At 71.0% G+C, this 56,427-nt stretch carries 53 protein-coding genes, 1 tRNA gene and 1 other RNA gene (2 of these 55 cut by a window edge); 20 read left to right on the top strand and 35 right to left on the bottom strand.

The window, feature by feature from the left end; translation table 11 throughout:
* Nucleotides 1–2,969, top strand: partial view of a DEAD/DEAH box helicase gene (locus tag EV382_RS30635; RefSeq protein WP_130407620.1) — the 3' portion only. Its footprint begins 115 nt before the window's first position; 2,969 of the gene's 3,084 nt are visible here — the last part of the coding sequence; its start codon lies beyond the left edge, outside the window; it ends in the stop codon at nt 2,967–2,969.
* Here EV382_RS30635 and EV382_RS30630 read toward each other — a convergent pair.
* The 3 genes from EV382_RS30630 to EV382_RS30620 are packed head-to-tail and all read right to left on the bottom strand — an operon-like array spanning nt 2,966 to nt 4,414.
* Nucleotides 2,966–3,730 carry an alpha/beta fold hydrolase gene (locus EV382_RS30630; RefSeq protein ID WP_130407618.1) on the bottom strand — a complete coding sequence of 255 codons (765 nt, stop codon included), beginning with the start codon at nt 3,728–3,730 and terminating at the stop codon, nt 2,966–2,968. The genes EV382_RS30635 and EV382_RS30630 overlap by 4 nt on opposite strands.
* Nucleotides 3,731–3,779: 49 nt before the next feature.
* Entirely contained in the window at nt 3,780–4,079 is a 300-nt protein-coding gene (locus tag EV382_RS30625; RefSeq protein WP_130407616.1) for a helix-turn-helix domain-containing protein, read from the bottom strand.
* A complete protein-coding gene (locus EV382_RS30620; protein WP_208758519.1) occupies nt 4,076–4,414 on the bottom strand; it encodes a type II toxin-antitoxin system RelE/ParE family toxin in 339 nt (112 codons plus the stop codon). Before EV382_RS30620 ends, EV382_RS30625 begins: the two co-directional genes overlap by 4 nt.
* 167 nt (nt 4,415–4,581) lie before the next feature.
* Here EV382_RS30620 and EV382_RS30615 point away from each other — a divergent pair, with 167 nt between their 5' ends.
* The gene (locus EV382_RS30615) at nt 4,582–5,010 is read left to right on the top strand and encodes a VOC family protein (protein WP_130407612.1); all 429 of its coding nucleotides are present in this window, start codon (nt 4,582–4,584) and stop codon (nt 5,008–5,010) included.
* Nucleotides 5,011–5,033: 23 nt separating this feature from the next.
* Here the strand turns inward: EV382_RS30615 and EV382_RS30610 are convergent, their stop codons facing one another.
* The 4 genes from EV382_RS30610 to EV382_RS30595 all read right to left on the bottom strand — a co-directional run bounded on the left by EV382_RS30610 (nt 5,034) and on the right by EV382_RS30595 (nt 9,435).
* Nucleotides 5,034–6,254 (bottom strand): hypothetical protein, encoded by a 1,221-nt coding sequence (locus EV382_RS30610; RefSeq protein WP_130407610.1) that lies wholly within the window; start codon nt 6,252–6,254, stop codon nt 5,034–5,036.
* A gap of 150 nt (nt 6,255–6,404) precedes the next feature.
* A complete protein-coding gene (locus tag EV382_RS30605; protein ID WP_130407608.1) occupies nt 6,405–7,541 on the bottom strand; it encodes an epoxide hydrolase family protein in 1,137 nt (378 codons plus the stop codon).
* Between the two features lie 163 nt (nt 7,542–7,704).
* Complete coding sequence (locus tag EV382_RS30600; protein WP_130407606.1) at nt 7,705–8,238, bottom strand: WapI family immunity protein; 534 nt, start codon at nt 8,236–8,238, stop codon at nt 7,705–7,707.
* Between the two features lie 45 nt (nt 8,239–8,283).
* Complete coding sequence (locus EV382_RS30595) at nt 8,284–9,435, bottom strand: hypothetical protein (RefSeq protein ID WP_130407604.1); 1,152 nt, start codon at nt 9,433–9,435, stop codon at nt 8,284–8,286.
* Between the two features lie 167 nt (nt 9,436–9,602).
* On the opposite strand from EV382_RS30595, the gene EV382_RS30590 reads away from it, so the two are divergent.
* Both EV382_RS30590 and EV382_RS30585 read left to right on the top strand, forming a co-directional pair.
* Nucleotides 9,603–11,144: a gluconokinase gene (locus EV382_RS30590; protein ID WP_130407602.1), complete on the top strand. Its 1,542-nt coding sequence runs from the start codon at nt 9,603–9,605 to the stop codon at nt 11,142–11,144.
* Between the two features lie 391 nt (nt 11,145–11,535).
* Nucleotides 11,536–12,759 carry a serine hydrolase gene (locus tag EV382_RS30585; protein WP_130407600.1) on the top strand — a complete coding sequence of 408 codons (1,224 nt, stop codon included), beginning with the start codon at nt 11,536–11,538 and terminating at the stop codon, nt 12,757–12,759.
* 8 nt (nt 12,760–12,767) lie between these two features.
* On the opposite strand, the gene EV382_RS30580 is transcribed toward EV382_RS30585, so the two are convergent.
* The 8 genes from EV382_RS30580 to EV382_RS30545 all read right to left on the bottom strand — a co-directional run bounded on the left by EV382_RS30580 (nt 12,768) and on the right by EV382_RS30545 (nt 21,639).
* Nucleotides 12,768–13,538, bottom strand: coding sequence for a hypothetical protein (locus EV382_RS30580; protein ID WP_130407598.1), 771 nt, complete (start codon nt 13,536–13,538; stop codon nt 12,768–12,770).
* A gap of 53 nt (nt 13,539–13,591) precedes the next feature.
* A complete protein-coding gene (locus EV382_RS30575) occupies nt 13,592–14,350 on the bottom strand; it encodes a MerR family transcriptional regulator (RefSeq protein WP_130407596.1) in 759 nt (252 codons plus the stop codon).
* 50 nt (nt 14,351–14,400) lie between these two features.
* Complete coding sequence (locus EV382_RS30570; RefSeq protein ID WP_244236863.1) at nt 14,401–16,656, bottom strand: putative bifunctional diguanylate cyclase/phosphodiesterase; 2,256 nt, start codon at nt 16,654–16,656, stop codon at nt 14,401–14,403.
* Between the two features lie 314 nt (nt 16,657–16,970).
* A complete protein-coding gene (locus EV382_RS30565) occupies nt 16,971–17,204 on the bottom strand; it encodes a zinc-ribbon domain-containing protein (protein WP_030490878.1) in 234 nt (77 codons plus the stop codon).
* Between the two features lie 177 nt (nt 17,205–17,381).
* On the bottom strand, nt 17,382–18,251 hold the full coding sequence (locus tag EV382_RS30560) for an SRPBCC family protein (protein ID WP_130407594.1): 870 nt from the start codon (nt 18,249–18,251) through the stop codon (nt 17,382–17,384).
* Nucleotides 18,244–18,801, bottom strand: a complete 558-nt coding sequence (locus tag EV382_RS30555) for a winged helix-turn-helix domain-containing protein (RefSeq protein WP_130407592.1) — start codon at nt 18,799–18,801, stop codon at nt 18,244–18,246. The genes EV382_RS30560 and EV382_RS30555 overlap by 8 nt, the downstream gene beginning before the upstream one ends.
* A 100-nt stretch (nt 18,802–18,901) precedes the next feature.
* Nucleotides 18,902–20,245 carry a class I SAM-dependent methyltransferase gene (locus EV382_RS30550; protein WP_130407590.1) on the bottom strand — a complete coding sequence of 448 codons (1,344 nt, stop codon included), beginning with the start codon at nt 20,243–20,245 and terminating at the stop codon, nt 18,902–18,904.
* Nucleotides 20,242–21,639 carry an FAD-binding oxidoreductase gene (locus EV382_RS30545; protein WP_130407588.1) on the bottom strand — a complete coding sequence of 466 codons (1,398 nt, stop codon included), beginning with the start codon at nt 21,637–21,639 and terminating at the stop codon, nt 20,242–20,244. The genes EV382_RS30550 and EV382_RS30545 overlap by 4 nt, the downstream gene beginning before the upstream one ends.
* A gap of 93 nt (nt 21,640–21,732) precedes the next feature.
* Between EV382_RS30545 and EV382_RS30540 the strand changes: the two genes are divergently transcribed.
* The 3 genes from EV382_RS30540 to EV382_RS30530 are packed head-to-tail and all read left to right on the top strand — an operon-like array spanning nt 21,733 to nt 23,277.
* On the top strand, nt 21,733–22,203 hold the full coding sequence (locus tag EV382_RS30540; RefSeq protein ID WP_208758518.1) for an aminoacyl-tRNA deacylase: 471 nt from the start codon (nt 21,733–21,735) through the stop codon (nt 22,201–22,203).
* A 37-nt stretch (nt 22,204–22,240) separates the two neighbouring features.
* Complete coding sequence (locus EV382_RS30535) at nt 22,241–22,525, top strand: DUF427 domain-containing protein (RefSeq protein ID WP_130407584.1); 285 nt, start codon at nt 22,241–22,243, stop codon at nt 22,523–22,525.
* Between the two features lie 47 nt (nt 22,526–22,572).
* Nucleotides 22,573–23,277 carry an RICIN domain-containing protein gene (locus tag EV382_RS30530; protein WP_130407582.1) on the top strand — a complete coding sequence of 235 codons (705 nt, stop codon included), beginning with the start codon at nt 22,573–22,575 and terminating at the stop codon, nt 23,275–23,277.
* Nucleotides 23,278–23,290: 13 nt separating this feature from the next.
* On the opposite strand, the gene EV382_RS30525 is transcribed toward EV382_RS30530, so the two are convergent.
* Nucleotides 23,291–24,646, bottom strand: a complete 1,356-nt coding sequence (locus EV382_RS30525; RefSeq protein WP_425271960.1) for an MFS transporter — start codon at nt 24,644–24,646, stop codon at nt 23,291–23,293.
* A gap of 19 nt (nt 24,647–24,665) precedes the next feature.
* On the opposite strand from EV382_RS30525, the gene EV382_RS30520 reads away from it, so the two are divergent.
* A complete protein-coding gene (locus tag EV382_RS30520) occupies nt 24,666–25,655 on the top strand; it encodes a GlxA family transcriptional regulator (protein ID WP_425271959.1) in 990 nt (329 codons plus the stop codon).
* Between the two features lie 185 nt (nt 25,656–25,840).
* Here the strand turns inward: EV382_RS30520 and EV382_RS30515 are convergent, their stop codons facing one another.
* The 7 genes from EV382_RS30515 to EV382_RS30485 form a co-directional block, all read right to left on the bottom strand.
* On the bottom strand, nt 25,841–26,341 hold the full coding sequence (locus EV382_RS30515; RefSeq protein WP_425271958.1) for a hypothetical protein: 501 nt from the start codon (nt 26,339–26,341) through the stop codon (nt 25,841–25,843).
* Between the two features lie 102 nt (nt 26,342–26,443).
* Nucleotides 26,444–28,396 carry a VWA domain-containing protein gene (locus EV382_RS30510; protein ID WP_130407580.1) on the bottom strand — a complete coding sequence of 651 codons (1,953 nt, stop codon included), beginning with the start codon at nt 28,394–28,396 and terminating at the stop codon, nt 26,444–26,446.
* Between the two features lie 2 nt (nt 28,397–28,398).
* Nucleotides 28,399–29,856 (bottom strand): MoxR family ATPase, encoded by a 1,458-nt coding sequence (locus EV382_RS30505; RefSeq protein WP_130407578.1) that lies wholly within the window; start codon nt 29,854–29,856, stop codon nt 28,399–28,401.
* Nucleotides 29,857–29,887: 31 nt separating this feature from the next.
* Entirely contained in the window at nt 29,888–30,544 is a 657-nt protein-coding gene (locus tag EV382_RS30500) for a response regulator transcription factor (RefSeq protein WP_130407576.1), read from the bottom strand.
* Nucleotides 30,541–31,785: a sensor histidine kinase gene (locus tag EV382_RS30495; RefSeq protein ID WP_130407574.1), complete on the bottom strand. Its 1,245-nt coding sequence runs from the start codon at nt 31,783–31,785 to the stop codon at nt 30,541–30,543. Before EV382_RS30495 ends, EV382_RS30500 begins: the two co-directional genes overlap by 4 nt.
* Nucleotides 31,786–31,840: 55 nt before the next feature.
* A complete protein-coding gene (locus EV382_RS30490) occupies nt 31,841–32,338 on the bottom strand; it encodes a hemerythrin domain-containing protein (protein WP_165435887.1) in 498 nt (165 codons plus the stop codon).
* Between the two features lie 5 nt (nt 32,339–32,343).
* Nucleotides 32,344–33,324, bottom strand: coding sequence for an aldo/keto reductase (locus EV382_RS30485; RefSeq protein WP_130407570.1), 981 nt, complete (start codon nt 33,322–33,324; stop codon nt 32,344–32,346).
* A 70-nt stretch (nt 33,325–33,394) separates the two neighbouring features.
* Here EV382_RS30485 and mgrA point away from each other — a divergent pair, with 70 nt between their 5' ends.
* From mgrA to EV382_RS30440, 8 genes are all read left to right on the top strand, one after another.
* Complete coding sequence (mgrA, locus tag EV382_RS30480; RefSeq protein WP_130407568.1) at nt 33,395–34,390, top strand: L-glyceraldehyde 3-phosphate reductase; 996 nt, start codon at nt 33,395–33,397, stop codon at nt 34,388–34,390.
* Between the two features lie 186 nt (nt 34,391–34,576).
* Nucleotides 34,577–34,699, top strand: a complete 123-nt coding sequence (locus tag EV382_RS30470; RefSeq protein ID WP_030490864.1) for a 50S ribosomal protein L36 — start codon at nt 34,577–34,579, stop codon at nt 34,697–34,699.
* Between the two features lie 804 nt (nt 34,700–35,503).
* The gene (locus EV382_RS30465) at nt 35,504–37,252 is read left to right on the top strand and encodes a carbamoyltransferase N-terminal domain-containing protein (protein ID WP_130407564.1); all 1,749 of its coding nucleotides are present in this window, start codon (nt 35,504–35,506) and stop codon (nt 37,250–37,252) included.
* Complete coding sequence (locus tag EV382_RS30460; protein ID WP_130407562.1) at nt 37,242–38,567, top strand: MFS transporter; 1,326 nt, start codon at nt 37,242–37,244, stop codon at nt 38,565–38,567. The genes EV382_RS30465 and EV382_RS30460 overlap by 11 nt, the downstream gene beginning before the upstream one ends.
* On the top strand, nt 38,557–39,777 hold the full coding sequence (locus EV382_RS30455) for a peptidogalycan biosysnthesis protein (protein ID WP_130407560.1): 1,221 nt from the start codon (nt 38,557–38,559) through the stop codon (nt 39,775–39,777). Before EV382_RS30460 ends, EV382_RS30455 begins: the two co-directional genes overlap by 11 nt.
* A gap of 49 nt (nt 39,778–39,826) precedes the next feature.
* The gene (locus tag EV382_RS30450; RefSeq protein ID WP_130407558.1) at nt 39,827–40,792 is read left to right on the top strand and encodes a sulfotransferase family protein; all 966 of its coding nucleotides are present in this window, start codon (nt 39,827–39,829) and stop codon (nt 40,790–40,792) included.
* Nucleotides 40,785–42,089 (top strand): ATP-grasp domain-containing protein, encoded by a 1,305-nt coding sequence (locus EV382_RS30445; RefSeq protein ID WP_130407556.1) that lies wholly within the window; start codon nt 40,785–40,787, stop codon nt 42,087–42,089. The genes EV382_RS30450 and EV382_RS30445 overlap by 8 nt, the downstream gene beginning before the upstream one ends.
* A 90-nt stretch (nt 42,090–42,179) precedes the next feature.
* Nucleotides 42,180–42,440 carry a YciI family protein gene (locus EV382_RS30440; protein WP_130407554.1) on the top strand — a complete coding sequence of 87 codons (261 nt, stop codon included), beginning with the start codon at nt 42,180–42,182 and terminating at the stop codon, nt 42,438–42,440.
* Between the two features lie 63 nt (nt 42,441–42,503).
* On the opposite strand, the gene EV382_RS30435 is transcribed toward EV382_RS30440, so the two are convergent.
* Together EV382_RS30435 and EV382_RS30430 are read right to left on the bottom strand one after the other, a co-directional pair.
* A tRNA-Ala gene (locus EV382_RS30435) sits at nt 42,504–42,576 on the bottom strand.
* A 90-nt stretch (nt 42,577–42,666) separates the two neighbouring features.
* Nucleotides 42,667–43,257, bottom strand: coding sequence for a YqgE/AlgH family protein (locus EV382_RS30430; protein WP_030490862.1), 591 nt, complete (start codon nt 43,255–43,257; stop codon nt 42,667–42,669).
* 324 nt (nt 43,258–43,581) lie between these two features.
* Between EV382_RS30430 and mdlC the strand changes: the two genes are divergently transcribed.
* The gene (gene mdlC / locus EV382_RS30425; protein ID WP_130407552.1) at nt 43,582–45,177 is read left to right on the top strand and encodes a benzoylformate decarboxylase; all 1,596 of its coding nucleotides are present in this window, start codon (nt 43,582–43,584) and stop codon (nt 45,175–45,177) included.
* 5 nt (nt 45,178–45,182) lie between these two features.
* On the opposite strand, the gene EV382_RS30420 is transcribed toward mdlC, so the two are convergent.
* From EV382_RS30420 to pruA, 9 genes are all read right to left on the bottom strand, one after another.
* Nucleotides 45,183–46,136, bottom strand: a complete 954-nt coding sequence (locus tag EV382_RS30420) for a hypothetical protein (protein WP_130407550.1) — start codon at nt 46,134–46,136, stop codon at nt 45,183–45,185.
* 45 nt (nt 46,137–46,181) lie between these two features.
* Nucleotides 46,182–46,691 (bottom strand): hypothetical protein, encoded by a 510-nt coding sequence (locus EV382_RS30415; protein ID WP_130407548.1) that lies wholly within the window; start codon nt 46,689–46,691, stop codon nt 46,182–46,184.
* 182 nt (nt 46,692–46,873) lie between these two features.
* Nucleotides 46,874–47,249: a transfer-messenger RNA gene (ssrA, locus tag EV382_RS30410) on the bottom strand.
* A gap of 104 nt (nt 47,250–47,353) precedes the next feature.
* Nucleotides 47,354–47,833, bottom strand: coding sequence for an SsrA-binding protein SmpB (smpB, locus tag EV382_RS30405; protein WP_030331487.1), 480 nt, complete (start codon nt 47,831–47,833; stop codon nt 47,354–47,356).
* A gap of 148 nt (nt 47,834–47,981) precedes the next feature.
* A complete protein-coding gene (ftsX, locus tag EV382_RS30400; protein ID WP_130407546.1) occupies nt 47,982–48,857 on the bottom strand; it encodes a permease-like cell division protein FtsX in 876 nt (291 codons plus the stop codon).
* Nucleotides 48,858–48,924: 67 nt separating this feature from the next.
* Complete coding sequence (ftsE, locus tag EV382_RS30395) at nt 48,925–49,605, bottom strand: cell division ATP-binding protein FtsE (RefSeq protein ID WP_030331491.1); 681 nt, start codon at nt 49,603–49,605, stop codon at nt 48,925–48,927.
* 118 nt (nt 49,606–49,723) lie between these two features.
* Nucleotides 49,724–50,845 carry a peptide chain release factor 2 gene (prfB, locus tag EV382_RS30390; protein ID WP_130407544.1) on the bottom strand — a complete coding sequence of 374 codons (1,122 nt, stop codon included), beginning with the start codon at nt 50,843–50,845 and terminating at the stop codon, nt 49,724–49,726.
* Nucleotides 50,846–50,909: 64 nt separating this feature from the next.
* On the bottom strand, nt 50,910–51,425 hold the full coding sequence (locus tag EV382_RS30385) for a PadR family transcriptional regulator (RefSeq protein ID WP_130407542.1): 516 nt from the start codon (nt 51,423–51,425) through the stop codon (nt 50,910–50,912).
* Between the two features lie 174 nt (nt 51,426–51,599).
* Complete coding sequence (gene pruA / locus EV382_RS30380) at nt 51,600–53,228, bottom strand: L-glutamate gamma-semialdehyde dehydrogenase (protein ID WP_130407540.1); 1,629 nt, start codon at nt 53,226–53,228, stop codon at nt 51,600–51,602.
* A 394-nt stretch (nt 53,229–53,622) separates the two neighbouring features.
* Between pruA and EV382_RS30375 the strand changes: the two genes are divergently transcribed.
* Complete coding sequence (locus EV382_RS30375; protein WP_244236862.1) at nt 53,623–54,756, top strand: hypothetical protein; 1,134 nt, start codon at nt 53,623–53,625, stop codon at nt 54,754–54,756.
* 115 nt (nt 54,757–54,871) lie between these two features.
* On the opposite strand, the gene EV382_RS30370 is transcribed toward EV382_RS30375, so the two are convergent.
* Nucleotides 54,872–55,381: a DUF6912 family protein gene (locus EV382_RS30370; protein WP_130407538.1), complete on the bottom strand. Its 510-nt coding sequence runs from the start codon at nt 55,379–55,381 to the stop codon at nt 54,872–54,874.
* 216 nt (nt 55,382–55,597) lie between these two features.
* On the opposite strand from EV382_RS30370, the gene EV382_RS30365 reads away from it, so the two are divergent.
* Together EV382_RS30365 and EV382_RS30360 are read left to right on the top strand one after the other, a co-directional pair.
* Nucleotides 55,598–55,825, top strand: a complete 228-nt coding sequence (locus EV382_RS30365) for a helix-turn-helix domain-containing protein (RefSeq protein WP_130407536.1) — start codon at nt 55,598–55,600, stop codon at nt 55,823–55,825.
* A 288-nt stretch (nt 55,826–56,113) separates the two neighbouring features.
* On the top strand, nt 56,114–56,427 hold the 5' portion of the coding sequence (locus tag EV382_RS30360) for an Rv3235 family protein (RefSeq protein ID WP_130407534.1). Its footprint extends 298 nt past the window's final position; the window shows 314 of its 612 coding nt (coding positions 1–314); the start codon lies at nt 56,114–56,116; the stop codon falls past the right edge of the window.

Genomic DNA, 56,427 nt, shown 5'->3' with positions numbered 1-56,427 from the left:
CGCACACCGCCCTCGCCCGGCACATCGCCACCCTGGCCGCCCGCGCTCTCCAATCCGTGCCGAGCGGTGACGACAAGCTCCACCACCAGGTCGAGATGGCGAACCGGATCGCCGACGCCATCACCGCCCTCAGCCCAAAGGCCGCGACTGAACAGGACCAGGTGACTGACGCCAAGCACCTGCTCCACGCCATCGCCGCCCCACCAACCCCACCGGCTCTGCCGGCTTTCCCGCAGCGCCCCACCACGCCCCTCTCCACCGGGGCGTTGCTGGTCAACGGCCGTCACCAGCCCCGCATCGGCCATGAGGTGAACCACGAGATGGCCTCGGCGGAGAGCGTCGACCTGCTCTGCGCGTTCATCAAGTGGTACGGCCTGCGCGTCGTCGAGCACGCCATCCGCGACCTGATCGCCCGGGGTGGCAAGGTCCGGGTCATCACCACCACCTACCTCGGGGCGACCGATCAGCGGGCGCTCGACCGACTCGCCGAGCTGGGCGCCGAGGTCAAGGTGTCGTACGAGACGCGGACCACTCGGCTGCACGCCAAGGCGTGGCTGTTCCGCCGCAGCAACGGCACCACCACTGCATACGTCGGATCGTCCAACCTGTCGAAGACCGCGCTGGTGGATGGCGTGGAGTGGAACGTGCGCATCTCGAACATCGAGCAGCCGCACGTCATCGACACGTTCACCGCGACGTTCGAGGACTACTGGAACGATCCGGCTTTCGAGGCGTACGACGCGGCCAGGGACGCCGAGCGGCTACGGCAGGCACTCACCGGAGAACGCCGCGATGAGTCACCGACCGAGATCTCGAACATCGACGTGCGCCCGTACCCGTACCAGGCGGAGATCCTGGCCGACCTGGACGCCGAGCGGCTGGTCCACGGACGCTGGCGCAACCTGGTGGTGATGGCGACCGGCACGGGCAAGACCGTGGTCGCTGCACTGGACTACCGGCGGCTGCACCGCAGCAACAGGGTGGACTCACTGCTCTTCGTCGCTCATCAGGAGCAGATCCTGCGGCAGAGCCTGTCGACGTTCCGGCAGGTCATGGGCGATGGCAGCTTCGGTGAGACGCTGGTCGCGGGCGAGAAGCCGAACGGCTGGAAGCACGTCTTCGCCTCCATCCAGTCGCTGCACCGCCGCGAGGTCGACCCCGAGGCGTACGACATGGTGATCGTGGACGAGTTCCACCACGCCGAGGCGCCCACATACACGCGGCTGTTGGAGCGGCTGCGTCCCCGCGTACTCCTCGGCCTGACGGCGACCCCCGACCGCGCGGACGGCGGCGACGTGCGCCGGTGGTTCGACGGGCGCGCGGCCGTTGAGCTGCACCTGTGGGACGCGTTGGAGCGGCAGTTGTTGTCACCGTTCCAATATTTCGGGCTCCACGACGACGTGGACCTGTCGCACCTCGCCTGGAAACGCGGCCAGGGCTACGACCCGGCGGAGCTGGACACCGTTTACACCGGCAACCACGCACGGGCGCGGTCGGTGCTGCGCGCGGTCCGCGACAAGGTGGACGTCGGGCGGATGCGGGCGCTCGGGTTCTGCGTGAGCATCGGGCACGCCGAGTTCATGGCCAGGTGGTTCAACGACCACGGCGTGCCGTCCGCAGCGGTGACCTCGCGGGCCGGCACCGATCGGGCCGGGCTGTTGCGCGACTTCAAGGCCGGCAAGCTGCGGGTGCTCTTCACCGTGGACCTGTTCAACGAGGGCGTCGACCTGCCGATGGTCGACACGATCCTGATGTTGCGGCCCACCGAGAGCGCCACGATCTTCCTGCAACAGCTCGGTCGTGGCCTGCGTCTCGACGACGACAAGCCGTGCCTCACGGTGCTCGACTTCATCGGCGGGCAACACGCCAACTTCCGCTTCGACCTGCGCTGGCGTGCGTTGACCGGGGTCAGCCGGCGGGCGGTCACCGAGGCGGTCCGCGACGACTTCCCGGGCTTGCCGAGCGGCTGCCACGTCGAGCTGGACCGGGTGGCAAAGGATGTCGTGCTCGCCAACCTGAAGAGCGCGCTGCCCACCTCGAAAGCCGGCCTGGTGGCCGAGCTGCGGCAACTCGGCGACGTCAGCCTGGCGACGTTCCTGCGCGAGACCGGCCTCGAAATCGAGGACGTCTACCGGTCGGCCAGCATCGGCGGCTGGACCGGCCTGCGCCGCCTCGCGGGCATCGAAACGTCCGCGCCCGGTCCGGACGACCGGGAGCTGGGCCGGGCCATCGGCCGCATGCTGCACACCGACGACACCGACCGGCTGGAGCTACTGACGAAGGTCGCGGCCGGACCGCCCGCGCCAGGCCAGCAGGTGTACGCGGGCAGCAGCCGGTTGCTGGACATGCTGCACTTCAGCCTCTGGGGCCCGACCGCACCGCTCACCACCCGCGATGAGCGGCTGGCGCGGCTGTGGAAGGAGCCGGCCCGCTGCGCCGAGTTGCGGCAGGTCGCCGAGGTGCTGCGGGATCGCATCCACCGGGTCACGCCGACCGCCGCCCCGAGTGCGGTGCCGCTTCGGGTGCACGCCCGGTACAGCCGCAACGAAGCATGTGCCGCCTTCGGCATGACCAACCCGGGGTCGCTGCGCGAGGGGGTGAAGTGGCTGCCCGACGCCCAGGCCGACCTGTTCTTCGTCACCCTGGTCAAGTCGGAGGCGCACTACTCCCCCACCACCATGTACGCCGACCGGGCCATCACCGACACGCTCTTTCAATGGGAGTCGCAGAGCACCACGTCGGCGGCGTCGGCGACGGGTCAGCGCTACACGTCGGGCGGGTCGACGGTGCACCTGTTCGTTCGGGAGACCCGCGTCGCCGACCGCGACCTGGGCGCGCCGCCGTACCTGTACGCCGGCACCATGACGTACGAGTCCCACACCGGTGACCGGCCCATGCGCGTCCTGTGGCAGCTTGACCACGCCCTACCCGCCGACGTGTACGCCACGGCCCGGACGATCGCCGCCTAGGGAAGCTGGGACAGGAAGGCACTGACCGCAGCGGCGAACTGCGCTTGCGCATCGTGATGCACGACGTGACCTGCTGGCAGCTCGACAAGCCGGGCCTGATCGGGGCGACGGGCGATCATCTCGCGAGCGTGGTCTGCCATCAGTTCATCGCTGCGTGTTCCGCGGATCAGAAGGGTAGGGCAGGTCACCGCTTCCCAGTCCGTCCAGTGGTCACCGTTGAGCGCTTTCTGGGACGCCACCGTGTCATCGATGTCGAAGGAGAAGCCCCAGCCGTCTTTCGACTCCCGGAAGGAGCACTCCAGATAGGGAGCCGCCCCACCCAGCGCCGAGGCCAGCGCATCGCGGGATGGTGCCGGGCGAGGAAGCCTGGTGGTGAACGACCAGTCGCAGTCGACGACCGCGCCGATGTCCTCGACGATCAGCGCGGTGACCCGGTCGGCGTGCCGGCTGGCGTACTGGTAGGCGTTCACCCCGCCGAGTGAGTGGCCCAGCACCGCAGCGGGGCCCACGTTCAGATGCTGGTGGAACGCGGCGACGTCGGCAACGTAGTCGTCCCGCTCATAGCTCTCGGCACGGTCGGACGCCCCATGCCCCCGCTGATCGAGCGCGATCACCCGCCATCGCGGCGCCAACGCCTCAGCCAGCGGCGCGAAAGCGGACGCCTCGTTGTAGTGCCCGTGCAGAGCCAGGAGCGGATGACCCGGACCACCAAAGTCCAGGTACGAGAGCTTCCGACCGCCAACCGTGAGGAACTCCCGCATGACCTGAAATCATAGATCAACAACCGTCGGCGAGAGGCGTTGAATGCGGTCAAGCCGCGTCCACGTTCGAAGCGAACCTGACGTCCAGCCTTCGGTCCAGGGCCCGGGCCAGACGCTCCAGGACCGGCAGGGTCGGTACGGTCCCACCCGCTTCGAAGCGGGCCACCGCAGACTGAGTCATGCCGGCGGCGCGCGCCAACTGGCTTTGACTCCAGCCATGCCCTTCGCGCAGGTGGCGCACCTCCTGCCCAAGCTCGAAGGCGATCCGGGTGGCCTCGTAGGTCTCGGCCGCTCCCGGCTCCGCCATCCGGCGCTCACGCAGGTCGTTCCAGTCCAGGCGATCACTCATCGCTCTGCCCCCTCGTTCACGATGTGCCGCTCCGCCACGCACCGCTCGAACGCGCGGCGAGCCCGCTCGACTTCCCGGTCCTCCCGCATTCGCGTCTTGCGGAACACCGTGAGCAGGATGATTCTCCGGTCGGAAGCTATCCAGTACGTCACGCGGACCGCGTCGCGCTCCAGATAAAACCGCAGCTCTCGCAATTTGCCATCAAGCTGTCTGCTGTGCGGCTCTCCTAGCAGCACACCCCGGCCAGCAAGAAGATCGATGTAGAACGCCGCGCGGGCGAAGTCGGCAGTTGGTAGTTCCTCCAGCCACTCTCGGACCTCTGGTTCCAGCTCCACGCTACCCCAACCCATAGCGTTGATGCTATGGGGTCGTTGTTCTCCGCGAGCGTTCATCCAAACGCGTGTCGTCGAGGACTATTGCGCTGCCCGTGCCCGGTCCCAGTCGGCGACAACGTCGCGACCGCATGTCAACCTCCCACTGATTGCGCATTAGGTTGAAACCTATGGAGCAGCGGATCAGCCTGATCACCTTGGGAGTCGCGGACGTAGCTCGCGCGAAGGCGTTCTACGAGCAGCTCGGCTGGCGGGGCCAGGAGGTCGAGGAGACAGTCTTCTTCCAGGCCGGCGGCCTGGCGGTCGTCCTGTGGGGCCGCGACAAGCTGGCCGAAGACGCCGGCATCGAAGGGCCGGGGACTGGTGCGATGACCCTCGCGCAGAACGTCCGCTCCCGGGCCGAGGTCGACGAGGTGATCGCCATGGCGGCGAGGGCCGGTGCCACGGTGACCAAGCCGGCTGAGGAGACCTTCTACGGCGGTTACGCCGGCTACTTCGCCGACCTGGACGGTCACCTCTGGGAGATCGCCTGGAATCCGGGCTTCGCCCTCGCCGAGGACGGCAGTCTCACCGTCCCCGATTTCAGCGCCATGAACTGAGCCGCGCAGGCCAGGGTCGCTGATCAGGGTGCCGATGAGGGGCAGAGCAGCGGGTCCAGTAGCGGCAGCTTCAGGGGGTCCAGGCAGATCGTCAGCAGCCCCGGGTCCGGTGGGGGCGTCGGGGTCGTGGTGGGGGTCGGCGAGGTCGACGCGGCGGGCGGCGTCGAAGGAACCGACGTGGGCGGGTCCGTGGGGGTCGGGCCGGGCGTCGGCGCTGAGCTGGCCGGCGGGGTCGGGGCGACGGACGGCGGGGCAGCCGGCGGCGGGGCCACCGCGATGGCTGGTTCCGCCACTGTGGAGGCGTCTGGTCGGGCCGGCGTCGTGCTCGACGGGGCGTACGGCGAGTTCGGGACGACACGGTTGACCGATCGGGTCCTGACCGTGGGTGCCACCGGCCCGACGGGACCGATTGGAACGAGGATTTCCCCCGCTCGCGGCACGTCCAGGACGATGGTCTCCGCGAGCGGCACCGGCCCCAACGCGTGGGGACCTGACGTCCCCGGGCCCAGCGCGCCTGGGCCGACTGTCGTGACCACCACGGCGGCGACGGCGGCGGCGACGAGCACGCGGCGGTCGGGGCGGACCGCGGTCAGGGGCGCGTCGTCCGGCCCGACCAGCGGCAGCGGCGTGGGCCGGGCAGCCCGGTGCGCGGCGAGCAGCGTGTCCACGTGCGCCAACACGACAGCGCGGTCCGCGGCCACCGCGAGGGTGAGATAGAAGCGGAAGTTCACCACGGCAGTCGCCGGGGCCAGCAGACCAGCGAGTCGACCGCGGTCGGGCAGCAGGGTGACCGGCACGTCGGGGTGGTGGGCCGGGCCGATCAGGTCGGCGTACCGCCACTCGCGCCGGTGTTCCCGGCCACCGAAGGCCACTCGTCGACTGGTCACCACGGCGATGCCGGTGTCGACGGCCCGCAGGCCCGCCGGCAGGACCTCGGACGAAGCCTCAGCGAGGGAGCCGAAACCGCCCGGGGTGGGCAGACCGGGGGTGTGCCGCGCCTCGGCCTCGACGAGCGTGGCGACGGGGAGGACGCGGAAGACGAGTTCGTCGTCGTCGAGGTCCACCGGTAGGCCGGTGCGGGGTTGCGTACACCCGAGGAAGCTGGCGGCTTCGACGCGGAGCCGGGCCAGGTGGTCGTCGCGGCGCTGCCAGGCGTCGGTGGCGTCGCGGTACGCGTGCTGCCGGCGCTGGTTCTCGCGCGCGGACCAGGCGATCCGCCAGGGGGACGAGGCCAGTGAGGTCACGGTCACACGCGGTACAACCGCTCACGTACGTGACAGGCAACGCGGGCCGGATCGATGCCTCCCGTTGCGCCCGAAAGGAGAGAATTGCAGGATCACGACCGACAGCGGCGGAGCCGGCCACGATCGGACCGGCTCCGCCTCAGGTCAGGACTACGGGCGCAGCGAGGTGAAGAACTTCCTCATCTCATCGGCGAGCAGGTCCGGCTCCTCAAGTGGCATGAAGTGCCCGCCCCGGCCCGGCTCGCTCCAGTGCCGGATGTCGAGGCAGGCCCGCTCGGCGATCGAGCGGGGCATGCCGGCCTGCGAGGGTTCGGTGCTCACCGTGAACGCGGCGGGCACGGTGATCATCGGCCGTGGGGTGTTGTGGTCGAAGTCGGCGTACTGCCGAAACGACGAACCGATCGTGCCGGTCACCCAGTAGAGCGTGATGATGGTCAGCAGGGTGTCCCGGTCGATGCTGTTCGCCAGGTCACCGTGGTTGTCGCTCCAGTCCCGGTACTTGTCGACGATCCAGGCAGCCAACCCGGCGGGCGAGTCGGCGAGCGCCGCCGCGAGGGTGTCCGGGCGGGTGCCCATGATGGCGCTGTAGCCGCCGTCGGTCTCGTCGTACGCGGCTTCGGCGTCCAGGTACGCCTGTTCGGCCGCCGACAGTGGACGGGCGTCGAAGCTGGCGGGGAACGGTGGGTGGATCATGTGGATGCCGGCCACCTGTTCCGGGTACAGGGCACCGAGCCAACCGGTGACCACTCCCCCGACGTCGCCGCCGAAGGCACCGTAGCGCTCGTAGCCGAGCACGTCGGTCATCAGCTCGTGCAGCGTCCGGGCCAGCATCGCCCGGGTGACCGGCTCGTCCGGGACCTCCGAGAAGCCGAAGCCGGGCAGCGAGGGCACCACCACGTCGAACGCGCCGCCGGGCCGGTCAGGGTCGGTCAGTCGGTCGACCAGCGGCAGCATCTCGACGAAGCTGCTGGGCCAGCCGTGGCTGAGGATCAACGGCAACGGCGCGGGCGCACCCGCCGGGCGCGCGGCCCGGACATGCAGGAAATGCAGCTTCCGGCCGCCGACGACGGCCAGGTGCTGGGGGTACGCGTTGAGTTCGGCTTGGCGAGCGGGCCAGTCGAAGCCGTCGTGCCAGTAGGACACCAGGTCCCGCAGGTAGTCGGGGTCGACACCGCCCTGCCACGGCTGGTTGCCGCTGCGGTCGGTGAATCGGGTCCGGGCCAGTCGGGCCCGTAGGTCGTCGAGGACCGCATCGGGTACGTCGATGCGGAAGGAAGAGAAAGACATTGGGTCCTCCGATAAGGAGGGCCGGTTGAGCCCGCCAGGGCGCTCCCCGACGCGAGAGGTCAGCTGAGGGGGACGGCCGAGAGGAGCGCCCAGGAATGACGATGTGTGGTCACCGGGCTCACCTCCTCTCGTGGCTGACGACGATCATGGTACGCGAAGGCGGTCAGCCGGCTCGCCGCCGGTCGGTCATCGGGTCGCGAGCCGGGAACCGCGACTGGGTCCGCGGCGGGTACGCCGAACAGTGTTCGGCCCACTGCTCGGCGGCGGCGACCAGGGCGTCCGCGGAGACGGTGAGGATCAGCGGGTAGATCGCGGTGGACGGGCGGCGCATCCACGGTGGCAGCGACTCGGCGGAGAACTCCACGATCAGTTCCAGCCGGCGGCGACGCAGCACCCGGCTGCGCAGGGCCAGGTTGGGTTCGGTGAACCGGACCAACGCCGGTGCGGCGTTGGCCCCGAGGGCGGCGGTGGCTTGGCCGTGCAGCCAGCCGCCGAGCGCACGGGCCTCCTCGACCATCAGGCTCGGGTAGTGGTGCGACCAGGTCTGACCGTCGGCGGTGCGGGCGTCCACCTCGATCAGCAGCCAGTCGTGCCAGCCGGTCGCGCCCCCGTCAGGGTCGTCGGGCGGGTCGATGCCGGGCTGGTAGCCGACGGGGCGTAGCCGCACCCGCGCGCCATCGTCAGACCGGATCTCCACTCGATCATTCTGGCCGAGCGAAGCGGACGTTAGGTGCGTAATCGGTCATTTGGTGATGGTTCGCCGTACGCCCTTGTGCTCGGCGCAGGCGTTGGACCGGCCGCCGGTCAGGCTGACCGAGCCGTCGCGGCACTGCACGAGGTAACCGCGACCCGCCCAGAACTGCGGTACGCAGTCGAACCAGTCGCACACCTCGACGGCTGGCTTGCGGATCCGGGTGCCACCGCAGAAGTCGTACCCGAGTGGGTTCGCCGGCGCTCCGCAGCGGGGGGCCTGGGTCGCGGTGGGCGTGGGGCGTGGCGACGTGGTCCGCTTCGACGACGGGGGCTTCGGCGCGAGCGTCGGGTTGGGCGGGCGCAGCAGCGCGGGCGCCACGCTGGCCGTCGGTGCCGGGGTCGCGGCGACGGCGACTTCCGGGCCACCGGTCGGGTCGGACGGGTCCGACTCGATCAGCGCCGCCGGCACCAGCAGCGCGATGGCCGCCGCCACCGCGATGGTCCGGCGGCCACCGGGCACGAACGACGACAGCCGGGCCTGCCCGGGCGTGGCCACCGCCGGCCGGAACGGCTTGAGCTGGGCGTGCTCGTCGATCAGCTCGTCGAGCTGGGCCAGCACCGCGGCGCGCTGTTCGATCGCGTCGGCGAAGGCCAGGGTGAGCTTGAACCGGAAGTCCGGCGCGGCATCGACGGGGAGCAACAACCCGGAGGTGCGCCGCCGGTCCAGCACCTGGATCAGGGTGACCGGCGCCGCCGGGTCGTGGGCCAGGCCGGTGATCCGACCGTACGCCCAGTCACGCCGACCCCGTCCGCCGAGCAGCACGAGTCGGCGACTGGTGATCACGGCCATGCCGGCGTCGGTGACGCGTACGCCGTCCGGGCGGCGTGGACGCAGCGGACCGTTTCGTGGGGCGACCGTGAGGTCCGGTGCGGGCAGGACGGTGGTGTGCCGCACCTCGACCAGTTGCGCGGCGGGTAGTGCCCAGAGCACCACCTCGTCGGCGGTCAACTCCAACGCCAGACCGGCACCGGCGGCCACCGAGCCCTGGAAGTCGGCGGCCAGGGCGCGGAGCCGCCGTAACTCGTCGTCGCGTCGCCGCCACGCCGCCTCAGCGCCGCGGTACGTGCTGACCCGCCGCACGTTCTGCCGGTGCGCCCACCGGTACCGCCAGGTCGAACCCGTCGAATCAGTCTTTGCCACGCCGACTCCTTCGCCGCGTAGGCCACCAATCTGGGGTGTCGCCGGTTTAACCGGCACGGCGCGGAGGCCAGACACGCCGAAACGGGCGAAGTACCCGATCGGCGGATCAATCAGCACGATAGGGGGATACTGGTGTCGGCGTTCATGTTCTCCGAGGGGGTGCGGTAGTGCCGGCAACCACGCGGCCCGGGGTGGTGATCGGGGTCGACATCGGCACCACCAGCACGAAGGCCGTCGCGTACGACACCGACGGGCGGCAGCTCGGCAGCCACCTGGCCGACTACCCCCTGGACAACCCGCAACCCGGCTACGCCGAGCAGGACCCGCACCTCATCCACGACGCGGTGCTCAGGACGATCAGCATCGTCGTGGCCGAGTTGGTCCAGCCGGTGGCCGGGCTGTCGTTCGGCTCCGCCATGCACAGCCTGATCGGGCTGGACCCGGACGGCAATCCCCTCACCCCGTCGGTGACCTGGGCCGACTCCCGGTCGACCCGACAGGCCGAGCGGTTACGGGCGGCACCGTCGGGGCTGGCCCTGCACCGACGTACCGGCACACCGATCCATCCGATGTCACCGCTGCCCAAGCTGCTCTGGTTCGCCGAGCAGGAACCGAAACTCTTTCAGCGGGTGGCGCACTGGGTGAGCATCAAGGACTGGGTGCTGCTGCGGCTCTGCGGCAGGCTGGTCACCGACCATTCGATCGCCTCGGCCACCGGCCTGCTCGACATCCACAAGCTGGAGTGGGACCCCGAGGCGCTGAGCATCGCCGGCATCACCGCGGAACAACTCCCGCAGCTCGTCGCGACCACTGCGGTGCTGCCCACCCTCACCCCGCAGACCGCGGCCGAGACCGGGCTGCCGGAGCACACTCCGGTGGTGGTCGGCGCGGGCGACGGACCACTGGCGAACCTGGGCCTGGGCGCGGTGCACCCCGGCATGGTGGCCTGCTCGATCGGCACCAGCGGCGCGATGCGGGTGATGGTCGAGCGGCCCGGAGTGGACCCGCTCGGCGGGGTGTTCTGCTACGCGCTGACCGACCAGCGCTGGGCGGTCGGCGGCGCAATCAACAACGGCGGGATCGCGCTCAAGTGGACCGGCACGGCGCTCGCCCCGGACCTGGGCGAGCACGCCGAGGAGGAGCTGGTCGCCGTGGCGGCCCGCGCGCCGGTCGGCTCGGGCGGGCTCATCATGCTGCCGTACCTGCACAGCGAACGGGCACCACACTGGAGCGCCCTGCCGCGTGGCGCGTACGTCGGGTTGACCCACGCGCACCGCCGCGAACACCTGATCCGGGCCGCGCTGGAGGGTGTCTGTCAGCAGCTCGCGCTGGTGCTCAGCTCGGTGCGCGCCGCCGGCAACGAGGTCCGCGAGATCCGGGCCGGTGGCGGTTTCGCCCGCAGCGGGCTGTGGCGGCAGATGCTCGCCGACGTGCTCGGCATGCCGGTGAGCTTCCCGACCGCGCACGAGGGGTCGGGCTTCGGCGCTGCGCTGCTCGGCATGGAGGCGCTCGGGCTGATCCCCAGCATCGACGTCGCCGCCGACCTGGTGCAGATCGAGGAGACGGTCCGCCCCGACCCGGCCGCCGCCGCCACCTACGCCGCGCTGCTGCCGCTCTTCGCCGAGCTGTACGACGCCCTCACGCCCACCTTCGCCTCGCTCCGCCGGATGGCCCCCGGCCTGCCCACCGGCCCGGAACCGCCAACCTGACGCGTGCCGGCCTAACAAATGCCGGCCTGGCGGGTGCCGGCCTGGCCGGTGCCAGCGGCGGGTGCCGACCTGACCGGTGCCAGCGGCGGGTGCCAGCGGCGGGTGCCGACCGGCTTCGCCCCGCCGACCCCCGCCCCGTCGACCGGATCCGGCTGGGGTCGGGGTTTCTGATGAGCCTGATGTCGGTGAGTCATCGTGATGCCCCTCAGTCATCACGCTCATCAGAGCGTTGCCGCCCAGACGGGTGACACCGGCCACGCCGGCCTCACCCGTCCCCGCCGCTTCATATCGTGCAAACGTGAGAAAAAGCGACAAGAAACGCTCATCTTCCCTGCTTGCGAACTCTGCCCGCGTACCCCTGAAATTGCTGTCGGCGGCGGTCGCGCTCGCGGTGGTCGCGACGACCGGGCCGGCCACCGCGGACGGCACGGGCCGCGAGCCCACCGCGGAGAGCCACGAGCCCGGGTTGGAACCGACGCCGGAGCGGGCGCCGACCAGCGAGGTGTCCTGGCTGTCGTTTCCCGGCGGGGTGTTCGCGGTGGACTCGCTCGGGCACACCGTGCGCTACCGCGCCTGCGACGGCGACACCGGCCGGGTCGCTGACCCGAACATGCTCGTCGCCGCCGGGGTGGCCAGCGGCGTGGTCGTCGTCGGCGGCACGGCCTACCGCTACCGGGTGCCGCTGGTCGGGCGCAGCCAGGGCACGCTGGAGGTGATCCAACGGCACCGCCCGCCGACGACGCTGACCGGCGTGGTGGTCACCAGTCCGCAGCCGCCCACCGACCCGGTCGCCGGGGCCCGACTGTTCCCGCTCAGCGGGCAACTCGCCCGGGTGGTCGCCGACGCGAGCCTCAACCCGGCCGGGGCCACCGTCCGCGACCTGTCCGGCCGCTACGGCGACCAGCAGATCGCCGTCAACGGATCGCTGCGCCCCAAGGCGGCCAGCGTCATCAAGCTGTGGATCCTCGTCGAGCTGCTGCGTCGCGTCGACTGTGGACAGGCCTTCCTCGACGACGGGGTGCTGGTCACCCCCCAGGACGTGGTCGGCGGCACCGGTCAACTGCAGTTCGAGACATTCCCGCAGGTGGTCACCCTGCACCGGCTCGCCCAGTACCTGATCAAGTACAGCGACAACGTGGCCGCGAACGTGCTGATCACCTACCTCGGGGGATTCGCCCCGGTCAACGCGCTCATCGACTCGATGAACCAACGGTCCACCATCCTGGCCCGCCGGATGCTCGACAGCGCGGCCGCGCAACGCGGCGAGGAGAACTACACCAGCCCCGACGACGTGGTGTCCCTGCTCGGCGCGGTCTGGAACGCTGAGATCCTCACCCCCGCCTCCCGCGACCTGATGATCCAGTTCATGCGGGAGCAGACCCTGAACACGAAGATCCCGGCGGCGTTGCCGCCCGGCGTGCCGGTGGCCCACAAGACCGGTGACCTGCCCGACGCGTCACACGACGTCGGCTACTACCTGATCCCCGGCACCGAGACCGCCGTCGCGTTCCTCACCGCCGGGCCCATGGCCACCGGTGACGAGACGGTCCGGCGGATGGCCCGCACCGTCTACGACTTCCTGGTCACCCCGGCCGACGGGGCGGTCGAGGAGTGAACCCGAGGTCAGGCGCCAGGAATGTTCGCCGGCGGGTCCTCGCCGACCAGGTCCGCCGCCGGCCGGTCGGCCGACACCGACAGCCCGAAATCCGAGTACGTCAGGTCGAGTTGGGCGGTCTGCGACTGCTCGCTGGCCAACTCGATGCGGTAGCGGACCAGCCGCCCCTGCTCGTCGACGGTGGCAGTGAACGGGACCGCCCCGGCCCGCTCACCGAGCACGCTGCCGAAACCGCTGCCCAGAACCGCGCCGCTCTGCCGCAGGTCCAGCGTGCCCGCGTACTCCCGTTCGGCGGTCTGCCGCACCCCCGCCGGCGCGCCCAGCGTGCTGGCCAGCCGGGTGTTGTCCAGGCCCTGCTTGGCCGCCGGGGCACCCGGTTTGCCGACGTGCCACCAGGTCTTGCCGTCCCAGACCGGGACGCGGCGGTCCGGGGCGGTGACCCGCACGTACACGTCCGGTCCGGTGGTCAACCGTTCGATCTTCACCACGCCGGTGCGCACCTTCAGCGAGGTGGTCTCCACACCACGCTTCGCCGTCGGGTCCCAGAGCAGCACCGTGGCGTCCCCGTCCACGCCGCCGGTGCCGACGGTCAGCTTGTATGGCTGCTCGTCGGCCTTCGCGGCGGCGGCCTTCAGCACACCGACCGGGTCGGTCGGGCTCGCCGACGCCGCCGGGCGACCCGGGTCGGGCTCGTCGGCGGCGGCGACCAGCGCCCACACCCCGGCACCGACCGCCGCCACGAGCACGGCGACGGCGGCGATCAGCTTCGGTTTCGGCACGGTCATCTCCCCCGGGCGGTGCGGTCCGGCCAGAGTAGCCGGACCGCCCGTCGTCACGCCCGGCTGATCGCGTTGGCGTGGATCGCTTCGTGCAGATACGCCGCCAGCCCCGCGGCGATGTTCTCGAAGTACGCGGTGAACCGCTCGTCGGCCATGTACATGTCGGCCAACCCGGTCTGCACCTCGTACGAGCACTCGTAGAACCAGCGACTGATGATCTGCCGGTGCTCCTCGGCCAGGTCCATCGCCTCCGGGCCGTCGGCCGGCGCGCCCGAGGCCATCAGCGCGACGATCCGTCGACCCCAGTCCTCGTTCTCCGCCTTGATCCGCAGCCAGTCCTCCTTGCCGTAACGGGAGGCCCGGCGGTTCGACTCCCGGTACGCGTCGGTGCCTCCCCAACGCTGCTCCGCCTCGGCCTCGTACTGCTCCGGCTTGAAGTCACCGAAGACCTCGAACCGCTCTTCCGGGGTGAGTTGGATGTTCAACTTGCTCGCCTCCATCGCGAACTCGATCGCCGTGACCATCTCCTGCAACCGCTTCATCCGTTCCGTCAGCAGTTCGTGCTGACGACGCAGGTGGGCGGCCGGATCGGCCGCCGGGTCGTCGATGATCGCGGTGATCTCCTCAAGCGGGAAACCCAGCTCCCGGTAGTACAGGACGAGCTGCAACCGTTGCAGGTCCGCGTCGTCGTAGCGGCGGTAACCGGCCGAGGTCCGCCCGCTCGGCGAGAGCAGACCGATCTCGTCGTAGTGATGCAGCGTCCGCACCGTCACGCCGGCGACCTTCGCCACCTGACCCACCGTGTACGCCATGGTTCCCCTCCCTTCCGGGAACCAGGCTCCCGCCTGCCGCTACGTCAGGGTCAAGCCCGATTCTGACCCACCGTGGCGGGGCTGTCCGGGCGCCCGTACAGATAGCCCTGGCCGCGCGGGCAGCCGATGGCGGTGACCGCGTCGTGCTGGCGCTCGGTCTCCACCCCCTCGGCGACCACCGCCAGGTCGAACGCGCCGGCCAGCCGGGTGACCATCTGCACCGTGGCGTACGCCCGGTCGTCGGTGCCCAGCCGGGCCACGAACGACCTGTCGATCTTCAACTCGGTGGCCGGGATGCGGTGCAGGTAGCTCAGCGACGAGTACCCGGTGCCGAAATCGTCGATGGCGATCTTGATGCCCAACTCCCGGAGCTGGTGCAGCCGCTCCAGCACCGCCTCGGTGCCCTCGATCAGCGCCGACTCGGTCAACTCCAGGGTCAACGCCCGCGGTGCCAGGCCGACCGCGCTGGTGGCCGCGGTGACAGTGGCGATCAGGTCGGGCCGACGCAGGTGCGCGGCGGCGATGTTCACCGCGACGGTCGCCTCCGGCACCCGACCCCGCCAGGTCACGGCGGCCCGGCACGCCTCGTGGATCACCCAGCGGTCGATCGGCAGGATCAGCCCGGTCTCCTCGGCCAGCGGCAGGAACTTCGCCGGCGGCAACATCCCCAACCGGGGGTGCCGCCAGCGCACCAGCGCCTCCGCGCTGCGCACCGCGCCGGTGCCCAGGTCGACGATGGGCTGGAACTCCAGGTGCAACTGGTCCTCGTCGACAGCCCGGCGCAGGTCGGCGATCAACTCGGCGCGGGAGACGGCCGACTCGCGCAGCGCCGGCGTGCACGTCCGGTACGCGGACTTCCCGGCCGCCTTCGCCGCGTACATGGCGATGTCGGCGTCGCGCAGCAGGTCGCTGTGGGTGGCGTGCTGCGGGCCGAACTCGGCGATACCGATGCTCGCCGACGGGTGCACCCCGACGTCCTCCTCGTCGTCGGAGGGCCGCAACGCGTCCAGCAGCCGCTCGGCGAGCCGCTCCGGTGACACCGGCCGGTCGCCGTCCAGCAGCACCGCGAACTCGTCACCGCCGAGCCGGGCGATGGTGCCGTCACCGTCCACGGCAGCGCGCATCCGGGCCGCGAGCCCGGTCAGCAGGGCGTCCCCCGTGGCGTGCCCGAACCGGTCGTTGACCTGCTTGAACCCGTCCAGGTCGAGCAGCAGCACGGCCACCGGTCCCCCGTCGCGCAGGGCCCGCCGCAGCCGCCGGTTGAACAACAACCGGTTGGGCAGCCCGGTGAGCTGGTCGCCGTACGCGAGGCGGCGCAGCCGGGCCACCAACCGGAGGTTCTCGTTGGCGGCCAACCCCTGACGGATGGCGAGGGCCGCCAGCAACACCATCATGGTCACGAACACCAGCGGCGGGGTCTGCCCGGTGGGCCGCCGGGCCAGCACCACCGCGACGATCGCCCCACCCACCGGCAGGTACGGCAGCGCCACCCGCCACCACGGCGGCAGCGGCGACTCGGCGGTCTCGTCGGTGCCGTCGCAGTCCGGTGGCGGCGGATTCCGGGTGGCCAGGCCGATCAGCAGGTAGCTCAACGGCCAGCACAGGTCGATCAGGTGACCGGCGGCGTAGTCGGCGTGGGCGACCAGCGACACGTAGCCGACGTCGGCGACGACCCGCAGGGTGAGGCTCGCCGCGATGACTGTCATCGGCCGCCACAACGGCCGGGCCGGGCCGGAGACGGCGACCAGGATGGTGAGCTGCATCAGGTCGAACATCGGGTAGAGCAGCCCCAGCGTGCGCGCCGGGTCGGCCAACTCGGCGGCGGCGACCCCGCGGAAGACCAGCACCCACCCGATCGGCACCAGGGCCAGGGCGACGATCACCCCGTCCAGCAGGGTACGGGCCCGACCGACGGCGCTGCGTGGTGCGGACGGCGAACTGAGCAGCGCGGCCGTGCCGGTGAGGATGCCGGCGGTGAAGACCACCCCGACCACCGGCGTGTGCGGCAGGTCGTCGCCGATCAGCCGCTGCGTCGTCCAGATCGCCCGGCCGGCCGCGGCGAGCGCCATGGTGACGGCGAGCAGCGTCCAGAACCGACGCAGTGGCACCGGATGTCGACGGGCCACCCCGATGCACGCGACCGTCGCCCAGCCCGCGACCACCATCGCGCCAAGATCACTGACCAGTGCTGCGCCGGGCAGCGCGGCGACCAGCCAGCACGCCTCCACCAGGATGACCGCGGCGGCGACGACCACACCGGCGGGGCTGCGTGCCCCCGCAGCCTGCCTTCCGTCCTGTCGGGACACGGTCGCTCCGGCTCTTTCGTCGTACGGGCACCCTCGGCAGCGCCGGTCCACGGCAAACCCCGAAAGCCTAACCAGCGCTCAGAACCGCCGCCAGAGCCGAACGTGCACGCCCGCCCCGAGCCCGGCTCAGGTCAGCGCCCTGCGGATCGGTTCCAGGGTGCGCGGGGCAGCGTGGTGCCGGCCAACGGACGGCGCAGCCGGCGGCGTCTGCGTCGGCCGGGGGTGCAGGGTGGGCGGGCAACGGTGTGCACGGCCACGTCGACCGGGGGCGTTGGTCGGCCGATCAGCCAGCAGAGGAAACGTTCCATCGTCGATCAGCCGACCGGGAGGCGTTCGGCGTCGGACTTGGAGATCTCGTACTCCGCCGCGCAGAACGTGCACTGCTGCGCGTACCGGGTACGGATCGGAATGAGCGGAATGAAGAAGAGGGTGAACTTGGTCGAGCGGCGGGTGATCACCTGTGCGGCCTGGTTGCCGCAGTGGCGGCAGACCTGCTGCACGACGCCGGACCGGTCGACCTTCGTACGCAGACCAAAGATGAAGAACATCGCCCGCCAGTACCCACCCGACCGCGAAAAGTCACCAGCTCCCGCCACCCAAACCAGCTCCGCCGCTTGTCGATCAAGGAGTTGTGGTGCCTGCTTTGGTGGTCACCGGGTGATTTGTCACCCACCACAACTCCTTGATCGACGAGGCGGGACGGGCTGACGAACGCGGCCAGGCCGTCAGTTGGTCGGCGCGGGCTCCAGGCCGGGGATCTCCTCGGCGAGCCAGATCGGCTGCCAGTTCGGCACCTCGTGGAAGCGACGCAACTCGAACAGCCCGGCCACCGACCCGCTCCAGGCCCCGTACGGCGGGTTGGCCTCGTCGAAGCCGCTCTGCACGAAGGTCAGCGTGGTCCGGCCACCGGACTCGGCCAGCTCCCAGTTCGTCACGCCGGTCGGCCCCCAGTCGACGGACATCCGGCGGCCGGGCTCCAGGTCGATGACCTTGGCCGCGTAGCCGGTCTCGAAGCCGCCCATGGCGTACCGGCCGCCGACCCAGGGCTCGATGCCGATCGGGTAGCCGAACCAGGCGCTGGCCTGCTCGGAGTTGGTCAGCGACTCCCACACCTTGTCGGCGGGTGCGGCGATGACCAGCTCGCCGCGCAGGTCGGCGGAGGTGAAGTCGGTGCGGGGCAGCAGCGGCTGGCCGTCCAGGTGGGCGGCGAGGTTGGCGATGGCAAGCGCCCAGAACGTCTGGAGCACGCCTCGGATGCTGGAGCCGCTCATCGCCTCGGCGAAGTCGAAGTGGCTCTGGGTCAGGGTCAGCACGGTGCTGTCGGCGCTCTCGGCGGTCACCTGGAACTCGGTGGTGGTCTCCACCCCGTCGAGCAGCCAGCTGAAGCGCAGCGTGTCGTCGTCGGCGTGCAGCAGCCGCTGGTGCGGGGCGTCGCCCTCGGGCGTGTAGCGACCCCAGAACTCGTACCGCTGGGGCAGGTCGACCTCGGCGTGCTCGGCCAGCCAGAGACGCAGCTCGGCCGGGTCGGTCAGGGCCTGGCGGACCCGCGCGACGGGCGCGGAGAGACGGGCCTGAACCTTCATCGGCTCACTCATTGTCGTTCCCTTTCGGATAGCAGGCGACGGCCAGCTTGAAGGCATCTCCTTCGCTGCCGCCGTAGCGGGTGAACAGGTCTTGCAGTGCGGTTTGCAGGTCGTGCAGGAACTGCTGGCGCTGTTCGGCCGGCACCCGGATCTGGCCGGACACCCCGATCGAGGGCAGCTCGGGCGCGGCCCGGTCCAGGGCGGCGATGTCGGCCTGGACCTCCTCCATCAGGTCGAGCAGGTAGCCCAGGCTCAGCTCGTCGCGGGCCTTGCGCAGCCCGATCCGGCCGACCAGGCGTGGGGACAGCCAGTAGGACCGGGCGGCGGCCTGGTAGATGCCTTCGGTGATGCCCCGGACCTTGCGCTCGTTGACCAGCTCGACCAGACCGGCCGCGACGAGCTGCTTGACGTGGTAGTAGACGCGTTGTGGCGTCTGGTCGAGTCGGGCCGCGACCTCGGTGCAGGTGCGCGGTTCGGCCAGTTGCCGCAGCACCTCGACGCGCTGCGGCTTGAGCAGGACCTCGGCCTGCTCGATCTGCTCCAGGTACAGGATCTCTCTCATGGCAAAATCAGTTTGTACGTACAAAACTTCTTTGTCAATGGCTTCGCGAGAAGCCGCGCCGACTTTCTCGACGCGGCTTCAGGCGGCACTCAGCGGATGATCAGGGCAACCAGTCGGGCCGCAACGGGTAGCCGTTCACCCCGTCCGGGCCGTTGTGGGTGGCCAGCACCTGGTGCAGCTGGATGCCGTTGCGCTCGAACGCCATCCGCGACCCGGCCATGTAGAGCCCCCACACCCGGGCGGTGCCCGCGCCCACCTCCGAGACGCAGAAGTCCCAGTGCTCGACGAGGTTGCGGCACCAGGCGGCCAGCGTCAGCGCGTAGTGCTGGCGCAGGTTCTCCTCGTGGTGCACCTCGAACCCGGCGTCGTGGATCTCACTGACCAGTCGGCCCGGACCGGCCAACTCACCGTCCGGGAAGACGTACCTGTCGATGAACGCGCCGGAGCGGTGCGGCGCCCGGTTGTCCGCCCGCGTGATGCAGTGGTTGAGCAACCGCCCGCCCTGCCGCAGCCGACTGCGCAACGCCCCGAAGTAGGCCGGGTAGTTGCGCACCCCGATGTGCTCGGTCAACCCGATCGACGAGATGGCGTCGAACTGCTCGGCCGGCGCGTCCCGGTAGTCCAGGTGCCGCACCTCGGCCAGCTCGGTCAACCCCTCCCGCTCGATCGCGGCCTGCGCCCACTGCGCCTGCGCCTTCGACAGGGTGACACCCAGCGCCTTGACGCCGTACTCGCGGGCGGCGTGGCGCACCATGCCACCCCAGCCGCAGCCGACATCCAGCAGCCGCATCCCCTTCCTGAGCGCCAACTTGCCGGCGACCAGGTCGTACTTCGCCGCCTGGGCCTGCTCCAACGTGTCGTCTGGAGACCGGAAAACCGCGCAGGTGTACGTCATCGACGGGCCGAGCACCTTCTCGTAGAAGGCGTTGGAGACGTCGTAGTGGTGTGAGATGGCCGTGCTGTCCCGCACCCGCGAGTGCCGCAGCCCGTTCATCACCCGCTTCCAGCGGGGCTGCGCCTCCTGCGGCGGCGCCGGCGGCGGCATCAGCCGTTCCCAGCCCAGCCCACGGACCAGCGCCAACCCCTCGGCCAGCGACGGTGGGCGTAACCGCAACTCGTCCTTGAGCACCCGCAACGCCTCGTACGGGTCACCCGGGTGCACGCCCTGCAACGCCAGGTCACCACTGACGTACGCCCGGGCCATGCCCAGGTCGCCAGGTGCGGTGAGCAGGTACGACAGTCCACGCTCGGAACGGACCTCCAGGGTGATGCCGGCGTCGGACGGGCCGACGGCGCTGCCGTCGTACCCGGTGATCCGCACCGGCAACGGCCCTGCGGTGACCGCGCGGACGACATCCGCGACGGTCGGGCCCGTGTGCCGGCCCCCCGCCGGCGGGGTGGCCGGGGCGCTCGCCGCCCCCTGATCTCTGTCGGTCAGGCTCATGCTCGTGCTACCGCCTTTTCGTACAGTCCCGTCAGCCGGTGGTCCGGGTCGTAGCGGTCTTTCACCGCGCGCCACGTGTCGCCGCCGTACAGGCGATCGAAGGCGTCCCGGTCGTAGTACGCGTCGGAGTAGAGCGACTTGTGCCCGCCCAACTCCGACACCCTGCGTTCGATCGTGCGGTTGACGTCGCCGTCGGCGGCGCCCGGCGCGATCGGCACGCTCCCCCAGAACCCAATGTTGACGTAGTCCTGCCCCGGCCGGAGTGGATACAGCGGCCAGGACCGCGCCGAACCGGGACCGGCCGGCTCACGCAGTCGCAACGGGCACAGCCACACCGGGTTCATCCCCACGCTGCCCGCGAACCAGCGCAGGAAGTCAGCCGTACGGTCCAGCGGGATCTCCACGTCCTGTACCACCCGCTCCCGGGCTGGTTGCCCGCGCAGCCGGTCGATCCGGGCCGCCACCTGGTGGCGGTGCTCCAACCGGACCAGTCGGTGGTAGAAGTCGCTGCGCCGGTAACGCGCCGGCCAGAGCCGGCGCACCACCGGGTGCTGCGCGCCGAACGCCGCCGAGCACCAGAACCAGTCGGTGTCCCAGCGCCACAGATAGTCGTACGCGGTGAGCACGTCGCGGGTGCGCTGGCGCAACGACCGGTAGTAGATCGCCTGACCGGTGTAGTCGCTGGGCGGGTCGGCCGCGTCGGTGAACGTGGCGAACACCAGGTACGCCTCGCCGGGGCTGAACATCACCCCGTCCATGGCGTCGACCGGCTCGCCGGCCCAGGATCGGGTCGCGCTCACCTCCGCGATCGCGTCGGTCAGCGCCTCCAGTTGGGTGAACCGGACGTTGCGCAAGGCCACGTACCGGCCCACCGGTTGCAGTTCGATGCGCAGCCGGGTGGCGTACCCGAGGCTGCCCAGCGAGTTGGGGAACGCGGTGAACAGGTCGGCGTGCTCGCCGTCGGGTCGGGCGGTGACGATCTCGCCGGAGCCGGTGAGCACGTCCAACTCCTGGACCGACTCGTGCGGTAGGCCGTTGCGGAACGAGGTCGACTCGATCCCGAGGCCGGTCACCGCGCCGCCCAGGGTGATGGTGCGCAACTGCGGCACCACCAGCGGCATCAGCCCGTGTGGCAGCGTCGCGTCGACCAGGTCCTCGTAGGTGCACATGCCCTGCACGTCGGCGGTGCGGCCGGCCGGGTCGACCGACAGCACGCCGTGCAGGCCACTCACGTCGAGCCCCGGAGCCCGGGGAGCGGACCGGGGGCGGAACAGGTTGGAGGTGCGTTTGGCGAGCCGGACAGGTTCGCCCGTGGGCACCGCGGCGTACGACCGTCGCAGCGTGTCCACCGCTTGATCATGGTCAATGGGGTGATCCACACGCTCAGCGCGCATGTGATCACCTTACGCTCGCCGTTCGGAAACCGTGGGATGTCGGCGGTGGCAGTTTCCCGTCCGGTGGCAGGCCCGGCGGCTACCGTGGCGGGCATGCCATCGCCAGCGATCGCCGCCCTGGACGCCGCCCAACTCCCGTATCGCCTGGTCAGCCACGGTGCGGTCGGCAGTCTCGCGGAGGCCGCCGCCGCCCAGGGCGTGGCCGTCCCCGACGTGGTCAAAACGATCGTGGTACGCCGCGGTGAAGCCGATCACCTGTTCGTGCTCACCCCCGGCGACCGGGTCATCGCCTGGCCCAAGCTGCGCGCCCTGCTCGGGGTGCACCGGCTCTCCATGCCGGACGCGGCGGGCGCCCTGGCCGCCACCGGCTACGAACGCGGCACCATCACCCCGTTCGGCGCGAGCACGGCCTGGCCGGTGGTCGCCGACGAGCGCCTGCGCGGCCGGGACATCACCTTGGGCGCCGGCGAGCGTGGTCTCGCCATCGCGATCGCCGCCGACGTCGCGATCGCCGCCCTCGACGCCACCGTCGCCGACGTCACCGACCCACAGCCCGCCCGCTGAGCACAGCCCGGTGGGCGGCGCGGAATAGTGTTGGGGCATGCCAAAAGCCGTGTGGAACGACCTGGTCGTCGCCGAGAGCGACGACACCGTGCTGGTGGAGGGCAACCACTACTTCCCTCGCTCCGCCCTGCGTGACGACCTGATCCGCGAGTCCACGACGCACACCGTCTGCCCCTGGAAGGGCACCGCCTCCTACTACTCCCTTGAGCACGAGGGCAGCACCAGCAAGGACGCGGTCTGGTATTACCCGGAGCCCAAACCGGACGCCGAGATGGTGCGTGACCGGGTGGCGTTCTGGAAGGACGTCCGGGTCGTCGACTGACGGCACCGACTGGCCGTGGCCGACGGCGGTGGGTGAGGATGGCCCGTATGCCCGCGCCCGAGGAACGCCCCGACCCCGCCGGCACCGTCTACGGCGGCCGCCGACGGGCCGCGCGTTCCGGCCCGCTCGCCGACCCGCTGCTGCGGGTGGCGCTCGGAGTCGGCCTGGTGGGCGTACTCCTCGGGGTGGTCTTCGCGACCGGGCTGCTCGACGGCGACGACGAGCCGACGGTGCCGGCCCCGGTCGGCGCGCCGGCCAGCGCGGCGGAGGCCACCAGCCCGGCGGCCGAGCCGAGCCCGACCCCATCGGTCGAGCCGTCACCGACGCCCTCGGCGGCACCGACCACCGGCCCCCGGGTGCTACGGGTCGCGTCCGGGCTCTGCCTGGGGCTCGACGGCGACGACAAGGAGGCGGGGGCGGAGTTGGCCGTCTGCACCGGCGGTCCGGAGCAGCAGTGGGTCGTCAACCCGGCCGGCGCGGGCGTGGTGACGCTGACCAACGCCGCCCACGGGCAGTGCCTGGACGTCGAGGGCGGCAGTACCGACGACGGCGCGCGGTTGCTCCAGTTCCCCTGCCACGGTGGGGCCAACCAGCAATGGCGGCTGTCCGCCACCGGAACCGGCCCGGTGCTGGTGGTGGCCGCGCACAGCGGCAGGTGCGCGCAGGCCGACGACGACGGCAACGAGCCCGACGACGAGATCCGCCAGCGCGCCTGCGACGGCCGACCCGCCCAGCAGTGGACCCTGGGCTGACCAGCCAACCCGCTCAGCCCCGGTAGCTCCAGGCCCGGGGCGCGGTCGCGGCGAGCAGCACGGCCTCCGGCACCGCTCGGCCCGGTCGTCGACGCAGCAGCAACGACAGCCCGGCGGCGCCGATCGACAGAGCGCCCGCCACGTACCAGGCCATCGCGTAGTCGCCCAGCCGGTCCCGGACCAGCCCCGCGCCGGTGGCGGCGACCGCCGCGCCGAGTTGGTGCGCGGCGAACACCCAGCCGAACACCACCGCCCCGGCCCCGCCGAAGTACTCCCGGCACAGCGCCACGGTCGGCGGCACGGTGGCCACCCAGTCCAGGCCGTAGAAGACGATGAACACCAGCATGCTCGGCTCAGCGCTGCCGGAGAACAGGCTCGGCAGCACCAGCAGGGACAACCCCCGCAGCGCGTAGTACATGCCGAGCAGCAGCCGGCTGTCCACCCGGTCGGTGAGCCAGCCGGAGGCGATAGTGCCGACGATGTCGAAGAGCCCCACCAGGGCGAGCAACCCGGCCGCGGTGGTCTGGGCCATGCCGTGGTCGTGCGCGGCCGGCACGAAGTGCGTACCGACGAGGCCGTTGGTGGTCGCGCCGCAGATCGCGAACCCTCCGGCCAGCAGCCAGAACGGTCGGGTCCGGGCCGCCGTCGCCAGCGCGCCGAGCGCCCGGGTCGCCGCGCCACCGGTCGCCGGTGGTGCCGCGACGACCTCGGTCGCCCCGTAGGCGGGCAGGCCGAGATCCGCCGGGTGCTCGCGCAGAAGCCACACCACCAGGGGTACGACCGCCAGCGCCGCTGCGGCGACGACGAGCGCCGCCGTCCGCCAGCCGTGATCGCGTACCAGGATGGCGATCAGTGGCAGGAACACGAGTTGCCCGGCCGCCCCGCCAGCGGTCAGCACTCCGGTCACCAGACCCCGTCTGCGGACGAACCAGCGGCCGGTGACGGTGGCCACGAACGCCAGCGCCATCGAGCCGGTGCCCAGCCCGACCAGCACACCCCAGCAGAGCAGGAGCTGCCAGCTGGCGGTCATGAACACCGTCAACCCGCTGCCCGCGGCGACCAGCAGCAGCGCCACCGAGACCACCCGGCGGATGCCGAACCGGTCCATCAGGGCTGCCGCGAACGGCGCGGTGAGCCCGTAGAGCAACAGGTTGACGGAGACGGCCGCGGAGATGGTGGCCAGCGGCCAGCCGAACTCCTCGTGCAGTGGGTGCAGCAGCACCGACGGGGTGGCGCGGAAGCCCGCCGCGCCGACCAGCGCCACGAAGGCGACGGCGGCGACCAGCCAGGCGGGATGCAGACGACGGTTCTTGGTCACGGAGCAAGTCTGGGCCGCGCCGGGCACCGCGACGAGTGGCCGGAAAGCCATCATGCGCAATAATCGGGCCATGACCGCTGGCCCGCACCGAATCGCCGTCCTCGCTCTGCACCAGGTGGTTGGCCTGGACCTCGGCACCCCGTCCCAGGTGTTCAGCACCGCCCGGGCCGCCGACGGGACACCCTTCTACGACGCGCGGGTGTGCACCCCGGGCGGGCAGCCGGTGCGCAGCACCGCCGGCTTCCAGGTGGTCCCCGACCACGGCCTGGAACTGCTCGACACCGCCGACACGGTGATCGTCCCCGGCATCCACGACGGCGCCGTGCTGACGTCGGGCACCATCTCGCCGGAGGTGACCGGGGCGCTGCGCGCGGCGTACGAGCGGGGGGCCCGGATCATGTCGATCTGCACGGGGGCGTTCGTGCTCGCCGCCGCCGGGCTCCTCGACGGGCGGCGGGCGACCACCCACTGGGCGTACGCCGAGCGCTTCCGCCACCTGCACGGCCGGGTGGACCTCGACCCGGGCGTGCTCTTCATCGCCGACGACCGGGTGCTCACCTCGGCCGGGGTCGCCGCCGGCATCGACCTCTGCCTGCACGTCATCCGCCTCGACCACGGCAGCGAGGTGGCCAACCGGGCGGCCCGCCGCTGCGTGATGCCACCGTGGCGCGACGGCGGCCAGGCGCAGTACATCGAACAGCCGGTGCCGAAGGCGACCGACTCCAGCACGGCGGGCGCCCGGGAGTGGGCGCGGCAGCGGCTGCACGAGCCGATCGCGCTGCGCGACCTGGCCGAGCAGGCCCGGATGAGTGTGCGCACCTTCACCCGGCGCTTCCGGTCGGAGACCGGTCTGAGCCCGGCCCAGTGGCTGCTGCAACAGCGCACCGACCACGCGCGGCTGCTGCTGGAGACAACCGACCTCACCGTCGACCAGATCGCCCACCGCTCGGGTTTCGGCACCACCGCCGCCCTACGCCAGCAACTGCACCAGCGCATCGGGGTGGCCCCCTCCACCTACCGCCGCACCTTCCACCCCCGCCCCGAGTTGGTCGACACCTGAGTCGGTCGGCCACGCCACCCGGCCCAGCACGCACGCCGGTGAAACGCGCCCGCCCGGGCCGGCAACTCCGGAGAGCGTGATGTCTGTGCGACATCCTGATGCCTCACAGACATCAGGCTCAGCAGACCGGCCTGCCCCTGCCCGCGCCAAGCCCGGGCGCTGCCGCCCCGCGCCGGCGATGCGTCTCAGGCGCGGAGGAGTCGGAGTTGGGCCTGGTGTTTGGGGAGGTGGACCCGGGTGTGCAGGTCCAGGGTCCGGGACCAGGGCAGCGGCTCGTCGACGATGAGGTCGAAGCCCTCGCGAAGGTGCGTCTCGACCGGAGTCTCCGCAGCCAGCCCGAGCTGGTCGACCAGCCCGCACAGCCGATCACTGGTGCCGTGCAGCAGCGCCGTCAGTCCACGCAGACCACCCTGCTCGGCGGCGAGCGCGTCGAGCTGCGGACGGTGCATGTCCTCTTCCAACTCGTAGTACGCGAACGGCGACCCGGCCAGCAGCGCCTCGGTGGCCTGGATCATCAGCTCGTCGTTGGCGACCAGATGCGCGACGATCTGCTCGGCGCTGAGCTGTCCCTGCGGAGCCGGACCAAACCCCCCAATGTCGATCTCACCAAACACCCCGTCATAGGCACGCCGCAACCCGCCACTCTCCACCACAACCCTACCCCACCGCCCCACCCCGTCGATCATGGAGTTGTGGTGCCCGGTTCACCCGGACGGGCAGCATTTGTCACCCACCACAACTGCATGATCGACGGGGTGGGGCGGCATGGAGGGCGGCTAGGAGGTTGGCTAGCGGCGAGACTGGCGGGAGCGAAGGTAGTCGCTGACCACGTACTCGCCCAGGTCGTCGGTGTCGGGGGTGAACATGCGGCCCCGGCTGCGGCGGGCCACCGCGTCGACGAAGCGGCGCAGACCCGGGTCGTCGCCGAGCATGAACAGGTTGAGCGTGGCGCCGTAGCGGCTCAGCCGGTCCACCTCGCGGACCGTCGCCTCGATCGTCTCCGGCAGCGGCGGCCAGTGGAACAGCGCCTCCCCGTCGTCCGGGTCCAGGTGGGCGGTCGGCTCGCCGTCGGTGACCACCAGCACGACCGGCTCGGCGTCCGGATGCCGGCGCAGGTGCCGGCCCGCCAACCGCAGCGCGTGCTGCAGGTTGGTGCCCTGTTCCATGTCCGGCTCCACGGCCGCCAACTCCTGCTGGGTGAGCGTCATCGCCTCCCGGCCGAAGCCCACGATCTGCAGGGCGTCCTGCGGGAAGCGCGTCTCCATCAGGTGTGCCAGCGCCAGCGCCGTCTGCTTCATCGGCCCCCAACGACCCTGCGAGATCATCGAGTACGACAGGTCGACGCAGAGCACCACCGCGGCCGAGGCCCGTTTCTCGGTCTCCACCACCTCGAAGTCGTCCACCGCGAGCTGCACCGGAACCGTCGGCCCGGCCCGACTGACCGCCCGGGTCAGCGTCCGGACCACGTCCAACGGTTGCTCATCGCCGTACTGCCAGGGTCTGGACGCGCCGCTGACCTCGCCCGCCGCACCGGCCGAACGCAGGTCGTGCTGGCCGCGCGGCCCGGCGGTCAGCTCGGCGAAGACCCGCCGCAGCGCCGTCCCACCGAGCCGGCGCAGCGCCTTCGGGCTCAGCGTGAGCCCCTCCGCGTCCCGGCTCACCCAGCCCTGGCGGCGCAGCTCCCGCTCCAGATCGCGCAGCCGGCGAACGTCGTCGGCCGCGTCCCGGCCCAGCGTGCGGGCCACCGCGTCGACGTCCACGTCGTCGAGGGTCGCCCCCGGGTGGTCCTGGTCGAGCTGGTCCAGCAGGTCGTCCAGTTCGCCGATCTCGCCCAACGCGCCCGCCGCGTCGGCGTAGTCGAGCGGCCGGTCGCCTCGGACCCGCTCGCCCCGCCCCCAGCGCAGATCGGGTCGCAGCGTCCGCAGGTTCGCGTCGAGCGCGGACAGCTCGCCCGCGAGGCGGTCGCCGAGCGACTGCTGCATGAGGCCGGCCAGCTCGGCGCGCTGCCGCTCGGAGAGCGAGTTCATCAGCCGCTCCCCGGCCGCGGCCCGGCGGGCCAGCACGTCGATCAACTCGTCGACGGTCGCCGGCTTCTCCGGGAAGAAGTCACCGTGCCGGCGCATGAACTCGGCGAACGCGTCGGTGGTGTCCTCCGCGCGACCGTGCCGGGCGAGCAGGTCGTTCAGGTCGGCCATCATCTCGGCGAGCCGCTGCTGGGCGGCCGGGTCGGCGGAGGCGCGTACCGCGTCGCGCAGCCCGGCGAAGCGTTGACCGAGCACGTCGTCGCGGAGTTGGTCGAGAATCTGCTGGTACGAACGGCGGGCGTCGTCGCTGGCCCACTGGTAGCCGGACAGCTCCTCCACCGCCCGCGCGGTCGAGCGGGGCAGATTGTCCAACACCGTCTCGGCGAACCGCGCGGCGTCGTCGTCGCGGCCCCGCAGCTCGTCCCGCTCGGCGGCGAGGGCCTGGTCGAGCAACGCCTGGGCCCGGGTCACCGCGCCGTCCAGGTCGCCCCTGCGCAGCGCCTCCCGGCGCAGCCGCCGAGCCCGGGCGGCCAGGTCGTCCAGCCCACCGCGCCCCTGCGGGCCACGGCGCAACAGGTCGCGCAGCGCCTCCCGCAGGCTGCCGCCGGCCAGCACCTCGGCACCGACCGCGTCAACGGCCTCGCGCACGTCGTACGGGGGTGCGAGCGGGTCGGGCCCGCCGGTCCACTGCCCGTACCGGAACCGGTTGCCGGCCACGGTCAGCCCCGGCCGCCGTAGACGGTGCGCCCCGAGTCGGCGACGTCCTTGCCGAGCCGGCGGGTCAGGTGCAACCCCTCCAGCACGAACTCGACGGCGGCGGCGGCCTCCTCCGAGGTGGGCGAGTCGCCCAGGCCGAGCCGGTCCAGGACCTTCGCCAACCCGGGCACGGTGCCGACCTGGCGCAGCAGCTCAGCGGCGCTGACCAACTCGCCGGTCTCGATCGCGGCACCGTCGGAGACCAGGGCGGTGAACCCGGACAGGTCCAGCCCGGCGAGGTGCGCCCGGAACGTCTCGGCGGTCGCGGTACGCAGCAGATGCGCGAGGACCTCGGTCTCCCGGCCCTCCTCGCCGCTCTCGAACTCGACCTTGCCGCGCAGGGTGCTGGTCACAGACACCGCGTCACCGACGCGGGCGACGGCGGCCTCGGGGCGCCCCTGCGGGGTACCGGCGGCGAGCAGACCGGCGCGGCGCAGCGCGGCACCGGCGACCGTCTCGGCGGCGGCGATGGCGAATCGGGCGGAGACACCGGAGCGCGGGTCCACCGACGGCGACTCGCGGACGGCACGGGCGAACCGGGCCAGGACCTCCAGGACGTGCTCCGGCACCTCGGCGACCAGGTCGGCCTCCTGCCGGATCAGCGCCAGCTCCAACTCCAGGTCGACCGGGTAGTGGGTGCGGATCTCCGCGCCGAACCGGTCCTTGAGCGGGGTGATGATCCGGCCCCGGTTGGTGTAGTCCTCCGGGTTGGCGCTGGCCACCAGGAGCAGGTCCAGGGGCAGCCGCAGCTGGTAGCCGCGAACCTGGATGTCCCGCTCCTCCAACACGTTGAGCAACGCCACCTGGATGCGCTCGGCCAGGTCGGGCAGTTCGTTGACGGCGAAGATGCCCCGGTTGGTGCGCGGCACGAACCCGAAGTGGATGGTTTCCGGGTCGCCGAGGGTACGACCCTGGGCGATGCGGATCGGGTCGACGTCACCGATCAGGTCGCCGACGCTGGTGTCCGGGGTGGCCAACTTCTCGCCGTACCGCATCGAGCGGTGCAGCCAGCCGATCGGCAGATCGTCGCCGGCCTCGGCGACCTGGGCGCGGGACGCCGGGGTGAGCGGGTGCATCGGGTGCTCGTTGAGCACCGAGCCGGGCAGGACCGGGGTCCACTCGTCGAGCAGCGCGCCCAGCGAGCGGATCAGCCGGGTCTTGCCCTGGCCGCGCTCGCCGAGCAGCACCAGGTCGTGCCCGGCGAGCAGGGCCCGCTCGACCTCGGGCAGCACCGTGTCGTCGTAGCCGACGATGCCGGGGAAACGGGTCTCGCCGGAGCGCATCCGGGCGAGGAGGTTGTCGCGGAGTTCCTGCTTGACGGTGCGGTACTGGTGACCGGCCGCCCGAAGCGCGCCGAGCGTGCCGGGCAGGTCGGCCGGTGGAACCGGGATTACCGGGGTAGGCGCAGTCACCCGACCCACGCTAGCTCACATTTTGCGCGGCAACCCGGGGCTAAGCTGGGCCGGACGGGGTGACGAAACCGGACTCGTAGGCGGCGATGACCGCCTGCGTACGGTCGCGGACGCCCAGCTTGGCCAGCACGTTGCCGACGTGCGTCTTGACCGTCTCGACCCCGACCACCAGGTGCGCGGCGATCTCCGGGTTGGACCGGCCGGTGGTCATCAACCGCAGCACCTCGGCTTCCCGTTCGGTGAGCCGGGCGGCGCTCAACCGGTCCCCGCCCGCCGGCCCGTACGCCCCGACGAGCTGGCGGATCGCGGCCGGGAAGAGCAGCGACTCGCCGGCCGCGACCACCCGGACCGCCTCCACCACCTCGGCGGGCCGGGCCCGTTTGAGCAGGAAACCCGAGGCGCCGGCGCGCAGCGCCTCGTAGACGTACTCGTCGTTGGCGAACGTGGTGACCACCAGCACCCGGGGCGGGTCGGCGGAGGTGGCCAGCAGGTGCCGGGTGGCCTGGATGCCGTCGATGCCGGGCATCCGCACGTCCATCAGCACCACGTCGGGCCGGTGCCGGGCGACCAGCGGTGGCACCTCGGCCCCGTCGGCGGCTTCGGCGAGCACGCGCAGGTCGGGTTGGGCGTCGATGATGGCCCGCAGCCCGACCCGGATCAGTTCGTCGTCGTCGACGATGAGCACGCCGGTGGTCATCGGGTCTCCTGGTAGGGCAGGCGGGCCCGGATCAGCCACCGGTCGCCGTCCGGACCGACGGTGAGCCGGCCGCCGAGCAGCAGCACCCGCTCCCGCATGCCGTCCAGACCTCGACCGCCCCGCCCCGGCCCGGCCCGGTCGGGGTGGCGCACCGCGTTGACCAACTCCAGCTCCAGCGCGTCCGGGTGCAGGTCCAGGCGTACCGTCACGGGTCCGTGGCCGTGCCGGGCGGCGTTCGTCAGTCCCTCCTGAACGATCCGGTAACCCTCCCGGGAGACGGCCGCGGGCACCCGCGTCGGGTCGCCGGCGCGGTGAGCGTGCACCGCCAGGCCGGTCGCGCGGGCGTCGGTGACCAACCGGTCCAGGTCGGCGAGGGTACGCTGCGGCGCCACCACCGGCCGGTCGCGTCTGTTCTCCCGGAGCAGCCCGAGCACGTGGTCGAGGTCGTCCATGGCGGTCCGCCCGACGTCCTCGATGGCGGTGAGCGCCCGCCGGACGAACTCCGGGTCGGTGTCGAGGACCTCGCGGGCGGCCCCGGCCTGGAGGGTGGCCACGGTCAGCGCGTGACCGACCGAGTCGTGCAGCTCCCGGGCCAGCCGGTTGCGTTCGGCGAGCCGGGTGGCCTGCGCTTCGAGGGCGGCGATCCGCTCCGCCGGGGCCGGGCCGAGCAGCACGGGCGCCATGGATCCGGCGAGCGCGCCGAGCCCGGCGACGGCGTAGCCGAGACCGACCAGCAGGAGCACCCCGGTCAGGGCCAACCAGCCGCTGTCCTGTCCGTCCAGCGGCCCGAGCCCTCCCCGGCTGGTCACCTCGACGCCGATGCCGAACTGCTGGGCGATGAACGCCAGCGCCATCGGCAGGGCGCTGATCAGCGCGATCATCACCAGCGCGCCGACGATGAGGTGGGTGGCGATCCAGAGCGCGCTGCGCAGCCGGGTCTCCCGGTCGCCGTGGTGCCCGGGCGCGGGTTCGGGCAGGTCGACACCGAGCAGAGCCCGGACGGCGGCGATCTCCAACACCCGGCTGCCGTCGAGCAGCAACGGGACCACGGCGATCAGCACCGCGATGACCAGCAGGATGTAGACCAGCGGGCGCGGGATCGCCGAGTCGGCGAGCATCTGGGCGAAGATCACCGCGAGGATCCCGTACGGCAGCGCCAGCACGCCGCCGAGCAGCAGGAACACGCCGCGTCGCCAGGTGGTGCCGGCGACCAGCGGGGCCAGCGCCGCGCGGAGGGTCACCCCGCCATTCTGCGGTCGGGGCCGGCCCCGGCGACTCCCCCGTGCCGGGGAGATGTCAGCGGTGGTCGGCGACGTACTGCTGCGGGTCCTTGTCGCGGAACGGAAGGTTGCGGCCGTTCTTGTGCTCGCCGTAGAAGGTCAGCCAGCGTCGGCCCAGTTCGGCGCGGAGGTCGGTGCTGGCGTGCCGGCGGAAGTCGGGCAGCGCCTCGTCCTCCTCCTCGGCCAGGTGCTCGCTGTTCTCCCGGCGGGCCGTGCCGACCGCCGCCCACCACTGATCCGAGCCGACCGGGTGCAGTTTCGCCTCGGCGATGGCGTCGCGGATCTTGTTGTGGTCGCCGATCGCGTCGGCGGTCTCGTCCTCGCCGTCGTCGCCGTGTTTGACCAGGTGCGGGTAGAGGATCGCCTCCTCGGCCTCGGCGTGGATGTCCAGGTGCAGGGCGAGGGCGTCCCAGATGGCGAGCATCTCCTGCTCGTCGCGGGCGTCGTCGAGGCGGGCGAAGCCGCGCCGGAAGGCGGCGTGGTCGTCCAGGATCAGTGCGGTGATGTCGTCCACTGTGCTCACTTTCCGGTTGGGTTGCCGAACCGGGCGCGCAGCATCGCGGGCATCGCGGCGAGTCCGGTGATCGGGCGGAAGCGTTTCGCGGCCTCGGCCAGCGCCGCGTACTCGTCGTCGGCGAGGTCGATGTCGGCCGCGGCGGCGTTGCGTTCCATCTGCTCGACCCCGGACGCCCCGGGGATGGCGAGCACGTTCGGGTGGCGCAGCAGGTAGGCCAGGGCGATCTGGCTGGGAGTGGCGTCGTGGGCGTCGGCGACCTGGCGCAGGGTGTCGATCAGCGGGGCGCCACGTTCGAGGTTCTCCGGCAGGAAGTGCGGGTTGGCGCGCCGGACCGCGCCGGTCGGCGGGTTCGCGGCGTCGTAGCGGCCGGAGAGGAAGCCCTGCGCGAGCGGGCTGTACGCGATGACCACCCGGCCGGCCTGCCGCGCGTACGGCAGCAGGTCCCGTTCGGGTGCGCGGTCCAGCAGGCTGTAGCGCACCTGGTTGCTGAGCACCCGCCGGCCGAGCGCCGCTTCGGCGACCTGCCAGCGGCGCAGCCCGTAGTTGCTCACGCCCACCTCGTCGACCAGCCCGACGTCCTGCAGGGTCCGCATGCCACGCATGGTGCTGTGGTCGGCGACCAGCGGGTTGGGCTGGTGCACCTGGTAGAGGTCGAGGCGGGTGACGCCGAGCCGGGCCGCCGAGGCGACCGCCCGTTGCTGCACCACCGCGGCCACCGGCAGCACGGGCAGGATCTTGCTGGCGACCACCACTTTCGGCCGGTCGTCGCCGAGGGCCGCGCCGAGGATGCGTTCGCTGCGCCCGAAGCCGTAGACCTCCGCGCTGTCGAAGACCGTCACGCCCAGCTCGACGGCCCGCCGGACGATCTGCGCCGCCTGCCGCTCGAAGTCCGGGCCGTACCCCCATTCCCGGGAACCGAACTGCCAGGTGCCCAACCCGATCTTGGACAGCGGTTTGGGGGTGTCGAGCGCAATGAACCGCATGGCGTCGAAACTACCCCGATGTCCCGGTTCGCACGCCCGATCCCCGCCACGCTGCGCCCGCACTAGGCTCATGATCGTGACCTATCTCGCCGCGGATGACCGCTACGACACCATGACCTACCGGCGCAGCGGACGCAGTGGCCTGCGACTGCCCGCCGTCTCGCTCGGCCTGTGGCACAACTTCGGTCCGGACCGCCCGTTCGAACGGCAGCGCGACATCGTGCGGCGCGCCTTCGACCTGGGGGTCACCCACTTCGACCTGGCCAACAACTACGGCCCACCGCCCGGCTCGGCGGAGGAGAACTTCGGTCGGATGCTCGCCACCGACCTGAAGCCGTACCGGGACGAGCTGGTCATCTCCAGCAAGGCCGGGTATCTGATGTGGCCCGGCCCGTACGGCGAGTGGGGCTCGCGCAAGTACCTGATCTCGTCGCTGGACCAGTCGCTGAGCCGGATGGGGCTGGACTACGTCGACATCTTCTACTCGCACCGCTTCGACCCGGACACTCCGCTTGAGGAGACGATGGGGGCGTTGGACGCCGTCGTCCGCTCCGGCAAGGCGCTCTACGTCGGCATCTCCAACTACACCTCCGAGCAGACCGCGCGGGCTGCCGCGATCCTGCGCGACCTGGGTACGCCGCTGCTGATCAACCAGCCCTCGTACTCGATGCTCAACCGCTGGACCGAGTCCGACGGCCTGCTCGACACGCTGGAGCAGGTCGGTGCGGGCTGCATCGCGTACAGCCCGCTGGCCCAGGGTCTGCTGACCGACCGTTATCTGGGCGGCATCCCGGCCGACTCGCGGGTCCGCACCAGCGTCTTCCTCAACGAGAGCGACCTCAGCGAGGAGAAGATGTCCACCATCCGTGGGCTCGGCGCGATCGCGGAGCGGCGCGGCCAGTCCCTGGCGCAGCTCGCGCTGGCCTGGGCGCTGCGCGACCCACGGATGACCAGCCTGATCATCGGGGCGAGCAGCGTCGAGCAGTTGGAGACGAACATCGCCGCACTCGACAACCTCGACTTCACCGCCGACGAGTTGGCCGAGATCGAGCAGCAGCTGAGCTGAGCACCGCACCGGTCGCGGGCGGGTCGGGTCACCAGATCCGACGCCGCCCGGCCCGGTGGTTGCGGACCTCGCACTGCCGGCCGCCGAGGTCGGTCACCGACGCCACCGGTACGCCCAGGTCGCGGGAATCTGGCGGGTGGGTGCGGCGTTTCGATACTCGGAACCGCTTGCACCGAGGAGGCAGAGATGAAGGTACGTAGCTCGTTGCGTGCACTGAAGCAGAAGCCGGGTTCGGTGGTGGTCCGCCGTCGCGGCCGGGTGGTCGTGGTGAACCGCGCCAACCCGCAGTGGAAGAGCCGGCAGGGCTGATGTAGCCCTTACCGGACATATCGTCACCAACGCCCTGACCGGGTCATCCGGTCGGGGCGTTTTTGCGTACGCCCCTGACCGGACGACACGGACACCGGTCGCCGGACAAGGAAAGGTCGCCCTGGCGAACAATGTTTTCGCCAACACCATTCCGGACCGAAACCAGCAGGTGTCGTGAACTTACTGATGGGCGCTCAATCACGCCTGTTCATTGTGGCGGTGACGGCGCGGTGGACCGCTTGCGCAATTGTCGGGTCAGAGAATCTGGCTCTCGCGGCGCGTTCCGCTCGACGCAATTCTGAGCCGAGTCGGAGTGGATGCGTCGATTGCAGGATATCGCGTATCCATCGCTCAAGATCCGCTTCGTCGACCGGAGGGCCGCCGGACCGCGCCGGACCCCTGGTCGAAGATAGCCGCCGACTGGCCTCATTGCCACTCATTGATCCCCCATGCCGATCGCAGCCCTGCTGAGCTGCTAATACGTCAACTGGAACGCCGTCCGGGTGATCCGGTACGCCCCCAACCCTGTCAGCTGACAACGCGGCGTTACCAACTCGTGACGCGCGAATTTCAGATGACGGAAAATCTAAATCCTATTAGACCCATAGGCATTGCGGCATCTCGGAGAGGGCTCTCACCGACATCTTCCTGGCCTGACGCAGGTGACGCACAACATCGAGCAGCGTCACTCATGTTCGCGCAGCTCAAGGGTTGCCGATCGGCTTAGGCAATGGGTCTAGGGGTTGACTTGCCGGTGGAACATCGATAGGAATTTGAGGTCGCCGATAACGGGGAGAGACAGCTATGCGTATTACCTGCGGAGTAAAGCTCACACAGAGCGGAGGCGTCGCCCTCTTCCACGACGACGTGTTGGAGTTCAACGTCGAGGCGCAGAAACTGGAGAACAACCGCCGATACAGCGACGTGGACGACCTCACGCTGATCGCCCGGATCCTGGGCGACTTCGGCTACAAGATCTCCGACGTCGACCAGTGGGCACTGGACGGCTGGGACGGCGCCATCCACGGGCAGGCGCACCGGCTCAACAACGGCAGCCCGGTCGACGTTCACCTGGCCCCCTACCGGGAGACCGAGCGGGTGCCGAATCCGGCGCAGCCGGGCCACCGGGGCGAGTTGCCCATCGGCGACGCCACCGTGCCGTACGTCAGTCACGTGCATGTGGCGAGCCACCTCGCGGCCGCGTACAGCACCAGCCCCTTCGCCCGCCGGGGCGAGCCGAGCCTCGTCCTGGTCTGGGACGGCGGGTGTTTCCCCCGGCTCTACTCCGTGGACAAGGACGGCCGCATCGAGCCCGGCGGCGAGGTCTTTCCCCTGATCGGGCACTTCTACTCGATGGCCTCGCAGCACTTCGGGCCGTACCGGCGCGACAAGCTGTCCCGCAACGTCGACGACCTCTCGGTGGCCGGGAAGCTGATGGCCTACATCGCCCTCGGCACCGCCCGGGAACCGATCAAGCAGGTCCTCGGGGAGCTGTTTCACGAGCACTTCGAGGCCGACAGCCCGGCCGTCCGCAAATACCGGGAGGAGATCATCGGCTGCGGCAGCACCGGCGAGCCCTCCCACGCCTACGTGCACGCCTATCTTGAGGACGTCCGTCGGCGCACGGACCAACTGGGCGTCTCCGACGACGACGTGCTCGCCAGCGTGCACGAGTTCATCGAGGAGCTGCTCGTCGAGCGGCTCGTGGCCAAGGCCGAATCCTGGAAGGGCGACGGCCCCTGGAACCTCTGCTTCGCCGGCGGCTGCGCCCTGAACATCAAGTGGAACAGCGCCATGCGGGCACACAAGGCCATCCGGGAGATGTGGGTGCCCCCCTTCCCGGACGACTCCGGTTCGGCCATCGGCACCGGCGCCATCCTGATCAGCGGAGAGCAGCGCCTGACGCCGATCTCGTGGAACGTCTTCGCCGGCCCCGACCTCGTGCACAACTCACACGTACCGGCGGGCTGGACGGTGGCACCATGTCGACCGGAGGAGCTGGCCCGGCTGCTGCACCGCACCGGGAAGCCGGTGGTGGTCCTGCACGGCCGCGCCGAGCTGGGCCCCCGCGCACTCGGGGCGCGCAGCATCCTCGCCCCGGCGGTGGACCCGGCGATGAAGGACGAACTCAACCGGATGAAGCGTCGGGAGAGCTTCCGGCCGGTCGCGCCGATCTGCCTGACCGATCAGGCTCCGACGGTCTTCGACCCGGGCACCCCGGACCCGTACATGCTCTTCGACCACCGGGTACGCCCCGACTGGGTGGACCGGATCCCGGCGGCGATCCACCTCGACGGGACGGCCCGGTTGCAGACGGTCAGCGCCGAGGACAACCCGATGCTCGCGGCCGTCCTGCGCGAGTACCACAAGTGGAGCGGCATCCCGGTGCTCTGCAACACCAGCGCGAACTACAACGGCCGCAGCTTCTTCCCCGACGTGGTGTCGGCGATGGAGTGGGGCCAGGTCGACCTCATCTGGAGCGAGAACGCGCTGTACCGCAGGGTCACCTCGTCGGACGCGTCAGCGAGCGTCACCGGCACCGGTGTCAGCTGACATCCGGCGCCTGCCAGAGGGTACGGACGTCGGCGCGCCACCGCGCCCCCCGCTGCGGGAGCCGGCCTTCCGTACCCTCTGGCTGGGCGACCTGGCCGCCCGGTCGGCACACCAGATCACCGCCTTCGGGCTCTCCCTGCTGGTCGTGACGTTGCTGGCCGGCAGCGGCACCCAGGTGGGGCTGGTCGGCGCGGCCCAGTTCGTGCCGGTGCTGGCGTTCTCCCTGCTGGTGGGCACCTGGACCGCCCGTACCTCGTTGCGCTGGATCCTGGTCACCGGCAACGCGGCGCGCGGCGTCGTGCTGTTCGGCATCGGGGCCCTGGCCGCCACCGACCGCCTGGTCTTCACTGCACTGCTGGTGGGCGCGTTCCTCATCGGCTCGGCGGCGGTGCTGCACGACATCGGGTCCCAGGTCACCGCACCCCGGCTGCTGGACGGCGACCGGCTGGTGGCCGGCAACGGCCTGTTGCAGGCGACCACCTCGGTGACCCAGATGGCCGGGCCGGCGGCGGCCGGGTTCATCGTCCAGTCCGCCGGCGCCTCCTGGGCCGCGGTGGTCACCGGGGCGCTGTTCTGCGCGGCGGCGATGGCGATGGCGGCCCTCCCGGCTCGCGCCCTGGGTCCGGCGGCCGACCGGGGCGACGCGCCCACGATCCGCGCCGGGCTGGCCTACGTCTGGCGGAGCCGACCGATCCGGGACCTGTGCGTACAGTCGGCCCTCTTCAACCTGCACGAGCAGGCCTTCGCGACGGTCTTCCTGGTGTACGGCGTGCGAACCCTCGGGCTCTCCGGCGGCCTGATCGGCCTGGTCATCGGGCTCGGCAGCGTCGGGGCGCTGGTCGGTTCCCTCGTCGCCGGGCGGATCGGGGCCCGACTGCACCTCGGACGCGCGCTGACCGTCTCGATCACGGTCGCCGCGCTCGGGCTGCTGCTGGTGCCCGGGCTCGCCGCGGCCGGCACGGCGACCGTGCTGATCGGGGCGGGCTTCGTGATCAACGGGGCGGCGCTGGCGGTCTACAACGTCCTGGCGGTCACCGTGCGGCAGCAGGTCCCCCCTCCCGTCCTGCTCGGCGCGGTGACCGCCAGCTACCGCATCGCGGCCTTCGGTTCGCTGCCGGTCGGGGCACTGCTCGGCGGGGTGTTGGCCGACCTGGCCGGGGCGACCACGGCGGTCTGGGTGGTGGCCGTCTCGCTCACCGTCTCGTCGCTGCTGCTGTACGCCTCCCCGCTGCGCACGGCGGCCCAGATAGCCGAGGTGCAGGCCCTCGCGGACACGACGACTCGGAAGGAACGGTCCATCCGGCATGGCGACTGACGTGACCGGCGGCATCTCCGCCGTCGACGAGGAGACCTGGGCCCGGCTGGCCGCCGACGCCGAGCCCGACGCGGCCCACGGTTACCTGCGCTTTCGCGAACGACTGGAGCCCGGCGACGCGTTGCTGGTCACCGCTGACGACGACCGGGGGCCGGTGGCCGCGATCCACGCGGTCACCGCCGTGGCCGGGACGGGCCTGTTCAGCCACCCGTGGAAGCTCCTCACCGAGGAGCAGTTCCTCCGACTCACCCCGGACGACGACGCGACCCGGATCCGCGCCGAGCACCGGGCCCTGCTCGGCGCGCTCGGCTCGGACGCACCGGAGTCGGGCGATCTCGCGGAGTGGCTCACCACCACCCTCGGAGAGCCCCTCGTCGTCCGCACCTACGACCGCAGCCCGCTGTTCACCGCCGCCGACGTCGACATCGCCCGCCGGCGGCAGGCCGGCCGGGAGGTCGTGGCGGCCCTTCAGGAGTTGGTCCGGCAGGGGCGAGCGGGAGCGGTGGTCCTCCCGTACGTGGCCGCCGACGACGAACTGCTGCCCGAACTCCTGGAAACCGCCGGCTTCGTCCGGGGTTCGGTCACCGCTGCGTCCGCGTTGCACCTGGCCGGCTACCCCACCTACCAGGCGTTCCTGGACGGGCAGAACGCCGAGATCCGCCGCAACTACCGGCTGGCCGAGCGGGAGGTGACCCGGGCCGGGCTCCAGGTCCGCGAGGTGCCCCTCGCCGATCACGTCGACCGGATCGTGGACCTGGAGGCGCGTACCGGCGAGCGCAACGGCGCGGCACCGAACCGGCCGCAACTGCGGGCGGCCCGCGCGTACCTGGCGGCGGTGCTCCCCGACGCCATCCGGGTGGCCGTGGCGGGCCGTTCCGACGCCGAGGTCCTCGCGTGCACCGTGCAGATGTACGGCCGGCACGGCTGCTGCACGCTCGGCTACGGCAGCGACTACGACGTCACGGGTACCAGCGTCGCCTACCACCATCTGGTGTTCGGTCAGCCGGTCGAGTCGTGCATCCGGGCCGGCGTACCCCGGTACCGCCTGGGGTTCGAGGCGTTCGCGCCGAAGTTCCGCCGGGGCGCCCGGGTCGCCAAACGGGAGTTCTGGCTGTGGACACCCGATGAGCGCCGGCGGGAGTCGTTCGCCCGGCTCCTTCGATTCCTCGACGAGCGCACCACCGGCCACCTGGCCGCCTACGTCCGCTGATCCCCTCGTTCCGCGTCGCATCCGACGCACGACCCACCGGGAGACCGACATGCCGCTGGCCCCTCGTGCCATGGTGATCTCGCTGCAGAAGACCGGCACTCACCTCATGCAGGGTCTGATGACCAATCTGGGGTACAAGATGGCCGGGGTGCCCCGGCCGACCCCCCGCAACACGCCAGAGTTCACCGACGCGCAGCGGCGTCAGATCGCCGCGCTCACCCTGTCGAAGTCCGACTACGACGAGCTGCTGGAACTGGAGGGCACGGAGGAGTACCTGCTCCGCACCCAGGAGGCCTGGTCCGCGCTGGGCTGGCATTGGCAACGCCGGCTGGGCCAGCACGTCGTCAACCGGTACGGGCAGACCCGGTTCGACTTCGCCGACTCGGTGATCACCAACCCGCACCTGCCGTACTCCCGGTTCGCGGACACCCCGGCCGGGCTCTGCTGGATCTTCCATGAGCTGGACATCAGCAAGGTGGACGGGTCCTTCTTCGCCGAGTGGGTGGAGACCGCCACACCGCCGCTGATCTACAACTACCGCGACCCCCGGGACGCCCTGGTGTCCATGGTCAACTTCCTGGAGGGGCGCACCCGCGAGGGGTACGGCAACTTCTACGAGTTCGACATCTTTCACCGCATCCTGACCTCCCTGCCGACCTGGGAGGAGAAGCTCGACTACGCGATGCGGGACACGTCCTTCCTCGGCCGCGACCAGTTCGAGAGAGGGCTGTGGCTGCTGCGGCACCCCGACGTGTGCAAGGTCAGCTACGAGGATCTCGTGGGAGAGCGCGGCGGCGGGTCCCGGCAACGCCAGATCGAGGCCGTGGACCGGTTGCTGCACCACGTCGGGTCCAACGCCGACGCCGAGGAGGTCGCCGGCAAGGTCTACGACCAGGGCTCCTGGAGCTTCTTCCGGGGCACCACGGGCACCTGGCGGGAGCGGTTCACCAAGCGGAACGAGGCCCGTTTCACCGAACTGTTCGGCGACATCCTGGAGCAGTACGGCTATGAGTGAGGCCCGCGCCTTCCTGTTGCTCGGCGGCTACCGGGTCATCGCCCGCAACTGGGGCTTCCTGGCCGACCTCGCCGGTCGAGGGCTGCGGATCCTGCTGATCACCTCGGAACAGTGGCGGGCCGACACCACGGCCGCCATGGCCCGGGGCGAGGGTCCCGGGACGTACCTCGCGGACGCGGCCTTCGTCACCGGCGAGGTCGGCATCGAGGGGAGTTTCACCTCTGGTGTGGTCGCCCACGTCCAGCGCTGGCAGCAGGAGTACGACATCGTCGGGGTCTACGCCGCGGGCGAGATGCTCGTCGAGCAGACCGGGATCGTGGCGGATGCGCTCGGCCTACCCGGGCCGGGGGTCCGCGCGGCGCGGGTGTGTCGCAACAAGTACCTGCAACGGTTCTACCTGCCGCAGTGGAGTCCCCGGCTGGTCGTCGTCCCACCGCAGGGGCGCGCCGGGCTCGACGTGAGTTCGGTGCGGTTTCCGGCGGTGCTGAAGCCCTCGGGCCGGAGGTCGAGTTCCGGGGTCCGGGCGGTGCACGACCCCGAGGCCCTGCCCGACCTGCTCACCGAGTACCCGCAAGCGGAGACCCTGCTGGTCGAGGAGTACGTCACCGGCGCGGAGTATTCGGTGGAGGCGGTCGTCCAACACGGTCGGATCGTCTTCGAGTCGGCGACCCAGAAACGGACCACCGAGGACGGCTCCGACTGGTTCGTCGAGATGGCCCACACCGTGCCGGCGCCTCCCGGCACGGAACACGAGACCCTGCTCGCCGCCAACCGCGACATCGTGGGCCGGCTCGGTCTGGTCGCCGGCATCGTCCACACCGAACTCCGCCTCGACCGGGACGGTCGGCCGGTCCTGATGGAGGTGGCGGCCCGTACGCCCGGCGACGGCATCATGCCGCTCTACCACCTGGCGACCGGTCGCGCGCTGGAGCAGACGATCATGGAGGTGGCGCTCGACGAGCCGGCGGCGCACCCCCCGCCCCGGCGGTACGCCCGCCAGGTCTACCTCCCCCAGCCGACCGGAGTGTTGCAGGACGTGAAGCTGCGCTGGCCGGGCGTGGAGCCGCAGTGGGTGCCGGAGGGGCAACCGTGGCCGGTGATCGCGCCGGGCGAGGCCGACGAACCGCCCGCCCTGCGGCACGTCATCGTGCTCAAGGAACGCGGCACGCGCCTCGGTGAGCTGCGCGAGTCCGGTGACCGTGCGGTGACGTTCCTGATCGACGCCCCGACCCTCGACGACCTCGACGACCTGGAGCGGCAGGTGAGCGCGGCGATCGACGTCATCGTCGATCCCTGACCACCACTGACGGGTGCCCGTGACCAGACGACGGTGGCGCACCGGATCGACTAGGGTGCTTCGAGAGATCGCCCCGATGAGGAGGAACCGGTGTTCATCTTGGAGCTGTCCTTCGGCGACGAACCCGACCGGCTCGCCGCCCGACCGGCGCACCGGGAGCGTCTCCAGGCCCTGCACCAGGAGGGCCGGCTGGTCATGGCCGGGCCGTTCGCCGACGACTCCGGCGCACTGCTGATCTTCGACGTCCCGGACGCCGAGGCGTTCGCCGAGATCGTCGCGGCCGACCCCTACTACCGCACCCCCGGGGTGACGATCACCAGCCAGCGGGAGTGGTCCCCGATCGTCCGGTAGCACCTGCCGGTAGCAAGCGAAACGCCCTGGCCGGGTTATCCCGACCAGGGCGTTTCTCAAGGGTGGAGCCGAGGGGACTCGAACCCCTGACCCCCACACTGCCAGTGTGGTGCGCTACCAGCTGCGCCACGGCCCCTTGCTGTTGTCCCGGTCGCCCGGGCACTGGGAAACTATACACAGACCGGCTCGCATGGTCATCTCGCGGGGGTCCCCTGCCGAGCCGGCCTCAGTTGAGCGCCACGTCCGGCGGGAAGTGCGCGACGGCGGCCATCATCCCGCCCTGCCGGCGCAGCACCATCGGCCAGAGATCGTCGGGCCGGTCGACGAAGGCGTCCCCGGGCAGCCCGTCCAGCACGAACCAGGACCCGTCGGCGATCTCCTGCTCCAACTGGCCGCTGCCCCAGCCGGAGTACCCGGCGAAGACCCGGATGCCCCCGATGCTCTCCCGCAGCCGCTCCGGGTCCACCGAGAGGTCGATCGTGCCGACCGCCCCGGACACCTGGTGGAAGCCCTTCAGCCGGCGCATCGGGTGCCGCATCCGGGCGAGGCAGATGGCCGAGTCGGGTTGCACCGGACCACCCTCGAAGAGCACCGCCGGATGGCGGGCCAGGTCGCTCCAGTCACCGAGCACCTCGGCGACCGGCACCTCGGTGGCCCGGTTCAGCACCACGCCGAGCGCGCCGCCCGGCTCGTGGGCGACCAGGAGCACCACCGTACGGTCGAAGTTGGGGTCCTTGAGCGCCGGAGTCGCGACCAGCAGCCGTCCGGTCATCGACTCCATCGCTCGTCCGCCGATCGCCTGGCCCTCTCCCTGCATGCCCCACACACCCGTCAACCGTGAGCCCGCGCCGGGGGCCGGTCCTCGACCGGATCCACCCGACGCATCGGGTTCAGCCGCGCTGTCAACGCCATGCCTGGCACCATAGCCTGCGTCCCGGGTGCTGGCTAAGGTCTGACCGGCGGGTGATCAGACAGTTGAGTCGAAGAGTTGATACATCCGTCGACAGACCTTCCGGTGATCGACGGATCCGGGCGACCGGCGGCCGAGAAACGCCCGAAAGGTCCGTCACATCCCGATAGATTCGGCTGATCGGGAGGGTGAAGGCGGCTGCCCCTGCCCGCGACACGGAGGCGGGTGGCGATGGCAACTGTCCGGGACGCGACGTACGACGTGCTCCGCACCCTCGGCATGACCACCGTCTTCGGCAATCCCGGCTCCACCGAAGAGCCGTTCCTCCAGGACTTCCCCGCCGACTTCCACTACGTCCACGCGCTGCACGAGGCGACGGCCGTCGCGATGGCCGACGGCTACGCCCAGGCCAGCGGAGCACCCGCCCACGTCAACCTGCACACCGCCCCGGGCACCGGCAACGGCATGGGCAACCTGGTCACCGCCTGGCACAACAAGACCCCGCTGATCGTCACCGCCGGCCAACAGACGCGGGAAATGTTGCTCCTCGAACCCCGGCTGGCCAACCGCCGGCCCACCGAGCTACCACAGCCGTACGTGAAGTGGGCCTACGAGCCGGCCCGGGCGCAGGACATTCCCGCGGCGGTGCTGCGGGCGTACGCGACGGCGGTGCAACCACCGGCCGGGCCGGTCTTCCTCTCCCTGCCGATGGACGACTGGGCCCAGACCGCCGACCCGCCGCCCGCGCCGCGAACGGTGGCCACCCGGTTCGCGCCGGACCCCGAGCGGTTGACGGAGTTCGTTCGGGTGCTGGCCGGCAGCCGCAACCCGGTGCTCGTGTACGGGCCGGGGGTGGACCGCGCCGCGAGCTGGTCGCCCGCCGTGGCGCTGGCCGAACGACTCGCCGCGCCGGTCTGGTCGGCTCCCGCCACCGAGCGGGCCGTGTTCCCCGAGGACCACCCGCACTTCCGCGGCGTGCTGCCGTACGCGATCGGACCACTCGCCGAGGCGCTGCGCGGACACGACACGGTGCTGGTCGTCGGCGCCCCGGTGTTCCGCTACTACCCGTACGTGCCGGGCGGGCACCTGCCCGACGGCGCCCGCCTGCTGCACGTCACGGACGACCCCGACGAGGCAGCGCGCGCCCCGGTCGGTGACAGCCTGCTCAGCGACCCGGGGCTGGCCCTGACCGCGCTGGTCGAACGGGTGCCACCGAGCGGCCGGCCGGCGCCCGCGCGACGCGACGCCCTGCCACCGCCCGAGGTCGGCACCCCGCTGAGCGCCGACGCCCTGTTCGCCGCGCTGGCCGACCACTGGCCGACCGACGGTGTGCTGGTTCAGGAGTCGCCGTCGAATCTGTCCGCGCTGCGTCGTCAGCTGCGGATCACCCAGCCGGCGTCGTACTTCACGATGGCCAGCGGAGGCCTCGGCTACGGCCTGCCGGCGGCGGTCGGCATCGCGCTGGCCGAGCGGGACACCGGGCGCGGTCGCCCGGTGGTGGCGGTGATTGGCGACGGCTCCTTCCACTACTCGGTGCAGGCGCTCTGGACGGCCGCACGGCTGGCACTGCCGGTGGTGGTCGTCGTCCCGGTGAACCAGCAGTACGCGATCCTCAAGGCGTTCGCCGAGCTGAAGCACACCCCCGGGGTGCCCGGCCTGGACCTGCCGGGGTTGGACATCGTCGCGATCGCGGCCGGCTACGGCTGCGCCACGGAGGTGGTGGAGACCCCCGACCAGCTCGGCGCGGCGCTCGCCGTCGGACTGCACACCGACCGGCCCACCGTGTTGGCGGTGCCGATCAGCACCGACGTGCCCAGCATCCTCTGACCCGGTCAGCGCGCCCGGATCGACAGGACGGCACCGGTGACGACGTCCAGCACCGGCCGGGCGCCCAGCGGCGCCGCGAGGGTGGCGGTGACCGGCTCCAGCTTCAGCACGGCGATGCACTGGCCGGTGGCCGGGGTGACCCGGCCACCGACCACCACGACGTCCGGCCCTTCCCACACCAACGGCGTGATCCCGGTGTCACACGCGCCTACGCCGAGCCGCACGGTCAACCGGGCGTCGTCGACAGCGGCCAGGTCCTGGGCCGCCACGAACCCGTCCGGCAGCGGGCCGGCCGGCGCAGTGGGCGTGGGTACGGGTGTGACCGCCGTCGGCGCGACCGCGAGCTGGGCCACCGGGGTGGCCAGTTCCCTGATGGTGAACAGCCAGGCCGGCACCTGCGCCACGCCCCGGCTCGTGCGGACCGGCACGGCGTCCAACGTCACCCCGGTGACGGTGAGCGGGAGGCAGGCCGTCTGCGTGGCGCTGGTGGTCCAGCCGTCCGGCCCCGGTTCGACGGTGGGGCCGCCGGGGGTGGGCCGGCCGGGCCGCTTCGGTCGCCCCGGGCAGGGCAGCGGATCACCCTGATCGAGCTGTCGGTACGCCTCGACCGCGCTGACCAACGGCAACGTCAGCCGGCCGTCCGGGAAGCGGATCTCGGCGCCGACCCGGGTGGGCGGTATCGCGACCTCGGCCCGGTACCACCCGGACCGGAAGGCCGCCTCGGTCTCGGGGGTGAAGCCCGGGTCACCGGTGAGCAGGGTCGGCCCCTCCAGCGGCACGTACCCGGTGCTCCATTCCGGGCCGGGCCGCCACCCCTCGGCGACCTGAGCGGCCCGCTGGTCGAACGCCTCCGCCCCGGGCGTCGGGCGGCGCTGGTCGCCGGCCGGACCGGCGTCGGTCGCGGCGCAACCCGCCGCGAGCAGTAACGGGAGTACGAACAGCGAGGCAAGTCGACGCATGTACGGTTCGACGCGTCCGCCGACCGGCCGGTTCCGGACCTGGGCTCAGGTCTCGCCACCCAGATCCGTCTGGTACGCCTCCCACAGCAGGTCGGCGCCGCGCCGGCGGTGCCGGGCCAACCTCCGCAGCAGGTGCCCGACCCGATGCCGCAGCTCGTCGGGGTGCGTCCCGGGCCGCTCGGCGATCTGCTGGGCCGCCAGGATCGCGGCGACGATCACCGCGTGCTCCCGGGTCAGCAGCCGCACGCCGTGGTCCAGTCGCGGTGACTGCGCGAGCAGTTCCCGGTAGAGGCCGGTGGGTCCTTCGGTGGCCCGGACGTGTTCGGCGAAGCCCTGGCGCACCGGACCCAGCCGCAGGAGGACGTCTTCGCGCCAGCGTGGCCCGGTGCTGGTGACGGCGACCGCCCGGCCGAGGGCGTGTACGTCACCGGCGAGACCGGCCGGGCGCGGCTCGCCGGGTAGACCGACGGGAGGTGGATCGGCGGCGGGCCCGGTCGGATGCGGGACGCGCGATCGGGCGACGAGTGACGGCTGCTGGACCGGACCGGTGACCATGGCACCTCCCGCGCGACGCTGCTACCCCATATCGCGATGGTGAGCCTGCCCGGCCCGCCCTGTCCAGGGCCGTGGGCTGCCTCTTCTGCCCCATTGGCCCCACTGACCCCAGGAGTCGCACTGGTGTCCTGGTGCGCACAACAAAGCGCCCCGGCTGGTGGGCCGGGGCGCTTCGTTCGAGGTGGTGGAGGTGCCGGGAATCGAACCCGGGTCCTTCGCCGGTTTGTCAGGGCTTCTCCGAGCGCAGCTCGCTGTGCCTCTACTCGGCCCCACCGCTCACGCGAGCAAGTTGGTGTGACGGGCCCAGTCGCTGATTAATCTCGCCGCACGGACCCCGCGACCGGGTCCGATTGGCCAGCCTCCTAGCTGATGCCGGCTACTGGGACGAAGGCGTTCCCAGGCCGACAGACTTAGCTACTCGCCTCAGGCGGCGAGAGCGAAGTCAGCGCGATTGTTCTTGGCGCTTATAAGTTTCCGACGACCGATTCTCGAGACGACGTCGGCTTCCTCGGCTCGCTTCCCCTGTCGCTGCGTACGAAGTCGAAACCAGTCACCCCCTCGACAGGCCACCGATGTGGCGGCACTGACAAGACTAACGCCTGCCGCAACCGCTTTCATCCCGAGCCCCGGCCCGGCACGCCGACCCGGACAAACAGGATGAACTAGTCGTCCATTCCCTTGCCTCGCCGACCGGACACCCGGGCGATCTCCCGGTCCGCGTCGCGCTTGGCGAGGTCCTGACGCTTGTCGTACGACTTCTTGCCCTTGGCCAGGGCAATCTCGACCTTGGCCCAGCCGTCGGAGAAGTAGACCTGCAACGGAACGATGGTGAAACCACCCTCGCGGGTCTTGCCGACGAGCTTGTCGATCTCGCCCCGGTTGAGCAGCAACTTGCGGGTACGCCGGGGCTCATGGTTGGTCCAGGTGCCCTGGGTGTACTCCGGGATGTGCATCGCATGCAGGTACAACTCGCCGTCACGTTCCTGCGCGAACGCGTCAACAAGCGACGCACGCCCGGCCCGCAGCGACTTGACCTCGGTGCCGGTCAGCGCCATGCCCGCCTCGTACGTGTCGAGGATGGCGTAGTCGTGGCGCGCCTTCTTGTTGGAGGCGACCACCTTGCGCCCCTTTTCCCGTGGCATCGGTGCCACCCCCTCTCCGTCGCCCGCGGCCGGGTTCACCCCGGCCGGACAACCGATCATGCTACCCGAATGACAAGGACCCTCCCGCGCCGTTTATTTCCGGCTGCGGGAGGGTCCCCGAGAGGCGACGGGACGACCCGTACGGTGCCTAGACCCGCAGGTAGAAGCGCAGGGTGATCCAGGCGGTGCCCGCGCTGACCAGACCACCGACGCCGGCCATCAGCGGGAAGATGAACAGGATGTCGCCCCAGGTGATCGGCGAGAGCAGACCCTGCAACGCGCTCAACGACCCGTCGAAGAGCAGATACTTCGCCGCGACCAGGGCGACCAGACCCAGCAGTGAACCGATCAGGCCGGCCACCACGGCCTCCAGCACGAACGGCGCCTGGATGAACCAGTTGGACGCGCCGACCAGCTTCATGACCGCCACCTCACGCCGCTTGCTGTACGCGGCCACCTGAATGGTGTTCGCGACGAGCAGCAGGGCCGCGATCGCCATCACGATGGCGGCGGCCAGGGCGATGTTCTGGATCGAGGTGAGGATGTTGAAGATCTTGTCGAGCAGTCGACTCTGGTCGATGATCTCCTCGACGCCCGCCGTGTCCTTGTACTGGTCGTAGACGTCCTTGTACTGCTCCGGGTTGTTCAGCTTGAGCCGGAACGCCTCGGGCAACTGGTCGGGCTTGACCGCGTTCACCAGGTCCGGCGCGTCCTGGTACATCTCCTTGAAGCGCTTGTACGCCTCGTCCTTGTCGACGTAGAGGACATCCTTCACCAGGGGGTCGCTGTCGAGCTTGGTCTGCAGCTCAGTGCGTTCCTGCTCGGTCACCTCCTGGGTCAAGAAGATCGAGACTTCGATGTTCTTGTAGTAGAGGTCCTTCATGTCGTCGACCTGGCGGTACATGAGACCGCTGGCGCCGAGCATGGTCAGCGAGACCGCCATCGTGATGATCATCGCGATGGACATGGTCACGTTGCGCCACAGTCCGACCAGTACCTCGGACAGGACGTATTTCACGCGCATCGGGATTTCCTCCGGGTCTCCGGCATGAGGTGTTCGTCGTCAGGCTGCGCAGGGGTGGAGCGCCGGCTCACCCGTAGACGCCGCGGGCCTGGTCACGCACGATGCGACCGCTCTCGATCTCAACGACGCGGCGGCGCATCTGGTTCACGATGTTGGAGTCGTGGGTGACCATCACGACGGTCGTGCCGGTGCGATTGATCCGGTCCAGCAGACGCATGATCTCGATCGAGGTGTCCGGGTCCAGGTTTCCGGTGGGCTCGTCCGCCAGCAGGATGAGCGGACGGTTCACGAACGCCCGGGCGACGGCGACCCGCTGCTGCTCACCACCGGAGAGCTCGTGCGGGTAGCGGTGCTCCTTGCCACCGAGACCGACCAGCTCCAGCACCTCCGGCACGACACGGCGGGCCACCGCCTTCGTCTTGCCGATCACCTCGAGGGCGAACGCCACGTTCTCGTACGCGGTGCGGTTGGGCAGCAGCCGGAAGTCCTGGAAGACACAGCCGATCGAACGCCGGAAGTGGGGTCGCTTCCAGGAGCGCATCGACGTGACGTCCTTGCCGTTGACGACGACGCGTCCCTTGTTGGGGGCCACCTCGTGCAGCAGCATCTTGATGATCGTGGACTTGCCGGAGCCGGATGGACCGATGAAGAAGACGAACTCGCCCTTCTCGATCGAGACGGACACGTTGTCGAGCGAAGGCCGGGACGCCTTCGGGTACGTCTTCGTCACTTGCTCAAGCTGAATCACGGGTGGTGAGTCTACGCGGTGTAACAACTGAGCCAAGCCCCACGCCCCGCCGAACCGGCGCGAGTCGTCGAATCAGGCCTCTACCTGGAGATCGATGACGCGCTCCGCCCGCGCACCGTCACGCACCGTCGTTGGCGAGCTGCCGCTGCTTGCGCCAACGGATACCGGCCTCGATGAAACCGTCCAACTCGCCATCGAAGACCGCGCTCGGATTGCCGGTCTCCTGCTCAGTTCGGAGATCCTTCACCATCTGATAGGGGTGCAGGACGTAGGAGCGCATCTGATCGCCCCACGAACCCGCCGCGTTCTCCTTGAGCCCCTCCAGCTTGGCCTGCTCCTCCTGGCGCTTGCGCTCCAGCAGTCGAGCCTGGAGCACTCGCAGCGCCGAGGCCTTGTTCTGCAGCTGGGACTTCTCGTTCTGGCAGGTCACCACGATGCCGGTCGGGATGTGCGTGAGCCGCACCGCCGAGTCGGTGGTGTTGACACTCTGCCCACCCGGCCCGGAGGAACGGTAGACGTCGACCCGGACCTCGTTCTCCGGAATGTCGATGTGGTCGGTCTGCTCGGTGACCGGCAGGACCTCGACGCCCGCGAAGCTGGTCTGCCGACGACCCTGGTTGTCGAACGGGCTGATCCGGACCAGCCGGTGCGTGCCCGACTCGACACTGAGCGTGCCGTACGCGTACGGGACCTTGACCGCGAAGGTGGCCGACTTCAGGCCCGCCTCCTCGGCGTACGACGTTTCGTAGACCTCGGTCGGGTAGCCGTGCCGCTCCGCCCAGCGCAGGTACATCCGCAGCAACATCTCGGCGAAGTCCGCCGCGTCCACGCCACCCGCGCCGGCCCGGATGGCGACCAGCGCCTCCCGGGAGTCGTACTCGCCGGAGAGCAGGGTGCGGACCTCCATCTCCTGGATGGCCTTGGTCAGCCCGGTGATCTCCGACTCGACCTCGGTCAACACACCCGGGTCGGCCTCGGCCTCGGCCAGCTCCAGCAACACCTGGGCGTCGTCGAGGCCGGAACGCAGGCTGCCCAGCTTGCTGATCTCGCCGTTGACGTACGACAGCTGCGAGGTCACCTGTTGGGCCTTGGCCTGGTCGTCCCACAGGTCGGGGGCGGAGGCCTCCTGCTCAAGGCGGGCCTTGTCCTCGTGGAGCCGGTCGATGTTGAGGACGGCCTCGATGTTTCGCAGGGTCGCGTCGAGTTCCTTGAGCTGTTCGGCGTAATCGGCAGCGGTCACGACAGACAAGCGTACTGTGCCGGGAGCGGAGCAGCTCGTTCCCTATGCGCGAACCCGCCGAAGATCACCCGACGGGGGCGGACTTCAGCCAGGACAGGGCCGCCTTGTGGTAGGCGACGGCGAACTCCAACGCGCTGGCGTCGTACGTGTCGCCTTCCCGTTTGGCGTTCTTCACCTGCTCCCGGACCTGGGCGAGGGCCTCGGTGTGATATTCATTGGCCGAGGCGTACAGGCCCTTGAGCTGGCTGGCGGAGTGCAGGTTGCCGAAGGCCATGCGGAGCGCTATCGGGTTGCGGATGGTGTCCCGCCCCGGGTTCTCCGCGAGCCAGCGGGAGAACGTCCGCTTTCCGCTGGCAGTCAGTGCGTACGGCTGGCTCATCCGCGGGCCCGGCTTGCCGAGCCGCACAAAACCTCGCTCAGCCAGCACCGGCAACTCGCGGTACACCTGACTGCGGGTCATCGACCAGTACGGCGCCAGACGGCGCTCAGCGGCGGCCATCAACTGACCGCCTGTCATCGGGCCCTCGTGGAGGAGGCCGAGCAGGGCCGCCGCCGTAGGGTTGACTCCGGAATCCGCCATGCCCACTACGCTGCCACTTTGCGCACGCGGCGTCCAGGATTTGCCGGTTTGCCACCCGACAGGACTTCCTAAGTGCACTGTCGGCCACAGACTGTCCGTTGAGGACTATCGATGGATTGCGACATCCGGGCACCCGCCGGCGGCGTCACGCGCGCCGCCGGCGGTCCTCGCCGGTCAGCCCATGTGGGGGTACGTGTGGTCGGTCGGCGGCACGAAGGTCTCCTTGATCGTCCGCGGGGAGATCCAGCGGACCAGGTTGAGCCAGGAGCCCGCCTTGTCGTTGGTGCCGCTGGCGCGGGCGCCACCGAAGGGCTGCTGCCCGACCACCGCGCCGGTCGGCTTGTCGTTGATGTAGAAGTTGCCAGCCGCGTACCGCATCCGCTCGCCGACCGACTCGACGACCCGGCGATCGGTGGCGAACACCGAGCCGGTCAGCGCGTACGGGGCGATCGACTCGGCCTGTGCGACCACCTCGTCGAAACGGGCGTCGTCGAACACGTGCACGCCCAGGATCGGCCCGAAGTACTCGGTGGTGAAGGTCTCGTGGGCGGCGTCGCCGCACTCGAAGAGCGTCGGTCGCACGAAGTAGCCGACCGAGTCGTCGGCGGTGCCACCGGCCAGCACCCGGCAGCTGTCGTCGCCGGCGATCAGCTCCAGCGCCGCAGTGTGCCGGGCGAACGCCTTGTCGTCGATCACGGCGCCACCGAAGTTGCTGAAGTCGGCCACGTCACCGTAGGTCAGCGACTCGACGGTCGCGGCCAGGCGGTCCCGCAGGCCACCCTCCCAGATCGAGCGCGGCACGTACGCCCGGGAGGCCGCCGAGCACTTCTGACCCTGGTACTCGTACGCGCCGCGGATCAGCGCGGTGTGCAGGGCGTCCACGTCGGCGCTGGTGTGCGCGACGACGAAGTCCTTGCCGCCGGTCTCGCCGACCAGACGCGGGTAGCCCCGGTAACGGGCGATGTTGTCGCCCACGGTCCGCCACAACTGCTGGAAGACCTTCGTCGAACCGGTGAAGTGGATGCCGGCCAGATCCGGGTCGGCGAGCACGACATCGGAGACCTCCTCGCCCCGGCCGGTGACCATGTTGATCACACCGGGCGGCAGGCCGGCGGCCTCGAACAGCCGCATGGTGAAGTGCGCGGCGAACTGCTGGGTCGGGCCCGGCTTCCAGACCACCGTGTTGCCCAGCAGAGCGGGCGCCGACGGCAGGTTACCGGCGATGGCGGTGAAGTTGAACGGGGTGACCGCGTAGACGAAGCCCTCCAGCGGGCGGTGGTCGAAGCGGTTCCAGACGCCGGGCGAGGACGCCGGCTGCTCCTCGAGCAGACGACGCGCGAAGTGCACGTTGAACCGCAGGAAGTCGATGAACTCGCACGCCGCGTCGATCTCCGCCTGGATCGCGGTCTTCGACTGGCCGAGCATGGTGGCGGCGTTGAGGGTGTCGCGCCAGGGCCCGGCGAGCAGCTCGGCGGCGCGCAGGAAGATCGCGGCACGCTCCTCGAAGGGCAGCGCCCGCCACATCGGCGCGGCGTCCTTCGCCGCCTTGGTCGCGGCACGCGCGTCGTCGTGGGTGGCGTGCGCGGTCACCCCCAGCACGTGGGCGTGCTTGTGCGGCTGCACCACGTTGATCGGGTCGCCACCGGCCATCCGCTGCTCACCGCCGATGGTCATCGGCAGGTCGATGCGCTCGGCGGCGAGCTCGGTCAGCCGCCGCTGGAGCCGGTCCCGGTCGGGGCTGCCCGGCTCGTAGTTGCGAACCGGCTCGTTGCGCGGCTCGGGAACGGAGAACACGGCATCCATCAAGGCTCCTGGCGATCTCGACAGCGGTGGCGAAACCGGACCCGCGGGCACCGACCGGACGGCCGGACACCGGACGCCGCCCGGGAGACCGAGCAGCGGCGGGACCTCCCGTGATTCTCCCACGACACCCCGCACGACCCGCCTCCGCCACCGCCCTACGCCAAGGACCGCCCCACCCCTCCTCCCCTTACCGACCGGTCTCGATCCGACGATCCCCCGCAGGTCGGGCCGACACCTCGCCCCCGGTATGGCACCCCTGGGCGCCGCCATGCGGGGAAGCTGCCCGTCGAGCCCGGCTGAGCCGTGTCCCACCCGGCCGTCCCGGGGCGGCGGACGGCCCAACGGGCCCGCGTACCCTGAATGGTCGGTGACCTGCCGCCTCGAAGGGGAGACGATGACCAAGCAGCCAGGCCGCGTCCCGGCCGCCGAGTCGGACGAGCCGGCGGTCGACACGGCCAGCACCGACAGCCGACCGCTGCCCGCGCCCGGCGCGGCAGTGCTCGCACTGCTGGCGCTCGGGTGGCTGGCCGCCATGCTCTGGTCCACCCGGGAGGCGATCGCCTCGGCGGCGGCCGGCGTCACCGCGATCAGTCTCTCCGCGTTCGCCCTGCCCGGCGTGATCTCAGCCGCGCTGGTGGCCGGGGCGGCCGTCGCGCTGGCCGGCGGCAACCTGCTGGCCCGCCGTTACGGCGACTGGGCCACCCTGCGCTTCGCCGGCGCGATCGGCGGCGGAATGCTGGTCGGGCTCGCTGCCGCGGTGGCCATCAACCTCACCTACTTCGACACGTCCACCACCAACGTGATCGCCGGCACCACGGCCGCCGCCGCGATCATCGGGGGCGCGCTGGCCGCCGCGCGGACCGCACCGGCGATCGGTGCGGTGGTCACCGCCGCGCTGGGCACGCTGATCTTCGTGGTCGCGTTCAGCCGCGCCCGGGACCCGCTCTTCGACCTCTTCGGCGCCGGCGACAGCCAAGAATCGTTGATCAACGCGGCCAAGTGGGTGTCCCGTACCGAATCGCTCGTCGCCGGGCTGCTGGCCGGGCTCCTGGCCTTCGGCTACCTGACCTGGGCCCGGCGTCGAGCCGTCCGCCGCGACCCCGGAACCCCGGCGTTGCGCTGGCCGGCGTACCTGCTCGCCGGGGCCGGCCCGGGGCTCCTCCTGCTGCTCGCCGAGGTGATCATCCGGATCGGTGGCCGGTCGCTGCTCGACCTCGCCAGCGCGCTCAGCGAGGCGGACGCGGTGGCGCAGACCTCGCTGGGCACCTCGCGGGTGGACAACGGCATCTGGGTGCTCTTCGTGGGGGCGTTGACCGCGCTCATCGCGTTCGGCCGCACGCTCAGCCCCGCCCAGAGCGACGACGACGAGCCAGCCGCCGACCCCCGCCCAGCCGCCGACCAGGTCGACCCGGAGGACGACAAGCCGGGCTACGCCGAGGCGTTCGACGCGGACCCGGCCGAGGCGTTCGACGGCGGCGCAGCTGAGACCGCCAACGCCGACTCGACGAAGGCGGACCCGGCCCGCTGACGCCGAGTGGTGTCCGGCTCCGGCTGCCGGTGTCCGGCTGCCGCCAGGGCGGTGTCTCGCTGCGGCCGGTGGCCGGGGCGGGTGGCCGGCTCAGTCGGCGGTGTCAAGGTTCGGCTCAGTCGGCCGCGCGGAGCACCTGGTCCAGCTCCGTCACGTCGTACCACTCCAGCTCGTGGTCCTCGGCGCCATCGACGGTGAACTGGGCGTCGGGGTCACCAGCGGCCGCCTCGGCCACCACGTCCGCCGCCGCGCCAACCTCCTCGGCCGCGTCCGCGCCGTCCACATGGATGGCCGCGACAGCGCCCACCGGCACAGCGTCGGTCAACATCACGGTGCTGGAGCCCAGCTCACCGTCGCCGCGTCCGATCGCGCCCGACGGCAGGTCGACGGAGACGACGACGCGACGGCGGGGAGCGGTCGGGTCGGCCCGGAGCAGGTGCAGGGCGTCCTGGGCAGCCCGGGTGAACGCCACGTACTCCAACTCCTCCTCATCGCCCTCGGCGTACCACTCGCGCAGCGCCGGGGTCACGGCGTGCGCCTCACCGGCGGCGAGGCCCTCCTCCCGCAGCCGGGCCAGCATCGGTACGGTCGCCGGCACGTACACCCGGACAAGCTCGTCGGTCACCGGTTGTCTCCCCCGCATCGTCCTCCACCGGCGGCCGCCGGCACGGGCGCAGATCATGCCGCACGCCGTGACCGTCATACACCCCACCTCCGGTCGGAGGAAGTTCCCAGCCGGTGTGTCCCGCACGGTCAACCCGCCACCGGCCCGGTCCGGCGCTGGGCGGACAGGGCTGTCGGTGGCAAACTGAGCCAAACGACGTCAACCCCGGGAGTTTCTGTGGAGCCGAGGTTCCTGCTGCTCTCCGACGTGGCGACCGAGCTCAACGTGTCGGATTCGCAGGTCTACCACATGGTGCGCAGCGGCGAACTGCCGGCGATCAAGATCGGCGGGCGCGGCCAGTGGCGCGTCGAACGCGCCCGGCTGGAAGAGTACATAGCGCGCAAGTACGACGAGACCGCCGACTGGGTGCAGAGCAACCCGCTGATCGACCGCGACCCGGAGTAGAGGTCCCGCGCAGCCCGTCCTGCACGGCCCGTCCTGTCCGGCCCGTCCTGCCCGGCCCACCCTGTACGGCCCGTCCGGCCCGGCGAGGGGCGCGCACGAGCATGATCCACTCGGCTTTACGGAAGTCGGGGTATCAAGCTCGCCGGGATACCGCGTTATCAAGAAACCCGAGTGGATCACCTGCTTGTCGGGCGACGGCTGCCACGAAGCCATTGACCGAGGCAATTCTGTCGTCCAGAATCGAGCCTGCCGGAGGCAAACGAAGGTAAACGCAAGATCCTGGGGGCAATGATGAGCGGAGCGCGACCCGGTCCTTCCCGACCACCCGTGCGGCTGCGCCCCGTCCCGCCCTTTGACCCGCCGTACGTCGACGAGACCGACGAGTCGTACTGGCAGGCACCGACCGACGGTCAGCTCGCCCTCGACCTGTTCGCCTCCACCCGACCCAGCCCCGTCCGACCCAACCCCGTCCGACCGCCGGAGCGGCGAGCAGCCCTGCGCCCGGTGCCCACCCGGTCCACCGCCACCCACCCGGTCGCGTCGTTGCCGCTGGCGACCGCCCCGGAAACCACCCGAGCCGCGCACCGCTTCGTCGGCACCTG

Origin of the sequence: Micromonospora violae (genome assembly GCF_004217135.1) — a bacterium.
Classification (GTDB): Bacteria; Actinomycetota; Actinomycetes; order Mycobacteriales; family Micromonosporaceae; genus Micromonospora; species Micromonospora violae.
The sequence above is the reverse complement of the archived record's forward strand: the minus strand, read 5'-3'. Positions and strand labels throughout refer to the sequence as shown.

What these genes read in the sequence shown, in the direction of transcription:
- EV382_RS30630 (WP_130407618.1), bottom strand. Translation starts at nt 3,730, where the DNA reads ATGCGGGAGTTCCTCACGGTTGGCGGTCGGAAGCTCTCGTACCTGGAC.
- EV382_RS30625 (WP_130407616.1), bottom strand. Translation starts at nt 4,079, where the DNA reads ATGAGTGATCGCCTGGACTGGAACGACCTGCGTGAGCGCCGGATGGCG.
- EV382_RS30615 (WP_130407612.1), top strand. Translation starts at nt 4,582, where the DNA reads ATGGAGCAGCGGATCAGCCTGATCACCTTGGGAGTCGCGGACGTAGCT.
- EV382_RS30605 (WP_130407608.1), bottom strand. Translation starts at nt 7,541, where the DNA reads ATGTCTTTCTCTTCCTTCCGCATCGACGTACCCGATGCGGTCCTCGAC.
- EV382_RS30575 (WP_130407596.1), bottom strand. Translation starts at nt 14,350, where the DNA reads ATGGCGTACACGGTGGGTCAGGTGGCGAAGGTCGCCGGCGTGACGGTG.
- EV382_RS30565 (WP_030490878.1), bottom strand. Translation starts at nt 17,204, where the DNA reads ATGTTCTTCATCTTTGGTCTGCGTACGAAGGTCGACCGGTCCGGCGTC.
- EV382_RS30560 (WP_130407594.1), bottom strand. Translation starts at nt 18,251, where the DNA reads ATGAGTGAGCCGATGAAGGTTCAGGCCCGTCTCTCCGCGCCCGTCGCG.
- EV382_RS30555 (WP_130407592.1), bottom strand. Translation starts at nt 18,801, where the DNA reads ATGAGAGAGATCCTGTACCTGGAGCAGATCGAGCAGGCCGAGGTCCTG.
- EV382_RS30550 (WP_130407590.1), bottom strand. Translation starts at nt 20,245, where the DNA reads ATGAGCCTGACCGACAGAGATCAGGGGGCGGCGAGCGCCCCGGCCACC.
- EV382_RS30545 (WP_130407588.1), bottom strand. Translation starts at nt 21,639, where the DNA reads ATGCGCGCTGAGCGTGTGGATCACCCCATTGACCATGATCAAGCGGTG.
- EV382_RS30540 (WP_208758518.1), top strand. Translation starts at nt 21,733, where the DNA reads ATGCCATCGCCAGCGATCGCCGCCCTGGACGCCGCCCAACTCCCGTAT.
- EV382_RS30535 (WP_130407584.1), top strand. Translation starts at nt 22,241, where the DNA reads ATGCCAAAAGCCGTGTGGAACGACCTGGTCGTCGCCGAGAGCGACGAC.
- EV382_RS30530 (WP_130407582.1), top strand. Translation starts at nt 22,573, where the DNA reads ATGCCCGCGCCCGAGGAACGCCCCGACCCCGCCGGCACCGTCTACGGC.
- EV382_RS30525 (WP_425271960.1), bottom strand. Translation starts at nt 24,646, where the DNA reads ATGGCTTTCCGGCCACTCGTCGCGGTGCCCGGCGCGGCCCAGACTTGC.
- EV382_RS30520 (WP_425271959.1), top strand. Translation starts at nt 24,666, where the DNA reads ATGACCGCTGGCCCGCACCGAATCGCCGTCCTCGCTCTGCACCAGGTG.
- EV382_RS30515 (WP_425271958.1), bottom strand. Translation starts at nt 26,341, where the DNA reads ATGATCGACGGGGTGGGGCGGTGGGGTAGGGTTGTGGTGGAGAGTGGC.
- EV382_RS30500 (WP_130407576.1), bottom strand. Translation starts at nt 30,544, where the DNA reads ATGACCACCGGCGTGCTCATCGTCGACGACGACGAACTGATCCGGGTC.
- EV382_RS30485 (WP_130407570.1), bottom strand. Translation starts at nt 33,324, where the DNA reads ATGCGGTTCATTGCGCTCGACACCCCCAAACCGCTGTCCAAGATCGGG.
- mgrA (WP_130407568.1), top strand. Translation starts at nt 33,395, where the DNA reads ATGATCGTGACCTATCTCGCCGCGGATGACCGCTACGACACCATGACC.
- EV382_RS30470 (WP_030490864.1), top strand. Translation starts at nt 34,577, where the DNA reads ATGAAGGTACGTAGCTCGTTGCGTGCACTGAAGCAGAAGCCGGGTTCG.
- EV382_RS30465 (WP_130407564.1), top strand. Translation starts at nt 35,504, where the DNA reads ATGCGTATTACCTGCGGAGTAAAGCTCACACAGAGCGGAGGCGTCGCC.
- EV382_RS30455 (WP_130407560.1), top strand. Translation starts at nt 38,557, where the DNA reads ATGGCGACTGACGTGACCGGCGGCATCTCCGCCGTCGACGAGGAGACC.
- EV382_RS30450 (WP_130407558.1), top strand. Translation starts at nt 39,827, where the DNA reads ATGCCGCTGGCCCCTCGTGCCATGGTGATCTCGCTGCAGAAGACCGGC.
- EV382_RS30445 (WP_130407556.1), top strand. Translation starts at nt 40,785, where the DNA reads ATGAGTGAGGCCCGCGCCTTCCTGTTGCTCGGCGGCTACCGGGTCATC.
- EV382_RS30430 (WP_030490862.1), bottom strand. Translation starts at nt 43,257, where the DNA reads ATGCAGGGAGAGGGCCAGGCGATCGGCGGACGAGCGATGGAGTCGATG.
- mdlC (WP_130407552.1), top strand. Translation starts at nt 43,582, where the DNA reads ATGGCAACTGTCCGGGACGCGACGTACGACGTGCTCCGCACCCTCGGC.
- EV382_RS30420 (WP_130407550.1), bottom strand. Translation starts at nt 46,136, where the DNA reads ATGCGTCGACTTGCCTCGCTGTTCGTACTCCCGTTACTGCTCGCGGCG.
- EV382_RS30415 (WP_130407548.1), bottom strand. Translation starts at nt 46,691, where the DNA reads ATGGTCACCGGTCCGGTCCAGCAGCCGTCACTCGTCGCCCGATCGCGC.
- smpB (WP_030331487.1), bottom strand. Translation starts at nt 47,833, where the DNA reads ATGCCACGGGAAAAGGGGCGCAAGGTGGTCGCCTCCAACAAGAAGGCG.
- ftsX (WP_130407546.1), bottom strand. Translation starts at nt 48,857, where the DNA reads ATGCGCGTGAAATACGTCCTGTCCGAGGTACTGGTCGGACTGTGGCGC.
- EV382_RS30385 (WP_130407542.1), bottom strand. Translation starts at nt 51,425, where the DNA reads ATGGCGGATTCCGGAGTCAACCCTACGGCGGCGGCCCTGCTCGGCCTC.
- pruA (WP_130407540.1), bottom strand. Translation starts at nt 53,228, where the DNA reads ATGGATGCCGTGTTCTCCGTTCCCGAGCCGCGCAACGAGCCGGTTCGC.
- EV382_RS30375 (WP_244236862.1), top strand. Translation starts at nt 53,623, where the DNA reads ATGACCAAGCAGCCAGGCCGCGTCCCGGCCGCCGAGTCGGACGAGCCG.